Source organism: Brevibacterium jeotgali, from assembly GCF_900169175.1.
In the GTDB taxonomy this organism is placed as follows: Bacteria; Actinomycetota; Actinomycetes; order Actinomycetales; family Brevibacteriaceae; genus Brevibacterium; species Brevibacterium jeotgali.
The window spans coordinates 114832-172502 of record NZ_FXZM01000006.1; the positions used below are offsets into that span (position 1 = coordinate 114832).

Sequence of the window (57671 nt, forward strand, 5' to 3'; positions counted from 1 at the left end):
ATGCGGACGGGGATCATCGCCTGCTCACCGGTGACGAGCAGCACGGAGGACCCGGGCTCCGGGCGCACACCCTCCGCGATCCTGTCGACCCATCCGGTCGCGTGCTCGGTGCAGGTGTCAGCGCGATCCGCTTCGATGACGCCCGTGCCCGTGCACACGAGCAGTGTCCGTGCCATGTCGCGGCGCGCGGCTTCCGCATCCGCGAAGGCGTGGGACGCCTCCGTTCCCGCCGTGTACTGCTCCTGCAGCGATGCGAGGTATGTGCTCGCATCCGCTGCCTGCTTCCCGGCGTGAGCATCGGCCTCGGCTCCGAGCTCGCCCGGACCGCCGCCGGACCGGTCAGCGTCGGTTCCGCCAGCACCCGGCACACCTGCTTCCGGTTCCGCGTCGGATGCATGCGTGCCGGCGACCTCGGGCATCTCGACGAGGGGGCCTCGGGCGACGGGTTCCGTGTCCATCAGCTGGTCGAGGGCGGCGCCGTTGACCCAGGGAGCACCGGCGAGCTCGTCCGCGAGGTCCGCCAGGCCGGTCCCGGCAGCCGTCCGCGGCAGGGTGAGGAGCAGCGAACGGGAGTCGAAGGGCCGCTCTGCGGTGACCGCTGCGGACAGGGCGAGGAACTGCCCCGGCGCTGCGGAATCCCCCGTGGAATGGGCCGCAGCCGCCTCAGACAGTCCGGAATCGGCCACCAGCGTCCGCAGGACGGTCTGTTCGCCCGCGGACGCACCGTCCGTCGGATCCTCCGCGGCGCCGGGCTGTGGTCGGGCGCCGTCGACGGAGACCGCCGAGTTCGCCGACGACGTGTACCAGGTCAGCGACGGCTGCTGGGTGTCGGAGAGGATCACGGTCTCCGCGCCGGCCTCCGCGATCGCGTCGAGGTCCTCGGCGTGGACCGTCCCGGATGCCGGCCACAGCACGTCGGTGCTTCCTCCGAGGGTCGACTCGACGAGCTCGCGCTCCTCCATCGCCATCTGCGTGAGCGCGCTCATATCCGAGTGCCACAGCGAGGTGAGGTGCGCATCGGCCCACGGGAGGGCGACGATCTCGCGATCGTGCGCCAGCGCTGTGAAGTCCTCGTACCACTGAGTGAGGTGCGGGTAGGACTCCTGGACCTCATCGCTGGGCGCGGTGGGCAGGTCGCCGGCACCGTCGGGCGCCGTCGTCCCGTCGCCCTCACCGCCCGCGCCTCCGCTGTCGTCCTCTGCCGGGTCAGGGGTCTGCACGTCTGCACCGGGACGAGGCGCATCATTGTCTGCGGGAGCGTCCTGTGACGGATCCTCTCCGTTCCCGGTGTCTTCCTGAGGCTCGTCGCCCTCCCCGGACTCTCCGAGCCCGTCGGCTCCGTCTGAGCCTCCTTGGTCCCCCGCTCCCTCGTCTGCTTCCGCTGCGAGGTCCAGAGCGGCGGTGACAGAGGCCAGCAGGCGCGGATCCACCGCGAGGACCGATTCCGGCAGAGTGTCCGCAGCGGTGACCGCACGGCGGAGGGCACCGGCGTAGTCGCCTGTGGCGTCTGCATCCGCGGCCTGCTCGAGCAGTTCGGGCTCGATGAGAGGTCCCCCGTCCGTGTCCGTCGCGTCGAGGGTGATGGGGAGGACGGTCGTCACCTCGGTGCGATCGATGCCGGGATCCGGATGCCACACGGTGAAGGCGGGCGCGGTGGCGAGAACGCTGCTCGTGCCTGCTCCCGCAGGATTCTCCGGTTCTGCCGCGGCGGTCCCGCGAAGGGCTGCGCCCAGTCCGTACGCGCCCCACGTGCTCACGGCGGAGCCGCTGGTCCCGAACTGATCGGCGGGGATCGTGAACGTGAACTCCGTCTGCTCCCCGGGCTCGATGGTCGTGGGGAGGTCCGGCACCTCGAGAGTCGGTTCGTCCGAGTCCTCATCGCCCTCGTCGTCCTGGCCGTCGCCGGTGTCGTCAGGCGGTTCGGGAGGTTCGTCGTCAGAGCTCGCGAGCAGGACCGTCGCCGTCTGCTGCTCGACCCAGTCGTTCACGTCGTCGCGCATCGCGAGGCGGTTCGACGAGCGGACGAGGTCCACGCGGCTCGGTGAGAAGTCCGCGGAGGTCGGATTGACGATGCGCCCGGTCACCGTGAGTGCTCCGTCGCGCTCCATCCACGGGCTCACCTCGTCGATGACGACGCGAGGTGAGGCGGTCGGGTCCTCGGTGGGGGCCTCGGCGCCGGCATCAGGCAGCTGCTGGGCACGGGCATCGGTGCCCCACGCGAGCGGTGTCAGTGCGAGTGCGCACGCAGCTGCACCCGCGGCCCATCGTACGAGGGGAGTGCGGGTGCGGCGGCGGAGAGCGGACGGCACAGGAGAGCTCAGCGCCGGTCGGTCTGCAGCATGGAGACCAGCGAGCGGGCCGCCGCGACGATACGGCGCTCGTTGGCGAAGGAGAGCCTCTCACCCAGCTCGTCGAGCGGCACCCATGCCGCCTCGACCGCCTCATGATCAGGGTCGTTCTCCACCGTGATGGCGCCGCCGGTCGCACGGAGGAGGAAGTGGTGCACCACCTTGTGGATGCGATTGCCGGAGACGGAGAACCAGTAGTCGACGGATCCCAGGGGTGCGATGACGCTGCCCACGATGCCGGTCTCCTCTGCGATCTCGCGACGTGCGGCCTCAGCGGAGGTCTCGCCGTCCTCGAGGTGGCCCTTCGGCAGGCACCACTCGAGACGACCGGCCCGATTGATGCGGGCGATGATCGCGACATCCAGTGTGGGGGCCTCGAAATCCACGACGATGCCGCCCGCGGAGGTCTCCTCCGTCGTGGAGGAGCGCACCGGGAACGGCCCCGGCTTCGGCATCCTCGGTCTGGGCATGGGTCGCGACATGGTCACACTCTAACCAAGCGCTCTGGAGATCCCCTGATGCCACGAGGGTGGGAGGTCGGGTAGGGACGTGGCCGAGTCGTCGTTCCCGCACACCCGCACAGTGAGTCGTCACTGGTGCACGCTTTCGCGGTCTGATGTGTGCTGCGGTGACGGGTCAGCGGGCATCCGCCCCACTTGACCCTCACAGAGTGAGAGGGTCTTCTCTGGATCGCAGGAGGTGGTCCGGATGACCGGAGTGAATTATGTGAGGCGGGCGTTGACCGCGGACGACGGAGCCCTGCGGCTGCGGGCGGCGATGGAAGCGGGGACGCGACCGGACCCGGCGAGGGCGACGACAGTCCTCAGCCGTCCGGACGCTGAGCACTGTCCGCCGGGCCGGTAGGCTTGTGCGCGCTCCGGGCCCCGCAGGGCCACGGATGACGGCACCGATCAGGAGGAGACAGCGTGGACGCAGCACAGGCGCACGCGAGGATGCTCGAGGCACTCGACGGGCTCTCCCACGTCCTCGACCCGCTGGCGCAGAGGTTCGCGGCCCGCGGCTATGAGCTCGCGCTGGTGGGCGGCTCTGTCCGCGACGCTCTGCTCGGCCGTGACATGCCCGATCTGGACTTCACGACCGATGCCCGCCCCGACGACATCTTGTCCACTATCAAGGGGTGGGCCGACGCGCACTGGGACATCGGGAAGCGCTTCGGCACGATCGGCCTGCGCAAGGGCGACCGGCTCATCGAGATCACGACCTACCGGGCAGAGCAGTACGACGCGGACTCCCGGAAGCCCGTCGTGGCCTTCGGGGACACCCTCGACGACGACCTCGTGCGCCGCGACTTCACGATCGGTGCGATGGCCGTCCGCCTCCCCGGTCGCGTCTTCGTCGACCCGCACGGAGGTCTCACGGACCTCGCCGCCGGTGTCATCCGCACGCCCGGCACACCGGAGGACTCCTTCTCCGACGACCCGCTGCGCATGATGCGCGGTGCGCGCTTCTCCTCGCAGCTCGACTTCGCGGTCGCCCCCGAGGTCCGCGAGGCGATGACCCGCATGAGCGAGCGCATCGACATCATCTCCGCCGAACGCGTCCGCGATGAGCTCATCAAGCTGGTGACGGGCCTGCGACCACGGGCGGGCATCGAGCTGCTCGTCGACACCGGCATCGGCGACCACGTCCTCCCCGAGTTCGCCGCACTGCGCGATCAGCAGGACGAGCACAACCGTCACAAGGACGTGTACGAGCATTCCCTCACCGTCCTCGACCAGACCGTGGGGCTGGAGCCGAGGTACGCGGTGGACGATCCGGACGATCCGTCCGCGTTCGCCGCGCAGGACTTCATCGTGCGCTTCGCCGCGCTCATGCACGATGTGGGAAAGCCCAGGACACGACGGTTCGACGAAAACGGCGGTGTGACGTTCCACCACCACGACATCGTGGGCGCCAAGCTCACCGCGAAGCGGATGAAGGCGCTCGCCTTCGACAAGGACACGACGAAGAAGGTCGCGAAGCTCGTGGAGCTGCACCTGCGGTTCTACGGCTACGGCGATGCCGGCTGGACCGACTCCGCCGTGCGCCGCTACGTGACGGATGCCGGTGATCAGCTGCGGCGCCTCCACATCCTCACCCGCTCGGACGTGACGACCCGCAACAGGCGCAAGGCGCAGCGACTGGCGCGGAACTACGACGACCTCGAACACCGGATCGCGGCGCTGGAGGAGAAGGAGAAGCTCGACTCCATCCGCCCGGAGCTCGATGGGAAGCAGATCATGGACCTCCTCGGGATCCCGCCCGGTCCGCTCGTCGGGCAGGCATACCGCCATATGCTCGAGATCCGCATGGAGGACGGGATCGTCGGACCGGAAGAAGCGGAGCGCCGCCTGCGCGAGTGGTACGCGCAGCAGGGCTGAGCCAGCCTGCGGATCCGCAGACACCCCTGCCGGATCGGCGTATCCGAGCCTCCGACCTGGACTGATACCGCGGCTGATACATTTGCCGCAGACGTCGTGCGTGCGCATTCCCGCATGGCCGCCCCAGGATTCGAAGGAGAACTCATGGCCACAGTCCAGTCAGCCGATGACGGCGTACCGCAGGCGGATTCGGCCGGGACCGCCACGGAGCAGTTCCGCACCGTTCGAGACTCCCTCCTCACCCATCGACTGGACATCGACGCCGCCCGCGCCGCCTTCGCGTGGCCGGAGTTCGAGCACTTCAACTTCGCCGCGGACTGGTTCGATCCCCTGGCCAGGGGGAACGATGATCCCGCACTGTGGATCATCGAGGGCGACGGCACCGAGCAGACGTGGTCGTTCGATCAGCTGCGCCGTCGGTCGAACCAGGTCGCCAACCTGCTGCGGAATGCCGGCGTGCGACGCGGCAGCCGCGTCATGGTGATGCTCGGCAACCGGGTCGAGCTGTGGGAGACGATGCTCGCCGGCATCCGCCTGGGCGCCGTGCTGCTGCCGACCACCGTGCAGCTGGGGCCCAAGGACCTGGAGGACCGCGCCGTGCGCGGCGAAGCCGACTTCGTCGTCGCCGCGGCCGAGGACGCCGCGAAGTTCGACGACGTGGACCGTGAGATCGTGCGCGTCGTCATCGACGTGCCCGACTCCTCAGCAGCCGCCGTGGGCGACGGCTCCGTGTCCTACGCGGACTCCGCTGCCGAATCCGACGAGTTCGAGACCGACGAGCTGACCCGGGCCGACGAGCTCCTCCTCCTCTACTTCACCTCCGGCACGACGTCGAAGGCGAAGATGGTCGCCCACACCCACACCTCCTACCCCGTGGGGCACCTGTCCTCGATGTACTGGATGGGTCTGGAACCCGGAGACCGCCATCTCAACATTGCGTCCCCCGGCTGGGCGAAGCACGCCTGGTCGAACTTCTTCACCCCCTGGATCGCGGGCGCCTGCGTCGTCATCGTGAACTACGCGCGGTTCGATGCGACCGAACTCATGGGCGTGATGGATCGTGTGGGCGTGACGAGCTTCTGCGCTCCGCCCACGGTGTGGCGCATGCTGATCCAGGCTGATCTCAGCAGGCTCGAGACTCCGCCGCAGAAGGCACTGGGGGCCGGTGAGCCGCTCAACCCGGAGGTCATCGCGATCGTCGAGCGCGAATGGGGTGTGTCTATCCGTGATGGCTTCGGGCAGACGGAGACGACCCTGCAGATCGGCAATCCCCCCGGTCACCGGACGAAGCCCGGCGCGATGGGTGTCGCCATGCCCGGCTACGACCCCGTCCTCATCGATCCCGCGACGGGTGAGGAGACGGCTGAGGGCGAGATCTGCCTGCGCATCGACCCGCGACCTCTGGGGCTGACGATCGGCTACTGGGGCGACGAAGCGAGGACTGCCGAGGCGTTCATCGACGGCGTGTATCACACGGGTGACGTGGCGACGAAGGACGAGGACGGGGTCTACACGTACGTGGGGCGCGCCGACGACGTGTTCAAGGCCAGCGACTACCGCCTGTCGCCCTTCGAGCTCGAGAGCGTGCTCATCGAGCACGAAGCCGTCGCCGAGGCCGCGGTCGTGCCGTCGCCCGATCCGCTGCGCCTCGCGGTGCCGAAGGCCTACGTCGTGCTGCGCGGCGGGTTCGAGCCGACGGCGGAGACCGCCGAGGACATCCTCCGCTTCTGCCGGGAGAACCTCGCCCCCTACAAGCGGATCAGGCGCATCGAGTTCGCTGACCTCCCGAAGACGATCTCCGGGAAGATCCGCCGCGTCGAGCTGCGGGCCCGCGAGCGGGAGCTCCACGGGGATTCCGGAAGCGTACCCTCCGCCGGTGCGGTGGTCGGATCAGGCGGGGCCGGATCCGCGGGAACCTCGGGTGCATCGACGGTCGACGGTGGGGATTCCGAGCATGCGGAACCTGGGGTCCGGGAATGGGCGGACACGGACTTTCCGGCGCTCAAGGGGTGAAGCGCATCACGATGTGATGTGATTCCGGCACGGCGAGGCGCATTCTGACCGCCCGGTGCGCGTTCAGGCGCTTACCATGAATGCGTGCTTGAATCGACGGGTTGTCGGCACGCTGGACGTGCATGCGACTGCCGGGTCTCTCCCGCTGCAGTGATGTCCCGCTGTGCGATGACCCGTCCCACACCTCGACAGCGGAGGACTCCGTGACCCCACCCGAAACTCCTAGGCATGCCGGTTCGCAGAGCCGTCATCGCAGCGGCTCGACCGCTGCGAAGGCGGGTGCGAAGGCCAGTGCCGGCGCCGCCGCGACGGCGAACGGCGCCAAGGGCGCGTCCTCACGGTTCGCCCGCTGGGTCGGCTACCCCCGCCCCGGCCGGACAGGCTGGCGCAGGTGGGTCCCCGCTCTCCGCCATTGGGCTGTCGCAGTGCTGCTGTTCGTCGCGCTGGGACTGGGTGCCTTCGGTATCGGCTACGCGGTGACGGACGTCCCCGAGCCCAACGTGGAGGCCTCGGGCCAGACGTCGACCGTCTACTACCAGGACGGTGAGACGGAAGTGGGGTCGTTCTCCGCGGAGGATCGGACCAGCGTGTCGATCGACGAGATCTCTCCGGCTGTGCGGCAGGCTGCGATCGCAGCGGAGGACCAGTCGTTCTATGAGAACCGCGGGATCTCGTTCCGCGGTCTGACCCGGGCGGTGTGGGGCGTCGTGACCGACGACTACGCGGGCGGCGGATCGACCATCACCCAGCAGTACGTCAAGAACTTCTACCTCACCAATGAGCGCTCCATCGACCGCAAGGTCCAGGAGATGTTCATCTCGCTGAAGATCGATCAGGAGCTCTCGAAGGACGAGGTCCTGGCGAACTACCTCAACACGATCTACCTGGGGCGCCAGAGCTACGGCATCGAGGTGGCGGCGAACAACTACTTCGACAAGCCGGCGAGCGAGCTCGACGTGGCGGAGAGCGCCCTGTTGGCGGCGATGATCCAGCGCCCCGGCGCCGCCGACCCGGCAGAGGAGCCGGAGCAGTACGAGGACCGCTTCCGGTACGTGCTCGACGGAATGGTGAGGCTGGACTACCTCACCGAGGAGGAGGCGGCATCGACGGAGATGCCGGACGTCAAGGAGAACCCGAAGGACAATCAGTATCAGGGCCAGAACGGCTACCTGCTGTCGACCGTCATGAACGAGCTGAAGTCCGTGGGCTACACGGAGGACGAGCTCAACCGCGGCGGCTTCGACATCGTGTCGACGTTCGACGAAGGCGCGGTGGAGGCCGCAGTGGACGCGGTCGAGGCGCTGCCGGAGTTGAACGACGGCATGCACGTGGGACTGTCGTCCGTCGATCCGGCGACCGGAGGCGTCGTGGCGATCTACGGCGGAGAGGACTACCTGGAGCGGGCACAGAACTCCGCCACCCAGGACACGGCGCAGGCGGGATCGACCTTCAAGGTCTTCACCCTCGTGGCGGGCCTGGAGAACGGATTCCGCCTGACGGACTACTTCACCGGCACCAGCGGGACGACCTTCAACTTCGACGGCACGCCGTGGACTGTCGGCAACTACGGCAACTCCTCCTACGGATCCGTGAGCCTGCTGCGGGCGACCCAGTCGTCGATCAACACCGCGTACGCGCAGCTGAACATCGAGGTGGGACCGGAGAACACCATGGAGGTCGCACAGCGCGCGGGCTTCCCGGAGAACACTGTGGGGCTCGATACCAATGCGTCGAACGTGCTGGGCACAGCGAGCCCGACGGTCACGCAGATGGCCGGTGCGTTCTCGACGTTCGCAGCGGAGGGCGTGCATCACCAGGTCCACTTCGTCGATTCGGTGACTGATCCCGAGGGAGAGGTCGTCCACGAAGCGGAGGCGAAGGGCGACCAGGCGATCGACCAGGCCGTCGCGGCTGAGACCTCCTACGCGCTGAGCAATGTGGTGACCGGAGGCTCCGGTTCGTATGCAAACAACCTCGGACGCCCGGCTGCGGGAAAGACCGGTACGTCGCAGAACGCGTATTCGGCATGGTTCGCCGGGTACACCCCGAATCTGTCGACCGCCGTGTCGATCTTCCGTGAGGACGGGAACGGCAACCCGGTCGAGATCGGGCCGTACGGCGGTCGCGGTGAGATCACCGGAGGCTCCTTCCCGACGATGGTGTGGACCGATTACATGATCGGTGCGGTCGACGCGATGGATCTGCCGGTCGAGCAGTTCCCCGAGCGCGGTGAGCTGCCGCAGGTCGAGAAGCCGGCCAACGACTCCGGTGTTCCCGACCAGGCACCCGCCCCGGCCCCGCAGCCGCAGCAGCCGCAGCAGCCGCAGAACCCGGGCGGCAACGGGGGCGGTGGCGAAGGAGACTCCTCCGAGGAGGACTCCGGAGACGACGCTCGTGAAGAGGAGCCCGAAGAGCCTGAAGAGGACGAGGGCGACGAAGACGGCGGAGACGAGGACGGCGGTTCCGACGACGGCGGATCAGGCGGCGGCGACAACGACGGCGGCTCCGACGGTGGTTCCGACAGCGGCTCTGACGGTGGCTCCAACGGCGGCAGCGACGGCGGCTCCGACGGTGGTTCCGATGGCGGCTCTGACGGTGGCTCCAACGGCGGCGGTTCCGACAATGGTTCCGACGGTGGAGGGATTTTGCCGGACGACATCCCCACGACTGGATGAGACCCGCGCTGCCTGAGAACAGGTAGTCGACCGAAGGTGGCCCCGCAGCACGCGGGGCCACCTTCGGCGATTCACGACCCGCACAGTTCGCCAGACTGCCGAGTGAGCAGCACTCGAGTGATCTCATGGCACGTGGCGTCCGAGTCCTGCGCACTCGAATTGCCCGTCCTTCGCGGTGGGTTCGTCCCCGTCGGTCCCGCGCGCTCCCGGACCCACTCCCGCGTCACTTAGGCTGGCCCGTATGGACAGGACCCCCGTGAACAGCAGGCACCCGGCGTCACCTGCGCACGTCGCCGCACCCCTGCTGGGCGGTGCAGGCACCCGCTTCGCCCGCACTGATCGCCGCGCTTCGGCCAGCCTCGCGTGGGTTCTTCTGGGGCTGCTCGGCCTCTCCGTGCTCGTGGGGCTGCTGCTGCAGGTGACGTGTCAGACGGGCGGCTACGAGCTGCCCCGTGCGGGGTTCCGGCTGTGTCAGTCGCCCGTGGCGCTGGCGATGGGCAGCGACGCGCTCCCGGACGCCGCAGGACGTGTCACCTCAGGCCTTGCCGGCTTCGCGCCTCTGACCTACTGGTTCGTCATCCTCATGTCGAGTCTGGGCGCCACCGCGGGAGAGGCCATGGGCTTCCTCCTGGTCCTCAATACCGCAGCGTTCGCCGCCATGGGGGTGGGCGTGCTCGCACTGGCCCGGGCGCTGGGCTTCGGCGCACCCCGTTCGCGTGCGGTGAGCCTGTCGTGGGCCATGGTCGCCTTCGTGTCCCCGGTGATCGTGTTCAGCATCGGCCAGTCACTGGACCCCGTCGGCGTCGCGCTCGCGGTCTGGGCCTGCGTCCTGCTGAGCGGCGCACGCACCACCCCGACGCTGCTGTCCGCGGGTGCGATGCTCGCCGTGGCGGCCTTCACCGGTCCGCTCGGGCTCATCGTGCTGGTGGGGGTCCTCATCGGTGCTTCACGCGATCGGGGGAACGCGATCCTCGTGCTCGCCGGCTTCGCTCTCGCCTCGGGTCTCCTGACCCTGGCAGACGGACGGCTCCCCTCACGCCTGTCAGTCTGGATGGCCGACGCGGTGGATCGCGGATCGATCGCCTCCGTCGTCCTGGCTCAGGGGTGGGGCGACGAACCCACCTTCGTGACGGGTCTGCTGGTCGTCTGGACGCTGGGCGTCGTCGCGATCACCGCTATGGCCGCGTCGCGGATGATGCTCGCCCCCACAGCCGCCGCCGAGGTCGCAGACACCGATGCTGACAACGCCACTGCGGAAGACCTGTCCTCTTCCACGTCCTCTCGCCTGGATCTGCTGAGGAGGCTGGAGAAGACGGACGACGTCGCCCACCTGCAGCAGACGGTGCTCACCATCACGGCCCTCCTGGCGCTGTCCGTGGTGGTGGCGCCCGGCTCGTCGACGTCGATGTCCCTGTGGCTGCTGCCGTTCGCCGCACTGTCGGTGCGTCTGCTCCCCGTGATGGGACTGTGGTTCCTCACAGAGCTCGGCTTCGCCATCGCGGTGCCGCTCGCGGATGTCACAGCACTGGACGAGTCTGCGGGACTGGATTCGACGTGGATGGGGCTGCTGACCCTGCTGCGCTTCTTCGCACTGACCCTCATCATGGCCTTCGCGCTCGACGAGCTCTTCCGCGCAGGCCGCAAGCGGGTCGCACGACGGCAGGAGGCTGCGCGTGCGATGGAGCTGAACCCGGCGCCCGGTCAGGCGGGTGCGGAGACGGCGCCCGATCAGGCTCCTGAGGAATCGTCGGGCACCGCGTAGCGACCCCCGACTGCGAGGAAGACGCAGTAGCCGATCATCGCAGCCAGATAGATCGAGACAGCGATGACTGATGTGATCCCGAACGGACCTGCTGACTCAGTCCGCTGAGCCGTGAGTGCCACGGTGGTGCTGATGATCGCGACGAAGACGAATGTGATGCCCATGAGGAAGTCGATGTCGGCACGCATACGACGATTGAACGTCGGACGATTGTCCGGCGCCGTCCAGTAGGCGTGCGCGGCGCGGTCCGGCAGGTTGATCCACGACGCGTCGACGCGTGACACCAATGCCTTCGAACCGACGGTGACGAGCAAGAGGAATGCTCCCAGCCCCATCATGACGAGGACGTGGCTCGACTTCGAGGCCCACGCGTTCACCTCACCGCTGGAGCCGACGTGCTGGGGGACGGTGTCCGGGCCGATCAGGAGGGTGAGCAGCAGCCCGCAGACGTAGACGACGATGCCGATCCGCAGAGTGAGGCGGCGGAGTGGGTCTCTCATGGATCCAGCGTGCCACGCCGGAAGCGTGTGACGGCACGAGTCGTCGTGTGTCGTTCCGTGACGTTCCCGCCCGGACAGGATGGACGGGTCCCTAGCGTGCAGGTGAGGAGCGATGCACGGTGACCCGTCCATCGCGCAGGAATGTCCCGATCCACGAGGAGGACCCATGTCCGTCGCCACTGACACCACCACTGACACCGCCACTGACACCACCACTGCCAGCCCGGCCGTGACCGGATTCGATCGTGTGAGCCCGCTCGAACCGCTCGAGCTCCCCGGCGACGTCATCGCCGGGCTCCCACCCACGAACACCGATGCGATCCCCCCGCTTGCCGACCACTGGAAGCAGCTGGACCTGCGGGAGATCCTCAGGCGCCCCGCAGCCTTCGTATCCATCGGGCAGTCGAACTCCTGCTATCGGCCGGGCGGAGCTCAGTACGCCGAGGGGCACGCGCATCGTGGCACGCTGGACAAGACCGTGCGAGCCGCTGCCGCCGCGCGGCGGGCCGGGAACTTCGCTTTCAACTGGGTGGGCTACTCGATCTTCCGCGACGACTACCCGAAGTCCGATTTCGACCGCGTGCAGTACCACTCGTGGACCGGAGCGATCGACGCGACGCCGGAGCAGATCGCGTGGGACAACACCCTGGTGGGCGAACTGCGTGAACTCGTGGAGCCTGGTGACCGGGAATTCTTCGAGACGGCGTTCCAGACCGCCTTCGTCGGGACCGACCTCATGGGTGACCTGGCACGTCGCAGGGTCGAGGTCATCGTGCTCGCCGGCATCCACCTGGACTGGTGCATCGAGGGCAACGCGCGAGCAGCGCGGGACAACGGCTTCCTGCCGATCGTCATCGGCGACACCACGGGAGCCCAGAAGCCCGAACAGGAGCAGGCCGCCTTCGAGCGCATCAACGAGTTCTTCGCTCCGGTCATCTCCACCGAGGAGTTCGTCGGCCTCCTGCAGGACTGACGGCTGCTGAGCTGCCGGCTGCTGAACTGCTGACGGCTGTTCAGCAGCCGGGTGTTGAGCCGTCAGCTCCGCTGCTCACTGCGGGTTGCCGCCGCCGTGCGGCCGCGGGGCCGATAAGACGTCGCCCAGGGAGCCCCACTCATTGCGACCCAGACGGGCCAGGGGATCCAGGTCCTGCGCGAGCGGCAGGGTGCGTCCCCGCGCATCGGTGCTCAGCGTGCGGGTGTCCACAGCGACGTGGACGACCCGCCCCAGCACCATGAAGCTGTCGCCCACCGGGATGATGCGTTCGACGGTGCACTCCATGACGGCTGGGGACGATGCCACGCGCGGCGGGGCGACGACGGCGGAGGGCTCCTGGGCGACCGCGGCGGCCTCGAACTCGCTGACCTCCGGCGCGTAGCCGGCGGACGTCTGGTTGGCCTCCTCGAACTGCGGCCGGGAGACGAGCGAGACGGTGAACTCGCCGGTCGCCTCGGCGTTGGCGAGGGTGTCCTTGCGGCCGGTGGAGGAGAACATGACGACCGGCGGCGTCTCGGAGACCATCGTGAAGAACGAGTGCGGGGCGAGGTTCGCGACGCCTGCGTCGTCAGTCGTGCCCACCCACGCGATCGGGCGTGGGATCAGGATCGACTTCATGAGCAGCGTCGTCTCGCGGTCGCCCAGTGCGATCGGCTCGAATTCTGTACGTTGTGGTCGCATGAGGTCAGTATGCCAGGCGGTTCGCCGGATCCTCTGCGTTGAGCAGATGCACGGCTCTGACCTCGACGTATCTGTGCCACCTCCGGACGAACCGCCGCATGCCCGGTTCATGAGGCGCACATCTCTCTTTCGAATCACGAAACGTTGAGCTATCTTGAAGGCGGCGCTCGAGGTGGCCGAACGGACCATCATCGGGCCGCGAGCGCACGCTTCGTGCCTGCCCGCAGTCGCAGGAGTGCAGTGCACTCGCTGTGGAGAGTCGCACAACCGAGCGGACTCGCGGGGCGGGGAACTGACAGAGAGTGGACTGGTAGTGAGAACTGAACGTGTGAAATGGGGCGCTCTGGCAGCAGCGTCCGCGCTGATCTTCGCCGGCCTGGTGCCGACCGCGGCACAGGCGAGCCCAGCCGCAGCCTCGGCTGAACGATCTGCTGCGGCGGCAGCAGACGGAGATGTGGAAGCCGCGTCTCCCGGCCAGGAGGCCACGGATCTGACGAGTGGCGACCTGACCGCCGATGATCTGGTGGAGACGCTGATCGGCGAGGGCATCACCTACTCGAACGCCGTGTACACGGGCGCCGCCGAGGGTGCCGGTGAGGTGACCGGCATGAGCGCTGTCGGTGTGGAGGGCGGCGTCGCCCTGTCCTCGGGAAGCATCGCGGACAGCGAGCTCGGTCCGTCGTCGGTCCTGGGGCCGAACGAACTCACCGGGAACACCTCTGTTCTCGGAGTGCCAGGCGATTCTGACCTGAATCTGATCGTCGATCCCCTGACCACCATGGATGCGTCAGTCCTCGAGTTCGACTTCGTTCCGGATACGGACCAGGTGAAGTTCACGTACGTGTTCGGATCTGATGAGTACAACGAGTACGTCGACTCGGACTACAACGACGTGTTCGGCTTCTACGTCAATGGCAGCAACTGTGCTGTCGTCGACACGGACGAGGGCACTGCTCCGGTCACGATCAACACGATCAACAACGGCGTGAACTCGTCCCTGTACAACGACAATGATGCGGAGGCCGGCCACCCCCACGAGACGGAGATGGACGGCTTCACCGAGCCGTTGGTCTGTGCTTCCGACGTCACACCCGGTGAGACGAACCACGTGAAGCTGGCAATCGCTGATACGGCTGACGCCACCCGTGACTCCGCAGTGCTGATCTCTGCGGGGACATTCGCGGCGAACACTGCGCCGACCGCGGAGGACGCGACCTACACGACCACCATCGACACCCCCGTCAGCACACCGCTGGTGGCCTCCGACCCGGACGGTGACGAGCTCACCTACACGGTGGTCGAGGAGCCGGCGGAAGGCACCCTGAGCGGGGACGCTCCGGATCTGACGTACACGCCGGCCGAGGGCTACGAAGGGCAGGAGACCTTCACATTCACGGCGAACGACGGCGCGGAAGACTCGAACGTCGCGACGGTGACGGTCAACGTCGTTGACGAGGCTCCTACGGCCGAGCCGACGGTCGAGCCCACGGCCGAACCGACACAGGAGCCGTCCGCGGAGCCCACTGACGATCCGACCACGAGCCCATCGCCGGCTCCGTCGGAGACGCCAGCACCGGCGCCTGAGCCCGAGCCGTCCGCGGATCCCCAGCCCGGCGAGGATCTGCCGCGCACGGGTTCAGATATCGGTGTCGCACTGACAACGGGTGGCCTGCTGACCGCCGCAGGTGCAGTGTTCCTGTTCATCGCCCGTCGTCGCAGGGCATGAGTCTGAGTCGAGCCAGGGCCTCACACTGAGAGGCACCGGCGCGAGGAGCTGAAGGGGTGGGGCACTCGACAGAGTGCCCCACCCCTTCTGACTCCCGGCAGCAGAGGTGCGAGGCTCTCTACTCGTGCGGTAGACTCAGACGGCTGTCCTGTGCGCCCCTGTGCGCAGAACCACTGGGCAGCGCAACGCAATTACCCTCCTGCCACGGATAGACCGTGGCCGCTGAGACCAGAGGAGGTGGGTGACACATGCGTAAGTACGAGCTCATGCTCATCCTCGATCCAGAGATCGACGAGCGCTCCGTGAACACCGATGTCGAGAAGCTCTTGAAGGTCGTGCCCGCGCAGGGCGGGACCATCGACAACGTGGATGTCTGGGGCCGTCGCCGCTTCGCGTACGAGATCAACAAGAAGTCGGAAGGCTTCTACGTGGTCATCGATCTGAACGCGGAGCCGGAGACGGTGAAGGAACTCGATCGCCAGCTCGGACTCAACGAGTCCGTCGTGCGTACGAAGATCCTGCGCCCCGACGCCGCGTGACCGCACCTGCGGTCTGATCCCACGGTTCGGATCCCTGCGGATCCGACCCCACATCCCCACCCATCCACTCGAGTCGCATCACATCACTGCGCAGCAGAGGAGTCACCATGGCAGGCGAGACAGTCATCACCGTCGTCGGGAACGTCACTGCCGACCCGGAGTTGAGGTTCACCGCGAACGGCGCTGCCGTCGCGAACTTCACCGTGGCGTCCACGCCGCGGACGTTCGACCGTCAGACCAGTGAATGGCGCGACGGGGAGACTCTCTTCCTGCGCTGCAGTGCGTGGCGCGACATGGCCGAGAACGTCGCGGAGACGCTGTCACGCGGCACCCGCGTCGTCGCGCAGGGCCGCCTGCGGTCCCGCACCTTCGACACGAAGGAGGGCGAACGCCGCACGGTGTTCGAGCTCGACGTCGACGAAGTCGGTCCCAGCCTCCGCTACGCCTCCGCGAGCGTCACGAAGAACGAGCGCGGCGGCGGTTACAGCGGCGGTGGCCAGGGCGGCCAGCAGGGCGGATTCGGTGGTGGCGGCCAGGGCGGCGGCCAGCAGGGAGGGTTCGGCGGAGGTCGTCCCCCCCAGCAGGGAAGCCAGCAGGGCGGTCAGTGGGGAGCCAACCCGCAGCAGGGCGGACGTCCTGCGCAGGAGGACCCGTGGGCGTCGTCGAACCCGCAGAGCGGTGGCGGTTGGGGCAGCCCGACCAATGACGAACCGCCGTTCTGATCGTTACTTCTCACATTCACACAGGAGCACATCATGGCGAAGCCGGATCCCCGGAAGCCCATCAAGAAGAAGGCCAACCCGCTCAAGCGCGGGGAAGCCGCAACCATCACCTACAAGGACACCGCGACGCTGCGTAAGTTCATCTCGGACCGCGGCAAGATCCGCGCCCGTCGCGTCACCGGTGTCTCCGTGCAGGAACAGCGCATCATCGCGAAGGCCGTGAAGAACGCCCGCGAGATGGCGCTGCTCCCGTACACCGGCGTCGGCCGCTGATAGGAGGAGAGAAGAATGGCAAACAGGAAGCTCATCCTCACTCAGGAAGTCGACCGTCTCGGCGCTGCCGGTGACGTCGTCGAGGTGCGGGCAGGATACGCTCGCAACCTGCTCATCCCGCGCGGTCTGGCCACTCCGTGGTCCGCCGGTGCGCAGAAGCAGATCGACGCGCTCCGGAAGGCCCGCCAGACCCGCCAGATCGCCGATCGCGACGAGGCACTCGCCCTCAAGGGCAGGATCGAGTCGGCAACGGCTCGCATCGAGATGAAGTCGGGCAAGGGCGGACGCCTGTTCGGCGCTGTCACCTCGGCGCTCGTCGCCGAGGCGCTCAGCACGGCAGTCGGCGCGCAGTTCGACCGTCGTCAGGTGGCCCTGCCGGGCCACGTGAAGGCCGCCGGTCTGCACACCGCTACCGTCCGCGTCCACGACGAGATCACCGCGAACGCCACGTTCGAGGTCATCGGAAAGGCCTGATCGCACCGATCAGTGCCGCAGGCGCGTGAGCGCCGCCGCATGACGACCGAGGCCCCGGGAACCCGCACAGGTTCCCGGGGCCTCGGTCTTTCTCAGCTCCTGGAGGGCCGCCGCTCAGGCGCGTCCGGTTCCGGGGTCCGGCAGCTGGTCGGTGCCCGGGCTGCGGACGAGAGGCGGCGCAGGGTTCAGAAGAGGATCTCAGTGGTGGCCGGCTCTGTCTTCACGAGCTGCCTTCCGGCGCGGTAGGACGCGATGACCGGCGCGTTGAAGCTCAGCGCGTCGTACCACGAGGGGGCATCGAGGATGATGAAGCTCGCCGGACGTCCGACTCCGAAGCCGTAGTCCTCCGCGCCCAGATGGAGGGTGCGCGCCGCGTTGTGGGTGATGAACCGATAGCTCTGGTCGATCTCCTGCTTGCCCATCATCTGCGTGACATGCAGTCCGTTGAAGACCACATCGCGGAGGTTCCCCGTGCCGAGAGGATTCCACGGGTCGACGATGTCGTCCTGTCCGAAGCTCACGTTGATGCCTGCCTCGGTCAGCTCCTTCACCCGCGTGACCCCGCGCCGCTTCGGATACGTGTCCATACGGCCCTGCAGGTGCGTGTTCACCAGCGGGTTGGACACGAAGTTGATGCCGCTCATCGTCAGCAGACGCAGCAGCCGCGTGAAGTACGCATTGTTGTAGGAGTGCGTCGCCGTCGTGTGGCTGGCCGTCACGCGGTCGTGGAGGCCCAGCTCCAGGGCACGCGCGGCGAGGGTCTCGAGGCCGCGGGAGGCCCCGTCGTCGATCTCGTCGCAGTGCACGTCGACGAGCAGGCCGAACTCGTCCGCCAGGGCGCACGCGAAGTCGAGCGACTCCACGGAGTACTCGCGCGTGAACTCGAAGTGCGGGATCGCCCCGATGACGTCGACGCCCATCTGCGCTGCGCGGCGCATGAGCGCCTCACCGTCCGGGAAGGACTGGATGCCCTCCTGCGGGAACGCCACGATCTGGAGCGTGATCGAGTCCTTGAGCTCCTCGCGCAGCTCCAGCATCGCGTGCAGCGCCGTGAGCTCGGGATCCGTCACATCGACGTGCGTGCGCACGTACTGGATGCCGAAGCGCGCCTGCTGGCGTACGGCGCGGTGCACACGGTCCTTCACGTCCTCGACGCTCAGCGTGCGCTTCCGCTCGCTCCACACGTCGATGCCCTCGAACAGGGTTCCGGACTGGTTCCAGCGCGGCTCACCCGCGGTCAGCGCGGAATCGAGGTGGACGTGCGATTCGATGATGGGCGGGAGCCCCAGCCTGCCATCGGCGTCGACGACCTCCTCGTCGAGGAGCGGCTCGAGGCGGTCCTCGATGGCGGTGAACCTGCCGTCGGCGATGCGGACGTCGCTGGTCGCCTCCGCGTCCTCAATCCGAAGATTCCTGATCAGCATGAGTGCTCCCCTTCCGTGTACTCGCACGCCGGATGAGTACTCCGACCGCGTAGCAGGCCAGTCCGACGGCGATCGCATTGATCGAACCGATGCCCCAGTCTATGAACCAGCCGGCGAGCCCTCCGGCGACGACCCCCACGACGGCGCCCCAGACGACCGGTCGACGCGATGCATCGGCGGTCGAGTACGCCGCGCGCCGCCGGAAGTAGTCGGCGATGATGATCGCGCCGATGGGCGGGAGCGTCGCGTTCAGGAAGCTGAGCCAGCCGATGAAGTTGTCGTAGAGCCACAGCGAAGCGAGGGTGCCGAGGACACCGGAGATGAGGACCAGCGGGCGCTTGCGCACCTTCGTGATGTTCGCGAGACCCAGGCCGGTGGTGTAGAGCGCGTTGTTGTTGGTGGTCCAGATGTTCGCACCCAGCACGATGAGGGCCGGGATCATGAGGCCCTGCGCGATCATCACGTAGAAGATGTCGTCCTGGCCGCTGAAGGCGCCGCCGACGGCACCGAAGCTGAACATCAGCGTGTTGCCGAGGAAGAAGGCGACGACCGTCGTGATGACTGCGACGGAGGGAGTCCGCGCGAAGCGCGTGAAGTTCGGTGTCGCCGTCCCGCCGGAGACGAACGAGCCGATCACCATGCCGATGGCGACCGTGAGCGGCATCCCCGTCGACTGGCCGAAGATCGTCTCGAGTCCGCCGCCCTCGCGGGTCGCGGAGATCATGGACCACGTCCCGAGGACCGCGATGAGCGGCACGGACACGAAGCTCACGATCTCGATCGCGCGGATCCCGTAGTAGGCCGAGGCCGTCATGAGCGCGCCTGCCACGAGGACGATCGGCCACGGCCCGATGCCCAGCAGCTCGCCGGTCGGGTTGGCGAACATCGCCACCCCGACCCCGAACCAGCCCATCTGCGTGAGGGAGATCAGCGCGGACGGGAGGTACGATCCGCGCGAGCCGAACGTCCGCTGCGCGAGGAGGTCGAGGCCCTCACCGGTCTTCGCGCCGATGAAGCCGAGTGCGCCCGTGTAGGCGCCCAGGATGAGGCCACCGATGACCACGGCCCAGAGGAAGCCCGTGAGGTCGACTCCGTTCCCCAGCCCTGCGCCCACGCTCATCGACGCGGAGAAGAACGTGAAGCCGAGCATGACGAACCCGACGCGCCAGAAGCCGCGCCTCTTCGAGCGAGGCACCGCCTCGAACGAGAAGTCCTGATCTGCTGCCTCACCGGCACGAGCGATGTCGTCGGACATGGCCACTTCCTTCAGGTCGGTGCTCGCTCGTCCGTGCGGATGCGCAGGCGAGTGGGCGGCGCACGGGTGCGCTGCTCGATGATCGTAGTGGAGGAAAGGCCTCGTGCCCAGGCGCCGGGTGAGTGCGGCTGGGCCCGATGACCTGCGGTTCGGGTCTGCGCCCGGCGGGTCAGGCGGTCGCAGAGCCCGGGTAGGCGACTCCGTCGAGTGCCCCCTGGACCATGCGGTCCAGGACGCCGACGAGCGACGTGAGACCGGTGAGCATGTCCTCGTCGCTCGTGAACTCCCGCTCGCAGTGCGAGACGCCGTCCGCGGACGGGATGAACATCATGACGGACGGGGTCACGGTGTTCATCGCGACGGAGTCGTGGCCGGCCATCGTCTGCATCCGCACGATCCCCAGCCCCCTATCCGCGGCGACCTTCTCCTGGAGCTCGACGCCCTCGATCGGGTAGTAGCGGTTGGGTCGGACGTCGAAGTCCTGGGCCACGACCTTCAGACCCGTCTTCGCCTCGACCCTCGTGAACTCCTCGAGCAGCCAGTCCCGTGCGTCCTTGACGATCTGCGGATCGTTTGCGCGCAGATCCGCGACGAGGTGGACGCGCGAGTTCACGACGATGGGCGAGTTGGGCTCGACCGTCACCTGCCCGACGGAGGACACCAGCGTCTCCTCCGGGAAGCGCTCGCAGATCTCCTGGAACAGGAGGACGACGTGGGCGGCACCGACGAGTGCGTCGTGGCGATCCGCCATCGCAGTGGCACCCGTGTGGGATTGTTCGCCGAGCACCTCGATGTCGAGCTTCTGGGTGTACCAGGACGAGTCGACGGCACCCAGGGGCAGCCCGTCGCGCTCGAGGATCCTGCCCTGCTCGATATGGATCTCCGCGTAGCCCTGGACGGTCCCCACCGGCGGCACGCCCGGGGCGTCGTCGGCGCCGAGGTAGTCGATCGACTCGAGCGCCTCGCGGACGCTGATCCCCTTCAGATCGGTGACCTCGAGCATCTGCTGACGATCCATGAGCCCCGCATAGACCGAGCTGCCCATGATGGACGGCGGGAAGCGACCGCCCTCCTCGTTGAACCAGTCGACGACGACGAGGTCGTAGTCCGCAGTCAGTTCACCCTCGCGGACCCGCTGCTCGACCTGGGCTGCGGCGTGGAGCGAGGCGAGCACACCGTACGCGCCGTCGAACCGTCCTCCCTTCGGCTGCGAATCGAGGTGGGACCCGGTCATGATGACCCCCGTCTCCTCCCCACCCCCTGCAACGAGGGGGACACGGGCGAAGAGGTTCCCGATCCCGTCGACGCCGGTCTCCCAGCCGCGCTCCTGAGCGAACCCGACGAACCAGTCGCGGGTCTGCTTGTCCTCCGGAGTGGCCGACTGGCGTTCGACGCCCCCGGACTCCGTCGCGCCGATCTTCGCGACCTCGTGGAAGTCACTGAGGAATGCGTCTTCGGGTGTCGTTGTCACTGCGGGTCTCCTTGCTGGTGAAGTGGGGTCGGACCGGACACGTCCGATCAGGTGAGGTACTGAGACGTGCCGCGCTTGAGGTACTGGCCGTCTCCCTTGCGCCCCAGGTACTGATCGTTCTGCACGACGATCTTGCCGCGGCTCACGACCGTGTCGACCTTCCCGTCGATCTCGAAGCCCTCCCAGGCGGAGTAGTCGATGGCCATGTGGGCGGTGTCCGCGCTGATCTTCGTGTGGCCGTCGGGATCGTAGACGACGATGTCACCGTCCGCTCCGGGCTGGATGACACCCTTCCGGCCGTAGAGGCCGAACATGCGGGCCGGAGTGGTGGACGTGATCTCGACGAACCGCTCCAGCGTGATCTTCCCGTCGACGACGCCCTGGTACAGGAGGTCGAGCCGGTGCTCCACCGTGCCGAACCCGTTGGGGATCTTCGAGAAGTCGTTCGCCCCGAGCTCCTTCTGCTCCTTCATGCAGAACGGGCAGTGGTCGGTCGACACCATCTGGATCTCGTTCGTCCGCAGCGCCTTCCACAGGAAGTCCTGATGACCTTCGTGCTTGGAGCGCAGCGGCGGCGAGGCCACCCACTTGGCACCCTCGAACTCCCCGCGTTCGGCGCTGTGGGCGCCCAGCTGGTCCTCGAGACTGAAATAGAGGTACTGCGGGCAGGTCTCGCCGAAGACGTTCCCCCCGCGGCCGCGGGCCTCGGCGATCTGCATCGCGGCCTGCTTCGCGGTGACGTGGACGAAGTACAGCGGGCAGTCCGCCACCTCGGCGATCATGATCGCCCGGTGGGTCGCCTCCGCCTCCAGCTGCCACGGACGTGTGAGGCCGTGGTTGATCGGACCGGTCTCGCCCCGCTGGAGCGCCTGCTCGACGAGGACGTCGATGACCGACCCGTTCTCCGCGTGCATCATCATGAGGGCGCCGTTGTCCGAACCCTTCTGGAAGGCGCGGAAGATCTGGCCGTCGTCGGACAGGAAGACGCCCTTGTAGGCCATGAAGAGCTTGAAGCTCGTGACGCCCTCGTCGACGAGCTCGTCCATGGCGGTGAGCGATTCCGGCTGGATGTCGGAGAGGATCTGGTGGAATCCGTAGTCGATGGCGCAGTTGCCCGCGGCCTTCTCCTGCCACAGGTTGTACTGGTCGAGCACGCGCTGGTCCGGGTACTGGGTGATGAAGTCGATGATCGTCGTCGTGCCGCCGTAGGCGGCCGCGCGCGTCCCCGTCTCGAACGTGTCCGACGCGAACGTCCCGCCGAACGGCATCTCCATGTGGGTGTGTGCATCGACGCCGCCGGGCAGCACGTACTTGCCGGTCGCGTCGACGACCTGATCGACGTTCCTCTTCAGATCGGAGCCGAGCAGCTCGGAGCCGGGCGGCAGGACGCCGACGATGGTCTCGCCGTCGATGAGGACGTCCGCCTCGACTCTGCCGGTCGTGTTGACCACGGTCCCGCCCGTGATGAGTGTGGTTGTCATCGTGACCTCCTGTGTCGGTGCTTCATCAGTGGCTGTCCTGGTGGCTGTCCTGGATGTGTGCGGGCAATGGGATCGTCAGCCGGCCGTCGCCGGCTCCTCGGCGGGCGGGTCGGCGTGCTGCGCGGTCGGTGCGTCGTCGGGCAGGACGGGTGAGGGCGCCGTCGCATTCAGGAGCGCGTACGCGAGGCCGCCCACGAGGATGCCCGCCGGCCACGCGAACGGCACGGCGTCCGACCAGGCGGGGACGAAGGTGAGGAGCAGCGAGATGCAGCCGCCCACGACGAGGGCCGCGATGGCGCGGGGGTTGTAGCCGCGGCGGTAGTAGTAGATGCCCTCGGGGCGGTCGCTGAAGAGTGACTCCGTGTCGAGCCGCTTGCGGCGCAGCAGGTAGTAGTCGACGGTGATGATGCCGAACAGCGGTCCCATGAACGCGCCGATCCCGCCGATGAGCTGGTTGACGATGACGGGGTTGGAGAACAGGTTCCACGGGGTGACGACGACGGCGAGCACGGCGACGAGTGTGCCGGCGCGGCGGAACGTGAACCATTCGGGGCGGATGTTGATGAGGTCGTACACGGGGGCGACGAAGTTGCAGATGATGTTCACGCCGGCGGTGGCGACGGACACTGCGATGATCGTCACGAGCAGGACCGTCACGTTGTCGATGGCGCCGACCAGCTCGACCAGGTCGCGGGTCTCATCGCCGTACACCTCGTGGGCGGAGAGGGCGATGATGACGGAGACGATGCCGAAGAGGGACGCGTTGATGAGCAGGCCCAGCGCATTGCCGCGGCGCACGGACTGCTCCGTGGGGGCATTGCGGGTGAAGTCCGCGAAGTTGAGGGAGGGTCCCGCCATGTAGGCCGCGACGATGAACGCGGCGGACGCGACACCCAGGACCTGTCGTGCACCGGAGGGGACCTCGGCGGTCGTCACGAGCGACAGGTCGATCGTCCAGCCCGCCCGGGCGAGCATCCAGACCGCCAGGGCGAACACTGCGATCCAGATCGTGGGGCCGGCGAAGTCGGTGAGGCGGCGCACCGTCTCCAGTCCCGACAGCAGCACCGCCCACTGGAGCAGCGACAGCACCAGGAAGCAGATCCAGCCCAGGGTGGACAGCCCGAGGAACGAGTCGTCGGCGAGCACCGCGGTGCCGGGGGCGATCTTGAGGGCGAGGATCATCACCGCGGCGGACGCCAGGTAGGTCTGGATGCCGTACCAGAACACCGCGACGACCGCCCGGAGGACCGCGGGGATGTTCGCGCCGAACACGCCGAACGCGGCGCGGGCGAACACCGGGAACGGAACGCGCTCGCGCTGTCCCGCCACACCGGTGAGGTTGTTGAGGTAATAGAGGATGACCGCGCCCAGGATGAACGCGATCATCGCCTGCCAGCCGGAGAGCCCGAACGCGAAGAGGCCGATGGCCATCGTGTATCCGGCCATCGAGTGCCAGCCGGCCATCCACCAGTTGAAGAGGTTGAGCGTCTTCCACGTGCGCGTCGCCGACTCCGGTGCCAGATCCTTGTTGTACAGCCTGGCGGAGCGTTCGGGTGCACGGGACATCGTCGGCCTCTTTCCGGGTGGGGGCCAGTCCTGGTGGTCCGGAGGCAGCGGGGAGTCCGGAGGCATCCTCGGTGATGCCCCGGCTGCGACTGCATGTCGCGGCCCACGCCGTCTTCGGCAGGTCCGGTCGGAGGTCTCCATACTCGCGGCTGGAGTGTGACGTGTCTAACGAACAGTTGTGGACAGGCTCACCACTGAAATCGATGAGCCGGGTGCGCGGCGGGTCCCGGCGTGCGGTCCCGGCGTGCGGTCCCGCCGACGGTACGAGCCGGATCCGACGGACCGAGGATCAGTCCGCCGGGGGCAGGTAGTGGACCTCGCACGCACGGATGAACGCCTCGGCGCGGCGGGTGAGGCGCATGTGGGCGGGCCGCACGACGACGACCTCGATGCCGGGCAGCTCGTCCTGGATGGGGAGCGCGACGAGGTGCGCGCCGGAGTACGTCGCAGGGGTGGGGTGCTGGTTGAGCAGCGCGTACCCGTGCCCCATCGCGGCGAAGGACCGGACGGTCTCGTAGTCGTTGAAGCGGTAGCGGACGTGCGGTGCGACGCCCACCAGGCGGAAGAGCTGGTCGTAGTAATCGCGGGAGTAGGGCAGGTCGAGCTGGATGAAGGGCTCGTCCGCGAAGTCGGCGAGGCGGACGGAATCGCTGCCGGCGGCCGGGTGGTCGGCGGGCACGAAGACGTGCGGGCGGACGCGCTCCAGCACGCGGGTCTCGAACTCGGATCCCAGTCCGTGGGCGTACATGAGCGCGACCTCGCACGCTCCGCTGGTGAGCGCTCCACGCACCACCTCGAGATCACCGGCGATGAGGTCGACGTCGACGCCGGGGTGCTGCTCCTCGAACGTCGTGAGGACGCGGGGGAAGCGGAACGGCGCGATGGGGGCGTACACGCCCACGGTGAGGGCTCCGCTCAGCGTGCCGCCCAGCAGCGACCCCTCCTCGCTCAGTGCGGAGGCGCCCTCGAGGAAGGCCCGGGTCCGCGCCGCGAACTGGCGACCCGCGGAGGACAGTGTGACGCTGCGGTTCGGGTGGCGGATGAACAGCTGCACGCGCAGACCGCGCTCCAGCTGCGCGATCGCCGTCGACACTGCGGACTGCGAGACGTGGAGCTCCTCCGCTGCGATGCGCATGCTCTCGTGGTGGGCGACCTCGCTGAAGTAGCGCAGCTGGTTGAGCGTGAACGGGAACTCCATAGACCGATCCTGCCATGTCGTGCGGTCCGCCGTGTGCGGGGATCTTCCCTCCTCCGGCTCCCGTCGAGTACGATCCACTGGCAGTGGAACGCTCTGTCCACGGATCCGCCCCGTCATGGGTGGCCAGCGGCTGTCTTCGCCGCCGGAACGCGGTCGTGCTCTTCGACCGGTCTTCTCCGTCCGACGATGTGTCAAAGAGGACTCATGCGTTCATCCCGCCGTGCCCCTGCCCTCCTCGCCGCTGCCCTGACGCTGTCCGCCTGCGGCGGTGAAGCCGCTGGGCCCTCCGCAGCAGAGGCTGCCCCTTCGGCCGATCCTGCGCACGCCGGCTATCCGCTTGCGATCGACAACTGCGGTACCGATGTGGAGGTGGCGCAGCCGCCCCAGCGGATCGTCACGATCAAATCCTCCGCCACGGAGCTGGTGCTGTCGCTGGGCCTGGGCGATCGGCTGGTGGGAACCGCGTTCGCGGACAGTCCTCTGCCCGGATCCCTGGAATCCGCTGCCGCCGGCGTGCCCGAACTGTCCGACGGCGCCCCCTCCCAGGAGGCTGTGCTGGAGCTGGAGCCGGACCTCGTCTACGCCGGTTGGGAATCCGCCTTCTCCGCGGACGGTGCGGGGGAGCGTGGATCGCTCCACTCGTTGGGCGTCGGCACCTACGTCTCGCCGGCAGCGTGCCAGGGCGCGGGATACAAGCCGGAGAAGCTCGACTTCGAGGCCGTCTTCGACGACATCCGTGAGGCCGGTGAGCTCTTCGATGCGCAGCCGGCGGCGGACGAGCTGGTCGCACAGCAGCAGCAGGTCCTCGACTCGGTCGAACCCGTGGACGGCGCCCCTGCAGCGCTCTGGTACTCGTCGGGCACCGATACGCCGTTCGTCGGCGGAGGCACGGGCGCCCCGGCGATGATCATGGAGCGGCTGGGGATGGAGAACATCGCCTCCGACGTCGAGGACACGTGGACCAGCCTCAGCTGGGAGGTGATCGCGGAGCGGGATCCCGAGGTCATCATCCTCATCGACGCCGAATGGAACACCGCCGAGGACAAGATCCACAGGCTGGAGAGCAGCCCGGTCACCTCCGAGCTGCGCGCGGTCCGCACCGGCAGCTATCTGCGTCTGCCGTTCGCGGCGAGTGAGGCCGGCGTGCGCAACGCCGAGGCGGTCGCCGAGCTCGCGGAGCAGCTCGAGGCCCAGCGCGGATGATCGTGAACGGGACGAGGCTGCGGCTGGTGAACCGTGCGGGCACCGGTCGGATCGGCAGGCCACCGGTGCGGGGGCCCGCCGTGGCCGCTGTCGTCGGCTGTCTGCTGGTCGGCGCCCTCATCGTGTCCGTCTGCACCGCTGTGACGCTGGGCCCCGCTGACATCACCGTGGCCGACGTCGCGGCGAGCATCCTGTCGCGGGCAGGATTCGCCGACCCCGGTCTCACCATGATCGAGGAGGGGATCATCTGGGATCTGCGGATGCCGCGGGTCCTCGCCGCCGCACTGGTCGGCGCAGGTCTGGCGCTCTGCGGAGCCGTCATGCAGGCGACGACCCGCAACCCGCTGGCCGATCCGTACCTCCTGGGGCTGTCCTCCGGAGCGTCGGTCGGTGCGGTCGTCGTGCTGCTCATCGGCGTGCAGACCCTGCTGCCGGTCGCCGCGTTCATCGGTGCGATGGTCGCGCTGCTCGCGACGCTGGGCCTGGCGCAGCTCGCCGGAGGGCTCACCCCGGCGCGCACGATCCTCGCCGGGGTGGCCGTGTCGTCCCTGGGCGGGGCGCTCACGAGCCTGCTCATCTTCTGGCACGCCCAGGGCGATTCCTACCGCGACATCCTCAGCTGGCTCATGGGGTCGCTCAGCGGCGTCGGGTGGAGTCAGGTGGCGATGGCGGCCGTGGTGCTCGTCGTCGTCGGAGCGCCCATCGCGGCCTCGGCGCGACTGCTCGACGCCTTCGCCTTCGGGGACGCTGCCGCCCAGGCGCTGGGAGTGAGGGTCTCAACGGTCCGGTGGCTGATGCTCGCCGCCACCGCGGTGCTCACGGGGGTGCTCGTGTCGATGAGCGGTGCGATCGGCTTCATCGGACTCGTGCTGCCGCACGCGGCGCGGCTGGTCGTGGGCACCGGCTACCGCACGCTGCTTCCGGTGTCCGCGCTCGGCGGCGCGGTCCTGCTCATCTGGGCCGATACCGCCGCGCGGACGGCGTTCGATCCCCGCGAACTGCCGGTGGGCATCGTGACGGCAGTGATCGGCGCTCCGATCTTCGCGCTGCTCCTGGCGGGTCGGAGGGAGAACCGCTGATGGCACTCGCACACGACGAGCTCACCGTCGAGGGACTGACGGTCGAGCTGGGCGGCGCATCGATCGTGCGACAGGTGAGCGTCTCGCTCCCCGCACGTGCGGTGATCGGTGTGATCGGACCGAACGGAGCGGGCAAATCCACGTTCCTGCGGTCGATCGCGGGGGTCGTGCCCGTCACGGCCGGATCTGTGAGCTGGGAGGGGGAGGACCTCCTGCGGATGTCCTCACGGCGGCGGGCCCGACTCCTCGCTCTGGTCGAGCAGAATGCCCACACCGAGGAGCAGCTGACTGTCCGCGAGGTCGTCGAACTGGGCCGTGTGCCGCACCAGCCGGTCTTCCGATTCGGCGGCTCGACGCCCGAGGACTTGTCCCGGGTGACCCGCGCGATGGACATCGCGGAGTGCTCGCAGTTCTCCGAGCGGAGGTACACGACCCTGTCCGGGGGCCAGCGGCAGCGGGTCGGCCTGGCCCGCGCGCTGGCGCAGGAGCCGCGGCTGCTGCTGCTCGACGAGCCGACGAACCACCTGGACCCGCACGCGGAGCTGAGCATCCTCCGCCTCCTGCGGACCCTCGCGGACGAGGGGACGACCGTCGTCACGGCCCTCCACGACCTGTCGCACGCCGGACGCGTCTGCGATGCCGTCATCGTGCTGCGGGACGGAGCACTCCACGCTGCCGGCGATCCGGTGTCCGTGCTGACGCCGGACACCATCAGGCGGGTCTACGGCGTCGACGCGGACGTCCTCCGCCACCCGCGGACCTCAGCGCCGGTCTTCGCACTGAGCCTGCCGGACGAGTCTCCGCCGGATGAGTGTCCGCCGGATGAGGCTCTGCCGGAGGCGTCTCCGCGGGACGAGCCTCTGCTGGACGAGCCTCTGCTGGACGAATCCCTGTTGGACGAATCCCTGCCGGCAGGATCCCTCGCGGCCGGGGTCGGCGGTCAGGGGATGCGCAGCTCCGGCAGGACCTTCGTCCCGAACGCTTCGAGCCACGCACGCTGGTCCTCACCGACATGATGGAGATAGATGCGGTCGAAGCCCATGTCGATGTGCGACTGGATGTACTCGCGATGCTCGTCGAGGTCCGGCGAGATGAGGACGTGCCCCTCGAAGTCCTCGGTCCGCACGTTCCGGGCGAGCTGCTTGAAATCGTAGGGAGAGCGGACATCGGACTTGCGGAACGGCATGGCACCGATCGGCCAGCGCTCGACGGCCTGGCGGGTGGCATCCTCCGCGGTCGGCGCCCACGAGTGGTGCAGCTGGATGACCTTCGGCATCGTGCGCGCGTCCCTGCCCGCATCGCGTGCGCCCTCGGCGAAGCGCGTGAGCAGCTGCGGCACCTTGTCTCCCGGGGCTCCCACAGTGATGATCCCGTCCGCCGATCGGCCGACCCGCTTCGCCGTGACCGGTCCGGATGCGGCGACCAGGACCTCGGGCGCGGTGTCCGGCATGGTCCAGAGCCGTGTCGACTCCATCGTGAAGAACCTCCCCGCGTAGCGGATGTCCCGGTTCTGGAGCGACCCCGTGAACAGCTTCCGGATGAGGTCGACCGCCTCGAACATGCGGTCGATCCGTTCGGGGGCCTCCGGCCAGTACGTCGCGACGACGTGCTCGTTGATCGCCTCCCCGGATCCGATGCCCAGCCAGTGCCGGCCGGGGAACATCGTCGCCGTCGTCGCGGATGCCTGGGCGACGACGGCGGGATGCCAGCGGAAGGCCGGTGTCGTCACGCCGGGCCCCAGGTCACCCGCAGTGCGCTCTCCGATCGCACTCAGCACGCTCCAGACGAACGGGGCGTGACCCTGCTCAGGGGTCCACGGCTGGAAGTGATCCGCGGCCATGACGCCGGAGAAGCCGTGCCTCTCGGCCTGCACGGCCAGTTCGACGGCAGTGCGCGGATGCGTGTGCTCGAGCCGCAGGGACAGACCGATCGACACCATTCAGACCTCCCAAGGCAGCAGTGAACAGGACATGAGGAGCAGTCCATGACCCTACAGATCTTCGCACTCACGGGCATCGGAGAGATCCGACCCGGTGATGACCTGGCGACCCTCATCATCGATGCGGCGGACGGAGCGCTGCGCGACGGCGACGTCGTATCGGTGACCTCGAAGATCGTCTCCAAGGCAGAAGACCGCTACGTGCAGGCCGCAGACCGCGAACAGGCGATCACCGACGAGACCGTCCGAGTCGTCGCCAGCCGCGACGTGCCGGGAGGCGCCGTCCGCATCGTCGAGAACCGCCTCGGCATCATCGCTGCGGCTGCCGGAGTCGACAGCAGCAGCGTCCCGGTGGGCACCGTGCTGCTCCTGCCGCTGGACCCGGACGCGTCGGCGCGGCGGATCGTGGAGCGGATCCGTGCGCGACTGGGCGTCGCCGTGGGGGTCGTCATCACCGACACGCTGGGGCGCGCGTGGCGGGTCGGACAGACGGACGCGGCGATCGGGATCGCCGGCATGGACCCGGTCCTGGACCTGCGGGGGCGGTTCGACGAGTACGGGCAGGAGATGAACGTGACGGTGACTGCGGTGGCCGACGAGATCGCCTCGGCCACCGATCTGGTCAAGGGCAAGGCGGCGGGCCGTCCGGTGGCGGTCGTCCGGGGGCTGGGCGACCTCGTGGACCGGGAGGATCCGGGCACCGGGCGGCAGTCGGTCGACCGAGAGGCGGGCCGGAGCGAGCAGACGCATCCCCGGAGTGCGAGGACCCTGCTGAGGCCGCGGGAGGACGACATGTTCCACACGGGCGCGGCCGAATCCTGGTCCGCCGGGTACGCGGCAGCGCTGCGCGAGCACGGGATCTCGCCGTGAGAGGGACCGACGCGGGAGCGCTGGACGCGCTGCGGTGGGATCTCATCATCCCGGTCAAGCGGCTCGAACGGGCGAAGACCCGGCTGGAGGGCCTGTCCGTCGCGTGCAGACGCCGGCTGGCCCTGTCCTTCGCGGTCGACGCCGCGACAGCCGCGCTCGCCTGCGCACGGGTGAGGCGGGTGCTGGTGGTGACCGCTGACCAGCGGGCCGCGGCGGAACTGAGCCTCAGGGGCGCTGTCATCGTCGAGGAGACCGGGGACGCGGGGCTCAACTCCGCGATCCGGGAAGCGGCCGCGGCCGTCCGCCGGGAGGAGCCGCTGCGCCGCGTCGCCGTCATGACCGGAGACCTCCCCGCTGCGACGAGTGCGGAGATCGATGCGGCGCTCGCCTCCGCGGAGCCCGCTCGTCGGGCGGTGCTCGCGGATGCCGACTCCACGGGGACGGTGCTGCTCACCGCGAACCCCCTGGCCGGTCCCGAGGCGCCCTCCCCGGTCCGGCTGCGACCCCGGTTCGGGGAGGGCTCCTGTGCGCGGCATGAGGAGGCCGGCCACCGTCTGCTCTGCGGAGACCATCCGGGCCTGCGGCGCGATGTCGACTCGCGGGCGGACCTCGATGCGGCCCGTCGCCTGGGCGTGGGGGCGACGACGGCCGCGGCGCTCAGCGAACCGGGGTCCGTGCTCCTCGCGGGATGAGTGGGGTGCCGCGCTGGCCGTGCCCCGCCGGCCGAGCAGCGCCGGGGGTGATGCGATCCGCCAGTTCGTGCACTGCTCGCGCCATGTCCGCGGTGAGGGGATCCGAATCCATCAGCAGAGGCACGGCCAGGCAGCGGATTCCCGCTGCCTCCACGCGGGCGACGGAGTCCGCGTCACCGGAATCGACGAGCCAGCCGTCCAGCAGCCCGCCCTGGGCGCGGGATCCGAAGTGTTCCGCGACGCCGGCGGCCGACACCTCCGCACCGACCGCCCGCAGGCACTGCGACGCCATACCCAGAACGTGCGTGCTCCCGATGATCGGCGACAGTCCGATGACGGGCGCACGGGCAGCGCGCAGCGCGCTCCTGATGCCCGGGATCGCGAGGATCGCCCCGATCGAGACGACCGGGTTGGACGGGGCGAGGATGATGAGCTCAGCGTTCTCGATCGCCTCGAGGACGCCCGGCGCGGGTGCGGCGCCCTCGGCTCCGTGGTGCAGGAATCCTCGGGCGGGAAGACCCGCCCGATGTCGGACCCACCACTCCTCGAAGTGGATGGTCTCGTCTGTCTGTTCCCCGACGCGGACCCGGGTCTCCACCTCGTGCTCGGTGGCCGGCAGCAGCGTGGCGCCCAGATCCCACCGGGCGGTGAGCTCGCGGGTGACGCGCGCAAGACCCGTGCCTGCCCGCAGCATCTCGGTTCGTGCGATGTGCGTCGCGAGGTCGAGGTCACCCAGGGTGAACCAGTCGATTCCCACGCCGTAGTCGAGGAGCTCTGCGCTCACCCGCTCCGACTCCCCGGCGCGTCCCCAGCCCCGGTCCGTGTCGTTGACCCCCGCCAGCCCGTACATCATCGAATCGAGGTCGGGGCACACCCGCAGCCCGTGCATCCACATGTCGTCACCGGTGTTGACCACGCAGGTGACGGCGGGCGGGTCGCAGCCGCGGTCCGCACCGCCGTGTTCCGCGCCGCCGTTCTCCGCACCGCCGGATCCGACCTGCTGGAGGCAGTGCCGCAGGCCGCGGGCGAACTTCGCGCCTCCCACACCGCCCGACAGCATCGTGATCCTGCGAGGCGCGGGCGTGTCCGCGTGCTGCTCTGCCTGGACGACGTCGACTGCTCCCACCGGTGCTCCTCTTCGTAGGCGGCGCGTGCCAGTCCGGATTCTATGCGGGAGGTGGTCGGCACGGGGCCGATCGTGGGAGCTCGACCGGGCTCCACGCTCACGGATCCGGGTGCGTCGGAGGTGCATTGAGGGCTCATCGATTTCAGTGGCGAGCCTGTCCGGAACTCGATGTTAGACAGGTCACACGATGGTGGGAAGGATGGGGCCATACCGTCAGCACCGCGATGATGCGGCTGATTCCCACCGGGAGCCGATGAAGGCCGCCACCGAGCTCCTCTCTGAGGCTTCCCCGGCCGGCGCACGACGACGTGCCCGACAACGAGGAGGACATCATGGTTCGCGTCGCAGTCACGCAGACCACCTGGACCGGCGACAAGGAGTCCATGCTCGACAAGCACGAGCAGTTCACCCGCGATGCCGCAGCGCAGGGGGCCGAGGTGATCTGCTTCCAGGAGCTGTTCTACGGCCCGTACTTCGGGATCACGCAGGACAAGAAGTACTACGCGTACGCCGAACCGGCTAACGGGCCGATCGTCCAGCGGTTCGCCGCGCTCGCCGAAGAGCTCGGCATCGTCACGATCCTCCCCATCTACGAGGAGGCGATGCCGGGCGTCTACTACAACTCGGCAGTCGTCGTCGACGCAGACGGCACCAACCTCGGCACGTATCGGAAGAACCACCTGCCGCACGTGGCGAGCTTCTGGGAGAAGTTCTACTTCCGTCCCGGCAACCTGGGGTGGCCGGTGTTCGACACCGCTGTCGGGCGTATCGGGGTCTCGATCTGCTACGACCGCCACTTCCCGGAGGGATGGCGGATGCTCGGCCTGGCGGGTGCGGAGATCGTCTTCAACCCGAACGCCTCCAAGCCCGGTCTGTCGAACAGGCTCTGGGAGCTGGAGCAGACCGCGGCCGCCGGCGCGAACCAGTACTTCGTCGCAGTCTCCAACCGCGTCGGGCGGGAGGACAACGAGTACGGAGAGCTCGCCGTCGACTTCTACGGCTCGTCCTACGTCGCGGATCCGAAGGGCAACTACGTGGGAGACGTCGCCTCCTCCGAGCACGAACAGCTCGTCATCCGCGATCTCGATCTGAGCTTGGTGCGCGAGACCCGCGATGACTTCCAGTTCTACCGGGACCGCCGTCCCGACACCTACGGGTCGATCACGGCGCCCTGAGCAGCGGCGACGGTGCGGCATCGGACTGCGGCCCTGCGCTGACGGGGCGAGTGCTCGCCATCATGTGGATCCAACAGAACCGAAGGAGCATCACCCATGGATTTCGGAGTCGTCATCCAGGCCAATCCGCCTGCAGCGAGAACAGTCTCCCTGGCGAAGAAGGCGGAGGAGCACAAGTTCAGTCACTTCTGGACCTATGATTCCCACATCCTCTGGCAGGAGCCGTATGTCCTGTACTCCCTGATCCTCGATCAGACGAAGCGCATCACGGTCGGACCGATGGTCACCAACCCCGCGACGCGCGACCTCACCGTGACGGCGTCGACGTACGCCACGCTCAACCACCATTTCGGCAACAGGACGATCTGCGGGATCGGACGGGGCGATTCATCGCTGCGGGTGATGAACAAGAAGCCCGTGACCCTGCGGGAATTCAGGGAATCCATCGGCATCATCCGCGAACTGTCGAATTCCCGGTCCGTGAGTATCAATGACGCGGAGATCCGTCTGCCGTGGTCGGAGGACTCCGAGCTGGACGTGTGGGTGGCCGCGTACGGACCGAAGGCACTGGCGATCGCGGGCGAGACGGGCGACGGATTCATCCTGCAGTGCGGTGACATCGAGATCACCGAATGGATGATCCGCACCGTGCGTGAGGCGGCTGCGGCTGCGGGACGCGACCCGGACGAGGTGGACATCTGCGTCGCGGCACCGTTCTACGTGACCGACGGCAGCGAAGAGCAGTATCGGCATGCGATCGACCAGTGCCGGTGGTTCGGCGGGATGGTCGGCAACCACGTCGCAGACATCGTGAAGCGCTACGGGTCGGACGGGACGGTCCCGCGTGCGCTCACCGACTACATCGAGGGCCGTGAGGGCTATGACTACAACGACCACGGCCGATCGGGAAACAGCCATGTGGACTTCGTCCCCGATGAGATCGTGGAGCGGTTCTGCGTGATCGGGACGCCGGAGCAGCACGAGGAGAAGCTGCGGGAGTACGAGAAGCTGGGTGTCACGCAGTTCGCGGGGTACCTGGACCATGACAACAAGGAGGAGACCCTGCGGGTCTATGGGGAGCGGCTGATCCCGGCGTTCACGAAGCGGGTGCAGGCGAAGTCCTGACGGGCGCGGGCCGGGCTCCGATCCGGAGCCCGGCAGATGTCCGCCGCCCGTGACCACGCAGCAACTCCCCTCTGACGTCCCGGCATTCGGAAGGACCACGAATGCCGTGAGGACGTCCGAGACGTCACAGATGTGATGGATGTGCCTTCGGCATCGGCGCCGAGAGCACCTGAGACGGCCCGATGGTGTGCCGGACGAGGAGTACGACATGTCAGCATTCGGATGGAAGCTGCACGGCGATGGGAAGAGCGTCAGACCGGGCGGCGCGGTTGCGCCCGGAGAGCGGCTGAGCTGGCCGCGGACGGCAGGGCTGGGCGCCCAGCACGTCGTCGCGATGTTCGGGGCGACGTTCGTCTTCCCGATCGTCATGGGGCTCAACCCCCAGTTGGCAGTGCTGATGAGCGGTTTCGCGACGATCATCTTCCTGCTCATGGTGAATGGGAAGGTGCCCAGCTACCTGGGCACATCGGCGGCGTTCGTGGGCGGCGTCGCCGCGGTGACTGCGCAGGGAGGCACCCCGCAGCAGGTCACCGGTGCGATCCTCATCGCGGGCATCGTGCTCGCGCTGGCGGGCACCTTCATCCACTTCCTGGGTGCCGGGATCCTCACCAAGGTGCTGCCGCCCGTCGTCACGGGCGCGGTCGTCATGCTCATCGGCTTCAACCTGGCGCCCGTCGTGGCCGGGGTGTACTGGCCGCAGGATCAGTGGATCGCCGTCATCGTCATGGTGGTGATCATCCTCATGTCCGTTGCCCTCAAGGGCTTCCTGGGCCGGATGTCGATCCTGCTGGGCCTGGCGTTCGGATACGCGCTGTCATGGGTCTTCGACCGCGTCTTCGGCCAGATCACCGCCTACAACGCGACGACGGATGTCGTCGACACCCACTTCCGTGTGGACTGGTCCGGGGTGATGGAGGCGTCGTGGATCGGATTCCCGCCGGCCACCGACGCGGCAGCCGGCGTCGTGGGGTGGCACCTGCCGGAGTTCAACGCGGCGTTCATCATCCTCATGCTCCCCGCCGTCATCGCGCTCGTCGCGGAGAACGTGGGCCACGTGAAGGCAGTGGAGGAGATGACGGGCGACCGGCTCGACCCCTACGTGGGCCGCGCAGTCGCGGCCGACGGTGTGGCCACCGTCGTGGCGACCTCGATCGGCGGTTCACCGACGACGACCTACGCAGAGAACATCGGCGTCATGGCCAATACGCGCGTCTACTCGACGGCGGCCTACTACATCGCCGGCCTGGTCGCGATCGTGTTCGGCTTCTCACCCAAGTTCGGTGCCATCATCTCCGCGACCCCCGGTGGAGTGCTCGCCGGCATCACCGTCGTCCTCTACGGCATGATCGGCCTGCTGGGTGCGAAGATCTGGATCGAGAACCGCGTCGACTTCTCGAAGCCGGTCAACAACGTCCCGGTGGCCGCCGGCATCATCATCGCGATCGGCGATGTGAGCCTCGTCGTCACAGAGACCTTCACGCTCGCCGGCATCGCATTCGGCACGATCATCGTGCTCGTGATGTACCACGTCGCGAACTTCTTCACGGGGAGCGATGAGCGCGCACACGATGATGCTGCGGGAGGAACGATGATCGCGGTCGGCAGGGAGGGGCACGACAGCCTCGAGTCCCTCCGGCTGCGGGAGAACTACGGCCTGTACGGGCATCGCGTGCTGGGGCGGACGCAGACGGGCGCCCTCATCGTGGAGGAGACCCCGCGCAGTGCTCCGATCGATTCCAGTGACGACGGCGGTCGGGCCGCGCATCATGTCCGCACCGACCTGTCGGGCGACGATGGGCGGACGCAGTCTGACTGAGCGTGCCGCGCGGATGCGCCGCGCACGTGCGAAGGGACACCGGTCCCACGCGCGTGCGCGCCGCGTGCACAGGAAACGGATGAGCAGGGAGACGGAATGACGAGCGAGGGAGACCAGATGGCCGAGTCGAAGAGCGTCGCGATCCTGGGGGGAACCGGGAATCTGGGTCACGGCATGGCCGTCCGCCTGGCCGGGGCCGGGCACACGGTGAGGATCGGGTCCCGCGACGCGGGCCGGGCGGAGGAGGCTGCGCGTCAGGTCTCGGCGCTCGTGCCGTCAGCGATCGTCTCCGGTGCCGACAACGGCGATGCCGCCGACGCTGCTGACTTCGTCCTCGTCGCAGTCCCCTTCGCCAGCCAGGCCTCGACCCTCAGATCAGTGAAGGACCGACTGCGTGAGGGGCAGATCGTCATCGACGCGTGCGTGCCGCTGGGCACCGCGATCGGCGGCAAGCCGACGCAGCTGACCGGTGTCTGGCACGGGTCGGCGGCGGAGCAGACGGCGGCGCTGGTTCCGGAGGGTGTCCGCGTCGTCTCCGGACTGCACACGCTCAGCGCCGATGACCTCGCTGATCCGGAGCTGTCGCTGGACCAGGACACGCTCATCTGCGGGAACAGCAAGGCGGACAAGACTGCGGTGACAGAGCTCCTCAGCACGATCGAGGGGCTGCGGGTCGTCGACGCCGGTCGGCTGGAGTCGAGTCGGATGGTCGAGGGCCTCACGCCGATCCTCATCGGCATCAACATCCGCTACAAGGTGCACTCAGGATTCCGGATCACCGGTCTGGAGTGACCCGCGCGCGGTAGCGTTGGGCCGTGACCATCGAACCGTCAGCTCAGAGTCCACTGGGGTCGTCGCCGTCTCCCGCTCGCGCGGGGACGGAGGCTGAGGATGCGGCACGCGCCGTCGCACTGCGCAAGATGCGCACGCTCGCGACGTCGCTGCTGATCCTCGCCGCGATCATCTTCCTGCTCGTCCACCTGCTCACGGACATGACCGGGGTGTGGGGCTTCGTCGCGCGCGCGTCGGAAGCAGCGATGATCGGCGCGATCGCGGACTGGTTCGCGGTGACTGCGCTGTTCCGCCACCCGATGGGGCTGCCGATCCCGCACACCGCGATCATCCCGCGGAAGAAGGACACGCTGGGCACGAGCCTGTCCCACTTCGTCGCCGCGAACTTCCTCCAGGCGGAGACGGTGTCGACGAAGATCCGCACCGCAGAGCTCACGCGCAGAGCGGGTGACTGGCTCATCGCTCCCCGCAATCAGGACATCGTGGTCCGCCGGGCGGGCCAGGGCCTCGAGTACGTGCTGGCACGGGTGGATGATGAGGCGATCGCGGATCTCACCCGCAATGTGCTCGTGCCCAAACTCGTGTCGACCCGGAAGTCGCCCGCACTGGGGATGCTCATCCGGGAGATCGTGGACGAAGGAGCACACCACCACCTCGTCGATCTGATCGTCGGTGAGGCCCACACCTGGCTGTCGGAGAATCCGCAGGTCATCGACGATATCGTCCAGCAGAAGTCCCCGGACTGGGCTCCGCGCTTCGTCAACGACGTCGTGTCGAACCGGCTGCGCCGCGAGGTCCTCGGATGGACGGCAGAGGTCCGCGACGACCGCTTCCATCGTGCGCGCCAGGCGCTGGACGCGTGGCTCGTCGAGGTGTCCCAGGACCTGCGGGGGAACACGCCGCTGTCCGTGCGCGCGGAGAAGGTCCTCGACGATCTCCTCACGCAGGACGGAGTCGTCGACGCTGTGCTGGAGATCTGGTCCTCGCTGAAGCGCCTGCTGCGGGCGGCCGTCCTGGATGAGGCCGGACCGGTCCACGCGCGCGTCCGCGCTCTCCTCACGGAAGCCGCGGAGCGCATGCGCACGGACCGCGCCTTCGCCTCCGAGATGGACGAGCGGATCGCCACGACCGTCGGCGACCTCGTCGAATCCTTCGGACCGGAGCTCGCCTCCGTCATCTCGGACACGATCGCGGACTGGGATGCGAAGGAGGCCGCCGATCGCATCGAGCTCTACGTCGGCCGCGACCTGCAGTACATCCGGATCAACGGCACGGTGATCGGTGCACTCGTCGGCATCGCGATCCACGCGCTCACGCTCGTGCTGCCCGGTGGGTGACGGCGCCCCGCACCCGGCCGGGGCCCGTCCACGGACACAGGGACACGCACAGGTCCGCACGCACTCAGGTCTACACGCACGCACAGATGGAGGGGTTCGCAATGTCGCGCGCATCGGAGGGGGACTCTGTCCCGACTGGTGAGGAGCAGGGAGAGTACCTGTTCGTCTGGGGAGACACCGTCCGCGGTCGTCGCCTCCTGGTAGGAGTGCTCGTGGGTGTGGTCTGCGGACTCATCGGCCTGTACGGCGGCGGCTGGATCGTCGATGCGATCGGGGTCGCCGACCACCTGGTCGACGTGTGGGCGCTCATCCTGGGGATCGTGGGCTGTGTCGTGGCCGGAGTGATCACGGCGAGGCTCTTCTCGCCCGCGCGCGTCATCAGCGGTGACGCGCACGCCTCCGGAAGCATCGCGGCGGCGATCGACGAGCTGGGCGAGGGCAGCCGCGGCCTCGGCACGCTCGAGGACGCCTCCGCACTGTCGCGCGGCGAGTTGGATGCGGCCGGGCTCACGGACGAGTTCCGCGCTGCAGAGGCAGCCGCCGCTCAGCGCGGTCGGACGGGAGGCGATCTCTGATGGAGATGCTGCTCCAGGATCTGCCGATCGCGGTCCTCATGGGGCTGATCGGCGCGATCGTCTTCACCCTCATCGGCGTGGTGTCCGGCACGGACGAGACCGCGACGATCGCCCCGCTGACACTGGTCGTCATCCTCATCGGCGTTCCGCCCGCAGGTGTGTTCACCTTCTTCATGGCAGCGGCGATCTCCAAGCACATGACCCACGCCGTGCCGACGATGCTGCTGGGCATACCCGGGGACACGCTGGCGGTGCCCATCCTCGAGGACGCGGCGAAGATGCGTGCTCTGGGGCTTCCGCACCTGGCCCTGCGCAAGGCGATCTCGGGTGCTGTCGTCTCCGCCTTCATCGCGATCCCCTGTGCGGTGCTGTTCGCGTGGATCCTGTCGCCCTTCGGCGACCTCATCACGGCGTTCGCGCCCTGGATCTTCCTCATCGCGGCGGCGGGCATCGCGTACTCGTCGCGGGCGAAGCTGGGCGGTGTGGTCGCGCTGGTCCCCTTCGTCGCGTTCATCCTGGGTCTGCAGGCGTGGACCGGCAGCTTCGAGGTATCGCTGTCGATCAGCTACTTCCTGGGCATCGCGATCGGCCCGATGATCGTCGACCTGGTGACGGTGCTCGTGCCGCAGAACCGCAGCGAGATGCGCCGGTCGAAGCCGTCGCAGGTGTTCCTCGCCCCGGACGTCCGGCCCGGGGACGGCGAGGACGCGGACGCCGTCGGCCGCCGGAAGCACGCCGGCCGCACGTTCCCCAACCCGTTCAGAGTGCTCGACCGGACGCAGGTCACGGCCACGGCGGCGACCTCGGTCGTGTCGAGCGCGACCTTCGTCTTCTCTCCGGTCGCGGTCACGGTGCTCATGGGTGAGATCGTGGGCGCCCGCATCAAGCAGGGGTACCAGCGACTGACGAGCGTCATCACCGCGAAGAACGGGACGACGGAGTCGACCTACATCGCAGAGACGCTCATCCCGCTCATCGCGTTCGGTCTGCCGCTCAGCCCCGTGGCCGCCGGCCCCGCCGCACCGCTGTTCAATGCGCCCCCGGTGTTCGAGACGAATCCGGACGAGGGCGTGGTCAACAACATCGCCACGCACCTGACCACTCTGGACTTCTTCATCTTCGCGCTCCTGGGCGCTGTCTGCGCGACGGCCATCGCCTACCCGTTCGCCATGCGGTATGCGCACTCGGCCGCGACGTTCGTCGTCACGAAGGTGAGCCACGAGGCGATCATCGCCGCGTTCGTGGGTCTCGTCGTGGTCGTCAGCCTGTGGGAGGGCGGCCTCCTGGGCCTCCTGGTCGTCACGGCGGTGGGGCTGGTGGGCGGAATGCTCATCCGCACGGTCAAGCTCCACGCCGGGGTGCTGTTCATGGGGTACTACGTCGCCGTCCTGTCCGTTCCGGGGATCCTCGCCGCGTTCGGCGGGTGACGTCGCAGAGGTGTCGGCTCGCGTGAGCGGAGCGGACACAGGTGATGGGCGCACTCCACCCACGGAGGACACCGCTGCCGAGCACGGCTCACTGCACCCGCGCGGCGACCGCACCGGGTGCTCGTGATCCGGATTCCCCCACCCGATGAGCGGGGTCGCTCCCGTGACCGCCGGTCGGCGGCACTGCATGATGGAGCCATGTCGGAATCCCCTGCTCCCCACCCGGGCCCGCGCCCAGCCCCGCCCCACGCACAGTCCCACGCACAGTCCCACGCCCAGCCGCCCGCTCCGGTTCCGGCTCCGCTGCAGGCTCCTGCTCCCGCTGCCGAGGCCGCGCTCGCCGCCCGCGCCCTCGTCAAGGAGTACGGACCCACGCGTGCGCTCGCCGGGGTCGACCTCGACGTTCCCCGCGGACAGTCGCTCGCGATCATGGGGCCGTCCGGCTCCGGCAAATCGACGCTGCTGCACGTCCTCGCCGGCATGGTGCTGCCTGATTCCGGTGCCGTCCACCTGCAGCCGAACACCCCTGGACACGTCGACGTCACCTCCCTCACGCCCGATCAGCGCACCCGCCTGCGCCGTGAGCGGTTCGGGTTCGTCTTCCAGCAGGGACTGCTCCTGCCGGAGCTCACCGCAGAGGAGAACGTCGCAGTCGCGGCGATGCTCGCCGGAGCCTCCCGTGCGCGGGCCACTGCCGCCGCTCGGAGCTGGCTGGCCGGCCTGGGCCTCGCGGAGCACGCCCACAAGCGGATCGGCCAGCTGTCCGGCGGCCAGGCGCAGAGGGTCGCCGTCGCGCGGGCCCAGATCACCGAACCCGAGGTCGTCTTCGCCGACGAGCCCACCGGCGCCCTCGATTCCCACACGTCTGCCGTGGTGCTCGGCCTCCTCCTCGAGACCACCGTGGATCGTGGCCGCACCCTCGTCATGGTGACGCACGACGAGACGGTCGCTGCGACCTGCGCCCGCACCGTTCGGCTGTCCGACGGCCTGGTCGTCGCGGACACTGCGCGAGGTGCCCGGTGAGGGCTGCAGTCCGCCTTCTGCCCCTGTTCGTGCGCCCGCGGACCGTCCTGTCCGCGCAGGGCATCCTCATGGCGATCGCCTTCGCGGCGTGCTCCGCGCTCTTCCTCACCGTGGCGGGAGGACTGTGGGCATTCCTCCACTGGGACACGACCCCCGACGGTTCGGGAGTGCTCGTGATGTACAAGATCCTCGCCGGGATCGCGACGGCGCTGCTCGTCGTTCCCGCGGTGACGCTGGGTCAGGCAGCGGCCAATCTCGCCGCCCGCAGTGAGACCGACCGCCTCTCCGGTCTGTCGCTCCTGGGAGCGTCGTCGCGCACGATCACCGCTCTTGCGGTCTCCAGTCCGGTGATCGTCGCGGCAGCGGGCTCCGTGGTGGGGATCGGAGGGTACTTCGCGCTCCTGGCACCGGTGAGTCTCATCCCGTTCCAGGGCAGAGGCCTGGGATACGCGAACATGCTCCTGCCCTGGTGGGCCGTGCTCACAGCCGTCGGCCTCCTGGTCATGGTGAGTGCGGTGGCGAGCGTCATGGGCCTGCGGAAGCTCGCCGTGTCCCCGCTGGGCGTGCGCACCCGCTCGCTCGAGTCTCACTTCCCGTGGGCACGGATCATCGTCGGGGCGATCGGCCTGGTGGTCCTCTACGTGCTCCTGCAGATCACCCTGAACGCCAGCGGCGTCGCGATCCTGGTCGCGGGCCTGCTCCTCAGCTTCATGATCGCGCTCCTGGTCATCGACGTGCTGGGCGTCCTCTTCGTCCGCCTCGTCGCACACCTCAGCGCGCAGCGGGCGAGGACCGCGGACAGGCTCATCGCCGCCAGGCTCGTGTCCGACGCTCCGAAGCAGTACTGGCGACAGGTATCCGGGCTCGCGATGACCTCGTTCATCGCGGTGGTCGCCGGCACCGGGGTGTCGATGCTCGTGCAGATCGATGACCAGGCGGACGGCGCCGCCGGGCCCGAAGCACTCCTCGCGGGGGACATGCGCACCGGCATCCTCCTCACCCTCGTCATCGCTCTCCTGTTCATCACGGTGTCGGCCGCTGTGAACCTCACTGCGCAGGTGTACGACCGCGCACCCACGTACCGCGAGCTCCACGCGGCGGGGATGGATGAGGGGACGGTCGCGAGCCTCACGGTGCGGACCACGATGATGCCGGTCGTCTGGGTCTCCGTGCTGTCCGCGGGGCTCGGGCTGCTGCTCGTGCTCCCGTTGGCCGGATTCGCGCTGGTCATGTCACCGGCGACGTTCCTCATCATGCTGTCCACCGTGGTGGTGGGGATCCTGGTGCTGCGGGCCGGGCTCCTCCTGACCAGGCCCACCGTGAGGAGGGTGACGCTCGCGGAGTCTGCGTGAACGGTGGAGGTCGGCCACAATGGGGTGGACGCGACACCGCGATGCCATGGGTATCCGGACCACGAAGGAGGGGCAGACAGCCATGACACCATCCGATGACACGACGCACGATCAGCCGATGATGAAGGCCATCCGTCAGGAGGAGCACGGCGGGCCCGAGGTCCTGCATGAGGTCGAGGTCCCGCGCCCTGCTCCCGGTATCAGCGAGATCCTCGTGAAGGTCGAGGCCGCGGGCGTGAACCCGACGGACTGGAAGCACCGCTCCGGCCGCAGATTCCTGGGCGATCCGCCCTACACCCTGGGCTGGGACGTGTCCGGAGTGGTCGAGCAGGTCGGGCTCGGCGTCACGCTGTTCGCGCCGGGTGACGAGGTCTTCGGCATGCTCCCCTACCCGTACGGCGCCGGGTCCCATGCGGAGTACGTCGTCGGCCGCACGAGGGCGTTCGTCCCGAAGCCCGCCTCGATCGACCACGTGCAGGCCGGTGCGATCCCGCTGGTCGCGCTCACGGCGTGGCAGTCGCTGGTCGACACCGCGCAGGTCGCAGCCGGCGACCGCGTCCTCATCCACGCCGCGGCGGGCGGGGTGGGCCACGTCGCCGTGCAGATCGCCAAGGCGCGCGGTGCCTACGTGATCGGCACGGCGAGCGCGCCCAAGCACGACTTCGTCCGCGGTCTGGGCGCCGATGAGGTCATCGACTACCGCGAGACCGACTTCGTCGAGGCCGCACGGGACATGGACGTCGTGCTCGACACGATCGGCGGCGACAACCAGCTGCGCTCCCTGGAGACCCTGCGGTCCGGCGGCATCATGGTCTCGACGGTGCCCGTCGGCGCGGACGGCCTGCAGGAGAAGGCTGCGGGTCTCGGAGTGCGCGCCGCCCTCATCCTGGTCGAGGCCGACCACGGCGGCATGCAGGAGATCGCGCAGCTGGTCGAGGACGGGAAGCTGCGGGCGACCATCGCAGAGACCTTCCCCTTCACACAGGCCTCTCGTGCGCACGAAGCGGGCGAGACGAACCGGACCTCGGGCAAGCTCGTCCTCACCACGGACGACCAGTCGGCTCAGTGACCGTGACGGTACTGCGGCACTGACCTCGCCGCACTGCGCTGTCGAGGCCCCGACCGGTTCCCGGCGTTCCGCTGGGATCGGGCCGGGGCCTCGGCGTCGTCAGATGCGGCCCACCTCCCGGCGGCGCCAGCCCAGCAGCCCGATGGCGATCCCCGCTGCGCCGATCGCCGTGAGCCAGATGACCGGCTCCCAGGCGATCGCCTCGACGGGGTAGTCCGCGAGGTGACCGAACGGGTCCAGGTCGAACACGACATCCGGCAGTTCGAGCAGCGAGCCGAAGGTGCCGATGATGGCGGAGAACGCCACGAGCAGCCAGCCGACGGGCACGGCGAGCCGCGGCAGCCAGCCGAGCAGCGCGGTGACGATGCCCACGATGCTCAGCACGGCAGGAGCTTTGAGCACTCCTGCGGCCAGCAGCTCGCCGAACCGGGAGGCGCCGCCCTCCTCGAGCGACAGAGCGGCGCCCGCTCCCATCGCCGCGCCGACGGCGACGAGGATCAGGAGCACTCCGGCGATCGTGACCGTGAGATGCGCGCCCAGCCACGCGGTGCGGGAGAGGGGGGCCGACAGCCCGTACTCGGCGCGACCGCTCGTCTCCTCGCCCCTCACCTGCTGCAGGCTTCCCACTCCTGCAGCGGTCACGAAGACGGCCATGAAGAGCGCGATGTATGCGAGGTATCCCAGCATGATGTCCTCGCCGACGAAGACCCCCGCGAGCTCGGGCGGGAGGGCGTCTGCCGAGTCGAGCATCGTCTGCGCGTACGAACCGAACATGAGCGACGTGAGCACCAGGGCGATGGTCCAGCCGCGCAGCGTGCCCAGCAGCGACCGCAGTGCGAGGCCCAGGGGAGTGCCGAGCGACGGTCGGCCCTCCGCCCGGCCCAGCCTGGCCGGCAGCAGTCCGGCGCCCACATCGCGCCGGGTGGACAGCCAGTACCCCAGCCCGGCGAGCACGACGGCGCCGCCGGCGAGCGGCAGCAGCGGCCACCAGCGGTCGTCGACGTAGGGCGCGGTCTGCTGAGCCCATCCCAGGGGCGAGGCCCACGAGAGGGCGGTGCCTCCGACCTCCGGCGCATCGCCGGCCATCCGGATGACGTAGGCGAGACCCAGGAGGCCGCCGCTCAGCGCAGTGGCGCTGCGGGACGACTCGCCCAGCTGCGCCATCGTCGCCGTGGCACCCGTGAAGAAGAGCCCGACGGCGGCCGCGGTCGTCGCCACGAGGAGCGAGCCCTCCCACGCGTAGCCGGCGGTCAGCGCGCCGACGAGGACGAGTGCGGAGGCGGTGACGACGAGCCCCGCGGTGACGAGCAGCGTGGCGGTGAGGGTCGCATGGCGACCCACGACGTTGGCGCGGACGAGTTCCGCGCGCCCGGCCTGCTCGTCCGCGCGAGTGTGCCGGACGACGGTGAAGATGCTCATGAGCGCGATGAGGATGTAGATGAAGACCGCGTATCCGGCGGCGAAGAAGCGTTCGTGCGTGGGGTCGTCCATGCCGAAGCCGGGACCCACCATCATGCGCCCGACCGGATCCGCGTAGAGCCCCGCGAGGCTCGCCAGCGCCGTGTCGTCCTCGGCGATGATCTGGATCGCGTGGGCGAAGTAGAAGCCCATCGCGCCCGCACCCAGGACCCAGACGAGTGCGCGGATGCGGTCGACCCGCACACTGAGGCGCGCGAGTGCGAGGGTGCCTGTGAGCGGACGCGAACCGCTGCGTGTGCGGGGTGCGCTGCGCGTGTCGTGAGGAGGGTGTTCGGGTGCGTGCGTGAGGGTGGACATCTCCGGTCTCCTCAGTGCTTCGCGTCGGCGGGCGGGGCGGGGGCGTCTGCGCCTGGACCATCGGTCGCGGAGGTTCCGTAGTGGCGCATGAGCAGCTGCTCGAGCGTGGGGGGATGCGCGACGAGGGAGCGCACGTCCCGCGGGGCGAGTGCGGTCATGATCTGGGGGACGCGGTCGCCGTCGACGTCGAAGACCGTCCGGCCGGCTTCAGTGCGGAGTCCGTGCACGCCCTCCATGCCGCCCAGGTCGTCGACCGGCTGGGCGGTCTCGACCTCGATGGTCGTCCGTGTGACGTGGCGCAGCTCCGCAAGAGAGCCTGATTCGACGATGCGGCCGGCACGGATGATCGAGACGCGGTCCGACAGCGCTTCGACCTGAGACAGGATGTGGCTGGAGAGGAGCACTGAGACGCCATCGGCGCGCTTCTCCCGGATGACGTCCTGGAACACCGCCTCCATGAGGGGATCGAGACCCGCGGTGGGCTCGTCGAGGAGCAGCAGGTCGACGTCCGCGGCCAGCGCGGCGATGAGCGCGACCTTCTGCCGATTGCCCTTCGAGTACGTCCGCGTCTTCTTCCGCGGGTCCAGGTCGAAGCGCTCGATGAGTGCATTGCGCCGGCGGGCGTCGTAGCTTCCGCGCAGGCGCAGGAACATGTCGATGACCTCGCCGCCGGTGAGGTGCGGCCAGATCTCCACGTCGCCGGGGACGTAGGCGAGGCGTCGGTGCAGCTCGACGGCGTCCTTCCACGGATCGCGGCCGAACATGCGGACGGTGCCGCGATCGGCCCGCAGGAGTCCCAGAAGGATGCGGATCGTCGTGGACTTGCCCGCGCCGTTGGGGCCGAGGAATCCGTGGACCTCGCCGTGGGCGATCGTGAGGTCGAGGTCGTCGAGCGCACGGACGGATCCGAAGGACTTCACGAGCCCTTCAGCGGTGATGAGGGGATGTGAGGGTGTCACGGCTGGTCTCCGGTCTGAGTGTCGTCGTCGATGTCCATGAGGTTGCGATAGACGTCAGCGTTGAGGACGGGCTGCGTGTACAGCTCGAGGACGCCCGCCATGTACGGGCCCAGGTCCTCGGGCGGGCCGTCGATGGGGTCGACGCCCAGGTGCCGCTTCATCTGGCGGTGCAGGAGCAGCGCACCGAACGATTGGAGCATCATGATGACCGCTCGGCGGCGCGGGTCCGACGAGGGGTGCACGAGGCCCAGCTCCTCGCCCTCCGCGGTGTAGACGAGAGAGTCCTCGACGAGCTGGTCGAACAGGTGGTCCGTCTGCTCACCGCCCACCGCGAATGCGCGGAAGAGGTAGAGGAGCAGATGCTTCTGCGTCTGCATCAGCTCCGCCACGTAGCTGCGCGGCAGATGACCGCGGTGGACGGTGTCGGTCTTCATGCGATTGACCTGGTCGGCGATGTGGTGATCGCATGCCGTCCGCAGCCCCGCGGTGGATCCGTAGTGGTGGATGACCAGCGGCGCGGAGACGCCCGCCGCGACGGCGATGTCCTTGAGCGTCACGTGGTCGAACCCGTGTCGTCCGTAGAGGTCGATCGCGGCGTCGCGGATCCGCGCGGCGCCTCCCGGACCGTCACCGGCGACGTCGCGGTCGTCACCGCGGTACGTGTATGTCACGTGCGCTCCTCCGGTCGTGTGCGGTGTGCTCCGCCTGGCGATGCGCCTGGTGATCCAACCGCGGCTGAATGAGCATTAAGCCAGGTGACATGACGGTAGGCCGCTGAATGGTCGCGTGACAAGGGCCCTGAACGAAATCGTCTCCGCGTTCAGCGCGACAGAGCCGGTTCGCGCGGGCGAGGTTGACCCTCACGCAGCGTGAGGCCCCACCGTTGAGTCCGTGGTCGAGAATGGAGATATGGACGTGGACATGGCCGTGGGCGATGACGGACTGACGGTCGGCCGGACCGCCGAGGCAGTGGGCATCAGTGTGCGCACCCTGCATCACTGGGATGCGATCGGACTGGTGACCCCGGCGGAGCGGACGTGGTCGGACTATCGGGTCTACTCAGCATCCGACATCGCCAGGATCCAGCAGGTGCTCATGTACCGGGAGCTGGGCCTGTCGCTGTCGGAGGTGCGGACCCTGCTGGACGATCCCGACGCGGACGTCGTCGAGCAGCTGGATGTCCAGCGCGCCCTGCTCTCCGAACGCATCGACCGCCTGCGGCACATGGTCGCCGCAGTGGATCAGATGAAGGAGGCTCATATGAGCGACAGCAGATTGACGGCCCAGCAGCAGGCGGAGATCCTGGGCGACGACTGGAACCCCGCATGGCAGGACGAGGCTCAGGAGAACTGGGGCGACACCGCGGAGTGGGACCAGGCCGAGAAGGTCAGGGCCCGCATGAGCGCGGATGACTTCACGCGGGTGAAGGATGAGCTCGAGCAGCTGGAGGGGGATCTCGCTGCAGCGATGACAGGTGGTGTCCGGCCGGGAACGGACCAGGCGAACGTGCTCGCCGAACGCCACCGTGCCCAGATCGGGCGGTGGTTCACAGTGTCTCACCAGAAGCAGGTGCGCATCGCACGCATGTATGTGCAGGATCCACGGTTCCAGGAGCACTACGACGCGCGTGCCGACGGCCTCGCGGCATGGCTCACCGCGATCATCGATGAGAATGCTCGCTGTCAGGGCATCGACCCGGAGTCCGCGACCTGGGAGTGATGCGGGTCCGCTGGTCGAGCCCCAGTCGACCTTCCCCGTGTCCGTCCCTCGGCCCATACTGGTGCGCATGACTGAGGCTACGTACCCACGACTGCGCACCACGGTGCTCGATACGACGGACGTCCACGGGCTCGCGGACTTCTACCGGCGGCTGCTGGGGTGGGAGCCCGCACCCGGGAACGGGCCGGACGACGCCCAGGCGGATGAGTGGCAGATCATCCGCGCTGCCGATGGGCGGATGCTGGCGTTCCAGTACGTCCAGGACGTCCCGCGATCGACCTGGCCGTCTCCGCGGGTGCCGCAGCAGCTGCACCTCGACTTCACGGTGGCGACGAGCGCAGAGCTGGAGGAGTGCCACGGTCGGGCACTGACTCTGGGTGCGTCGCTCATCCGTGACGCATCCGACCATCCGGACGAACCGATCTGTGTCTACGCTGATCCGGCGGGCCACCCGTTCTGCATCTTCGTCATGGTCTGGTGACGGTGTCCGCTGGTCGGTCATCCGATCCGTCTGACTGGTGCGGTCAGAGGGCCGTGACGCGATAGCCTGGAGTGCCCCGCACCCGGTGCTGGGACGTGTTCTCACACAGTTCTGTGCGGTGCGCGCGGGGGTGGACAGCGGTTCTGGACGGCGATGTCCGTCGTGTGAGTGTGGAAAGGCGTGTGGGTGAGCGATTCGGGTGAGTGGCAGCGGTCTGACGGGGGTATGCGCACGCCGCCGCAGGACGTCGAAGCGGAGCAGAGCGTACTGGGCGGCATGCTGCTGTCGAAGGACGCGATCGCGGACGTCATCGAGGTGCTGCGACCCGAAGACTTCTACAAGCCGGCGCACGAGACGATCCATGAGATCATCCTCGACCTCTATGCGAAGGGCGAGCCTGCCGACGCTGTGACGGTGGCAGCCTCACTCACGAAGTCCGGCGACCTCGCGCGGATCGGTGGAGCGGCCTACCTCCACACCCTCATCGCGTCCGTGCCGACCGCCGCCAATGCGGGCTACTACGCGCGGATCGTCAGCGAGGCCGCACTGCTGCGGAAGCTCGTCGAAGCGGGCACCAGGATCGTGCAGATGGGCTTCGACGCGGAGGGCGATGCGGAAGAGCTCGTCAACAATGCGCAGGCGGAGATCTACCAGGTCACCGAGCGTCGGACGACGGAGGACTACCAGCAGCTGGGCGTCGTCATCGACCGTGTGGTCGATAACATCGAGAAGCTCAGTGACAACGTGGACGGTCCCGTGGGCGTGCCGACGGGCTTCGAGGAGTTCGACCTGCTGACGAATGGCCTGCATGAGGGGCAGATGGTCGTCATCGCAGCGCGTCCCGGTGTCGGCAAGTCGACGCTGGCACTGGACTTCGTCCGTTCGGCGGCCATCCAGAATTCGCGGGCCACCGTGTTCTTCTCCCTCGAGATGTCGGCCGATGAGCTGGGGCTCCGCCTGCTGAGTGCGGAGACGGCGATTCCGCTGCAGAATCTGCGGCGCGGAGAACTGGACTCCAGCGACTGGACATCGGTCGCGACGACGATGGGGCGGATCCACGAGTCGCCGCTGTTCCTCGATGATTCTCCCAATATGGCGCTGCCGGAGATCCGCGCGAAGTGCCGTCGCCTCAAGCAGCAGCACAACCTCGGCATGGTGGTCATCGACTACCTGCAGCTCATGTCGTCGGGAAAGCGCGTGGAATCGCGCCAGCAGGAGGTCTCGGAGTTCTCCCGTTCGCTCAAACTGCTGGCGAAGGAGATCCAGGTGCCGGTCATCGCGCTGTCGCAGCTGAACCGTTCATCGGAGCAGCGGACGGACAAGCGGCCGATGATCTCCGACCTGCGTGAGTCCGGTTCGATCGAGCAGGACGCGGATATGGTGCTGCTCATCCACCGCGAGGACATGTACGACAAGGAGCACCCGCGCGCGGGTGAGGCGGATATCATCGTCGCGAAGCACAGGAACGGTCCGACGGGCGACATCCCCGTCGCGTTCCAGGGCGCGAAGTCGCGCTTCGTCGACATGCCGCGGTAGCGACACCGCCTCCTCCCGACGAGCCATCGACCACGACCGCGACGCAAGGAGAACCATGTCCAGCATCCCAGCACTCGTCGACACCGACTGGCTCGCCGAGCATTCAGGGGATCCGCAGCTCACGATCGTCGATGCGACCACCTTCCTGAACCGGCCCCAGGGCGACGGAGCGCGCGCGGCGGAGAGCGGGCGGGCCGTCTACGAGCAGGCGCACATCCCGGGGGCGATCTTCGCCGACCTGCTGCTCGAGTTCGCCGATCAGGACTCCGGGCGTCGCTTCACGGTGCTGCCGAGCGACGTCTTCGCCCAGAAGGCCGGGGCGCTCGGCATCGGGGACGGAGCCCACGTCGTCGTCTACGACCAGGGCGAGGACATGTGGGCGACCCGGCTGTGGTGGAACCTGCGGCTGGAAGGCTTCGACGCGGTCTCGATCCTCGACGGCGGGTTCGCCGCGTGGCAGGACGCCGGTCTGCCCGTCGTCGCCGGCACAGAGGAGAAGCCCGCGTCCACCTTCACCGCGGAGCGCCGGCCCGAGCTGCTCGCCGATCAGACGACGGTTCTGGCGGCGCTCGAGGACGACGACGTGCGGCTGATCAATGCGCTGGACCCGGACATCTTCGACGGCACGAAGCGGACCTATGCCCGACCGGGGCACATCCCCGGTTCAGCCAACGTCTTCTGGCGCGACCTGAAGTCCGGTGATCGCGCCGGAACCATCGAGGATGCCCGGACGGCGCTCACACGGGTCGGAGCCCTCGAAGACGAGCGCGAGGTCATCACGTACTGCGGCGGAGGGATCGCCGCGACCTACGTCGCGTTCCACCTGGCACAGCTGGGCCGCGACGATGTGGCGGTCTACGACGGGTCGATGACCGAATGGGCCGCCGATGACTCGCTGCCTCTGGACGTCGGCCGCAGCTGACGCCGCCCCTGCGCTGACGCCGCCCCTGAGCAGAGCGCGCGGGTGAGCAGAGTGCGCGGGTGACGGGAGGGGACCCGCCGCCAGCGCGCTCTCAGTGCTCAGGGCGCGGAGGGTGCACCGATCAGTGCTGCGACAGCTCGTGGCGGCCGACCACCATGTGATGGACCTCGTCCGGGCCGTCCGCGAAACGCAGGTGCCGGACGTCCGCGTACAGGTCGGGCAGCGGCGTGAACTGCGACACCCCGTACGCACCATGGATCTGGATGGCCTGGTCGATGATCAGGCAGGCCTTCTCCGGGACCACGGCCTTCGCCATCGACACCCAGACTCGGGCCTCCTTGTTGCCCAGCACGTCCATGGCCTTGGCCGCCTTGAGCACCAGCAGCTGCATCGACTCGATCTCGATCCGGGCCCGGGAGATCTTCTCGAGGTTGCCGCCCAGCTTGGACAGGGGCTGTCCGAACGCCGTGCGCGAATTGCCGCGCTTGACCAGGTAGTCCAGAGCGACTTCTGCCTTGCCGATGGTGCGCATGCAGTGGTGGATTCGCCCCGGTCCCAGACGCAGCTGCGAGATCTCGAATCCGCGGCCCTCACCGAGGAGCATGTTCGACTCCGGGACGCGCACGTCGGTGAGTCGGATGTGCATGTGGCCCGCAGGGGCGTGGTCGTCGCCGAAGACGTGCATCGGGCCGACGATCTCCACCCCGGGGGTGTCCATCGGCACCAGGATCTGCGAGTGGTTGCGACCCCGCTCGCCGTCGTCGTTGGTCTTGACCATCATGATCATGATCTTGCACCGAGGATCCCCGGCGCCGGAGATGTAGTGCTTCTCCCCGTTGATCACCCACTCGCCGTTCTCCAGCACTCCCGACGTCTGCACGTTCTTGGCGTCGGACGTGGCGACGTCCGGTTCGGTCATGGCGTAGGCCGAGCGGATCTCGCCGTCGAGCAGCGGCTGCAGCCACTGCTTCTTCTGCTCAGGCGTCCCGACCCGCTCGAGGACCTCCATGTTGCCGGTGTCCGGAGCCGAGCAGTTCATCACCTGCGAGGCCAGGGGGCTCTTGCCGAGCTCGATCGCGATGAAGGCGTAGTCGAGGTTCGACAGGCCCTCGCCGGTCTCCGAGTCGGGCAGGAAGAAGTTCCACAGGCCCTCCTCCTTGGCCTTGTCCTTGGCCGTCTGCAGGAGCTCGAGCTGCCCGGGAGCATAGCTCCAGCGGTCGGCGTGGCCCTCGCCGAGCGCGAGCCACTCCTCATGCATCGGGTCGACGGTCTCCCGGATGAACCGCTTCACGTGGTTCAGCAGGGGCACTGCCTTCTCGGACATCCGCAGGTCATTCAGCTGGTCCTGGGGGTCGGGCCCGCCCAGGCCGTCCTGATCGTTGCTCATGACTTCCTCCTCATCGTGGATGCTGCACAACTCTTCGATTGTGCACTCTGTCACGTTCTCCGTGCGGATGTGTCCGCATATCGCACTGCTCGGCTCGTGCGAGCTCGTGTTCACCACGGGCCGAGGCGCTCGGCCGGCCGTGTCCGCGACCCCTGTCGGTGGCACGACGCAGGCGCTCATCGCCGTCTTCTCGGGTGAGATCACATCGCGGACCGGTGGACGACTCCACGGCGCGCACCGCTAGCGTTCTCTCCGGATTAGTCGGAAGTCCGACCAAGTGAACGGACGAGGGGGCTTCTGGCGCGGGTGCGCGCACGGAGGCCCGGAAGAGGTGTGCGCATGTCGTGGGGACTCATCGGAATCTTCGTGTCATTGGCGCTGCTGATCGGGTTGGCCTATCGGGGCCATTCGGTGATCGCAGTCGCTCCCGTCGCTGCGGCGGTCTCGATGCTCTTCGCCGGAGTGCCCCTCCTGGCGGGGTACACGCAGATCTTCATGCCCGCGCTCGGCGGCTTCATCATCAGCTACTTCCCGATGTTCCTGACCGGAGCGATCTTCGGGAAGCTGATGACCATCAGCGGATTCGCGGAGAGCATCGCGAGCTGGGTCGCGCGCGTCGTCGGAGCGCGCTACGCGATCTTCATCACCGCGCTCCTCAGTGCGCTGTTCACCTACGGCGGGATCAACGCGTGGGTGGTCGTCTTCACCGTCTTCCCGATCGCGAAGTCGCTCTTCCAGCAGGCTGATATCCCCAAGCGCCTGATCCCCGCGGCGATCGCCGCGGGCTTCCTCACGTTCGCCCTCGGCACGCTGCCGGGTTCGCCGCAGATCCACAACACGCTTCCCACGAGCTATCTGGGCACGACGACCTTCTCCGCACCGCTGCTCGGGCTGATCACCGGGACGGTGATGTTCGGCCTCAGCATGCTCTACCTGCGGTGGCGGGAGAAGCGCATCCGCGCCGCCGGTGAGAGCTTCGCCGATCTCACCGTGATGGAGCGCAGGAGCATGGTGCCGTACGCCGCCGGCGAGTCCGGCGAGTCCGGTGAGGACACGGTGCGGTCGTCACCGGACGCGGGCGGTGCGGCGACCGCGGTGGAGGTGAGGCGGACGACGCTGCTCGAGTTCCTCGCGGGCCTCTTCCCGCTGGCTGCGGTGATCGGCGCCAATGCGGTCTTCACGTTCTTCGTCATCCCGTCATGGGACACGGACTACCTCGGCGAGGACCTCTACGGGAACGTGGAGGTGGGTGACGTCATCGGTGTGTGGTCGGTGACCGCGGCGATGCTCGTCGCGATCCTGTCCGTGTTCGCCCTGAAGCCGTCGAAGGCGCGCGCTCTCGTGGAAGAGCTGTCAGAAGGCGCGAAGAACTCCGTCCTGCCGGTCTTCAACACCGCGACCGAGGTCGGCTACGGCGCCGTGATCACATCCCTCGCAGCCTTCACGATCATCCGCGATGGGCTGTTCGGCATGGGCGGGAACGCGGTCTTCACGTCGAGTGCGTCCACCGCCGTGATCTCCGGTGTGACGGGGTCGGCGTCGGGCGGCCTCGCGATCACGCTCGAGACCTTCGGAGAGCAGTTCGCCCAGATGGCCGCGGATCAGGGCATCGATCCCGCCATCCTCCACCGCGCGATCGCCACCGCGTCGACCAGCTTCGATTCGCTCCCGCACAACGGTGCGGTCATCACGCTGCTGCTGGTCACCGGACTCACGCATCGCGAGTCCTACAAGGACCTGGGCGTCATCACCATCGGCACGCCGATCATCGGCGTGGCACTCATCGCGGGGCTGGGCTTCCTCTTCGGAGCGTTCTGACGGGACGTACTGACAGGACTGCACAGAGCACGGTCGTCGACGTGAGCCTCGTCGGGCCTGATCGACGTGCGCCCGCCCCGCGCACCACCTCGAGGAGGACCGGACTCCTTCTTCTCCGATCCGTCCCCCTGCGTCCTTGTGTGACACCCCGTGAAGTCGTGTGACGTGCGAGACACAGTGGCGCGGTGCGCAGAACTACGTTCGCTCTCGACAGCGCACACGATCACCTGATCACCGCGCCCGACGATCACACGAGGCGACGGAGCACGGCCCGCCGCACAGGAGGCCCACCACGGATGTCGACCACCACAGCACCCGCGCCGCCGAGCACGCTCCCCGCCGACTACGCCTCCCTCGCGGATCGCTTCCGGCCTCTCTTCGCCCGCATCGCCGACGGTGCGCTCGCCCGCGAACTCGACCGCCGCCTCCCGTTCGACGAGGTGAAGGCCCTCGATGAGGCCGGATTCGGCGCGCTCCGCGTCCCCGTCGAGCACGGCGGTCCCGGAGTGACCATCGAGACCTTCACCCGCCTGCTCATCGACCTCGCCGAGGCCGACTCCAACATCGCCCACCTCTACCGCTCGCACACCGGGTTCCTCGAGGCGCTGCGCTTCCAGTCCGAGCGCATCCAGGATGCGTGGTACCCGCGCGTGCTCGCCGGTGCGACAGTGGGGAACGCGTCCACGGAGAAGGGCGGAAACCCTCTGGGCGGCCTCAGCACGGTCCTCACCGGGGCGGCCGGATCATGGCGCCTCACAGGCCAGAAGTTCTACTCGACCGGCACGATCTTCAGCGCCTACACCCGTGTGTCCGCCTCGTTGGACGGACGGGACGGCCGCCGCTTCGCCGTCGTCGCGACCGATGCCCCGGGAGTGCGCGTGGACGACGACTGGGACGGCTTCGGCCAGAAGCTCACCGGCACCGGCACGACGACCTTCGACGCTGTGCCGGTCGATGATGACGCCGTCTTCGACCGCATCACAGACACCGCCGAGGCCGTCCACGAGGCGGCGTTCTTCCAGCTCGTGCTCCTCGCAGTGCTCGCCGGCATCGCGCGCGCCTCCCGCCGCGACGCGGCCGTGACGATCAGCTCCCGCAAGCGCACCTTCAACACCGGGCTGGGTCTGCCGTTCCGCGAGGACCCGCTCATCCAGGAGGCCACCGGCCGCATCGCGGCCAAGGCATACGCTGCCGAGGCGACCGTCCTGCAGACTGCCCGCGTCCTCGACGCCGGGATCGAGGCCGCGACTGCCTCCGGTGCAGTCCGCGCCGACTTCACAGGACCCGTGCCCGAGGCCGTCCACGCATCGGAGATCGCCGTCGAGCACGCGCAGGTCACCGTCCCCGAACTCGCCCTGGGCGCGGCACAGGACCTCTTCCTCACCGTCGGCGCCTCCGCCACGTCGACGGCCAAGGGGCTCGACCGCCATTGGCGCAACGCGCAGACGGTCGCGACCCACAATCCGATCTCCTTCCGCGCCCGGGCGATCGGCGACTACTGGATCAACGGGACCCTCCCAACGGGGCTCAACGCGATCGGTGACGCCAAGCCGACCACTGCGGGACGCGACGCATGAGGGGCACGGTGACGGCAGCCTCGGCGGCGGAGCCGTCCACAGCCCGCGGACCGTTCCGCGGCAAGCAGCGGGTCCTCGCGTCCGCCTTCGTCGGGACCACGATCGAGTGGTACGACTTCTACCTCTACGGCACGGCCGCAGCGCTCGTCTTCAACGTCCAGTTCTTCCCGATGGACAGCGAGCTGGGCAGCCTGCTGGCCTCCTTCGCCACACTCGCGGTGGGGTTCTTCGCCCGCCCGCTGGGCGGGATCATCGCCGGCCACCTCGGTGACCGGGTGGGTCGCAAGGCGCTGCTGGTCGTGTCGCTCGTGACGATGGGGATCGCCTCCACCCTCATCGGGCTCATGCCCACCTATGAGGCGATCGGCTGGTGGGCGGCCGTCGGACTCGTCGTGCTGCGCATCTTCCAGGGGCTGTCGGCGGGCGCGGAGTGGGGAGGCTCCGCGCTGCTCTCCGTCGAGCACGCGCCGGTGGGCAGTCGAGGGCTCTTCGGTTCCTTCACGCAGATCGGATCCGCCGCCGGCATGCTGCTGGCGACGAGCGCCTTCTTCGTCGTCCAGTCAGTCCTCACGGACGAGCAGTTCGCCCAGTTCGGCTGGCGCATCCCGTTCGTGGCCTCCGCACTCCTCGTGGTCATCGGCCTGTGGATCCGGCTGGGAGTCTCCGACGCACCGGAGTTCCTCGAGCACAAGGAATCCGGCAACGTCCGCAAGCAGCCGCTGTGGGAAGTCGTCACACGCCACCCCCGCGTGCTCCTGGTGACGATCGGCCTGCGCCTGGCGCAGAACAGTGTGTACTACCTCATCACCGTCTACATGCTCACGTACCTGGCCGATCAGCGGGGCGATTCCACCGCCGGCATCACCGCTGTCATGATCGCCTCTGCGATCGGACTGGTCACGGGGCCGTTCTGGGGCTGGGTGTCCGACCGGTTGGGCCGCAGGACGGTGACGCTGGGCGGCATCATCGGCATCGGCGTGTTCGGCTGGATCTTCTTCGCGTTCCTGGACAACGGTCCGCTGATCCTCCTGCCGATCATCGTGGTGCTGGGGATGAACCTCGCGCATGACGCCGTCTACGGACCGCAGGCGGCGTGGTTCGCCGAGCAGTTCCCCATCGAGGTGCGCTACTCCGGCGTGAACATGGGCTATCAGCTGGGCACCGTGATCGGCGGCGGGATCATGCCGATGGTCGCGGCGCTGCTGTTCGTCGCCGGCGGCAGCACGCCGTGGCTGATCTGCGCGTACCTCACGCTGCTCTGCGTGCTGTCGGGCATCGCCGCGCTCGCCGCACATGACCCCGCCCGCGCCGAGGCCCTGGCCCGGAGGACAGACCCGGGACCGGCCGCAGCGGCGGACTCGGCCGAGGACCCGGCTGCGGACCCGGCTGCGGACTCGGTCGCCACCGAGGTCG

Annotated in this window: 48 protein-coding genes (2 of these 48 only partly in view); 32 read left to right on the top strand and 16 right to left on the bottom strand. The window is 68.4% G+C overall.

What is annotated here, in order from left to right:
• A protein-coding gene (locus tag BJEO58_RS07710; RefSeq protein ID WP_101588892.1) for a DUF6049 family protein crosses the window boundary here: on the bottom strand, nucleotides 1-2309 show its 5' portion. 379 nt of this gene lie to the left of the window's left edge; 2309 of the gene's 2688 nt are visible here — the first part of the coding sequence; the start codon lies at nucleotides 2307-2309; its stop codon lies beyond the left edge, outside the window.
• Nucleotides 2310-2317: 8 nt separating this feature from the next.
• Nucleotides 2318-2818: an NUDIX hydrolase gene (locus tag BJEO58_RS07715; protein ID WP_101588958.1), complete on the bottom strand. Its 501-nt coding sequence runs from the start codon at nucleotides 2816-2818 to the stop codon at nucleotides 2318-2320.
• A 483-nt stretch (nucleotides 2819-3301) separates the two neighbouring features.
• Here BJEO58_RS07715 and BJEO58_RS07720 point away from each other — a divergent pair, with 483 nt between their 5' ends.
• The 4 genes from BJEO58_RS07720 (at nucleotide 3302) to BJEO58_RS07735 (ending at nucleotide 11179) form a co-directional block, all read left to right on the top strand.
• A complete protein-coding gene (locus tag BJEO58_RS07720; RefSeq protein WP_101588959.1) occupies nucleotides 3302-4729 on the top strand; it encodes a CCA tRNA nucleotidyltransferase in 1428 nt (475 codons plus the stop codon).
• Nucleotides 4730-4873: 144 nt separating this feature from the next.
• Nucleotides 4874-6742, top strand: coding sequence for an AMP-binding protein (locus BJEO58_RS07725; RefSeq protein ID WP_101588893.1), 1869 nt, complete (start codon nucleotides 4874-4876; stop codon nucleotides 6740-6742).
• Nucleotides 6743-6945: 203 nt separating this feature from the next.
• The gene (locus BJEO58_RS07730; RefSeq protein WP_246075881.1) at nucleotides 6946-9417 is read left to right on the top strand and encodes a transglycosylase domain-containing protein; all 2472 of its coding nucleotides are present in this window, start codon (nucleotides 6946-6948) and stop codon (nucleotides 9415-9417) included.
• A 241-nt stretch (nucleotides 9418-9658) separates the two neighbouring features.
• Complete coding sequence (locus BJEO58_RS07735) at nucleotides 9659-11179, top strand: ABC transporter permease family protein (RefSeq protein WP_144573774.1); 1521 nt, start codon at nucleotides 9659-9661, stop codon at nucleotides 11177-11179.
• Here BJEO58_RS07735 and BJEO58_RS07740 read toward each other — a convergent pair.
• Entirely contained in the window at nucleotides 11146-11679 is a 534-nt protein-coding gene (locus tag BJEO58_RS07740; protein WP_087003931.1) for a DUF1648 domain-containing protein, read from the bottom strand. The two genes, BJEO58_RS07735 and BJEO58_RS07740, sit on opposite strands and share 34 nt — an antisense overlap.
• 166 nt (nucleotides 11680-11845) lie before the next feature.
• Between BJEO58_RS07740 and BJEO58_RS07745 the strand changes: the two genes are divergently transcribed.
• Complete coding sequence (locus BJEO58_RS07745) at nucleotides 11846-12652, top strand: cysteine hydrolase family protein (RefSeq protein ID WP_087003935.1); 807 nt, start codon at nucleotides 11846-11848, stop codon at nucleotides 12650-12652.
• 75 nt (nucleotides 12653-12727) lie between these two features.
• Here BJEO58_RS07745 and BJEO58_RS07750 read toward each other — a convergent pair whose 3' ends face one another.
• Nucleotides 12728-13354, bottom strand: a complete 627-nt coding sequence (locus tag BJEO58_RS07750; protein WP_087003938.1) for a flavin reductase family protein — start codon at nucleotides 13352-13354, stop codon at nucleotides 12728-12730.
• A gap of 313 nt (nucleotides 13355-13667) precedes the next feature.
• Here BJEO58_RS07750 and BJEO58_RS07755 point away from each other — a divergent pair, with 313 nt between their 5' ends.
• From BJEO58_RS07755 to rplI, 5 genes are all read left to right on the top strand, one after another.
• Nucleotides 13668-15080: a choice-of-anchor L domain-containing protein gene (locus tag BJEO58_RS07755; protein ID WP_144573773.1), complete on the top strand. Its 1413-nt coding sequence runs from the start codon at nucleotides 13668-13670 to the stop codon at nucleotides 15078-15080.
• Nucleotides 15081-15328: 248 nt separating this feature from the next.
• Nucleotides 15329-15619 (top strand): 30S ribosomal protein S6, encoded by a 291-nt coding sequence (gene rpsF, locus BJEO58_RS07760; RefSeq protein ID WP_101588897.1) that lies wholly within the window; start codon nucleotides 15329-15331, stop codon nucleotides 15617-15619.
• A 107-nt stretch (nucleotides 15620-15726) separates the two neighbouring features.
• On the top strand, nucleotides 15727-16341 hold the full coding sequence (locus BJEO58_RS07765; RefSeq protein ID WP_101588898.1) for a single-stranded DNA-binding protein: 615 nt from the start codon (nucleotides 15727-15729) through the stop codon (nucleotides 16339-16341).
• Between the two features lie 33 nt (nucleotides 16342-16374).
• Nucleotides 16375-16614, top strand: a complete 240-nt coding sequence (gene rpsR / locus BJEO58_RS07770) for a 30S ribosomal protein S18 (protein ID WP_087003950.1) — start codon at nucleotides 16375-16377, stop codon at nucleotides 16612-16614.
• A 15-nt stretch (nucleotides 16615-16629) separates the two neighbouring features.
• Nucleotides 16630-17088 carry a 50S ribosomal protein L9 gene (rplI, locus tag BJEO58_RS07775; protein ID WP_101588899.1) on the top strand — a complete coding sequence of 153 codons (459 nt, stop codon included), beginning with the start codon at nucleotides 16630-16632 and terminating at the stop codon, nucleotides 17086-17088.
• Between the two features lie 185 nt (nucleotides 17089-17273).
• On the opposite strand, the gene codA is transcribed toward rplI, so the two are convergent.
• From codA to BJEO58_RS07805, 6 genes are all read right to left on the bottom strand, one after another.
• On the bottom strand, nucleotides 17274-18512 hold the full coding sequence (gene codA, locus BJEO58_RS07780) for a cytosine deaminase (RefSeq protein ID WP_101588900.1): 1239 nt from the start codon (nucleotides 18510-18512) through the stop codon (nucleotides 17274-17276).
• Nucleotides 18487-19767, bottom strand: coding sequence for a cytosine permease (gene codB, locus BJEO58_RS07785; protein ID WP_101588901.1), 1281 nt, complete (start codon nucleotides 19765-19767; stop codon nucleotides 18487-18489). The genes codA and codB overlap by 26 nt, the downstream gene beginning before the upstream one ends.
• A 169-nt stretch (nucleotides 19768-19936) precedes the next feature.
• Nucleotides 19937-21238 carry a M20 family metallo-hydrolase gene (locus BJEO58_RS07790; RefSeq protein ID WP_101588902.1) on the bottom strand — a complete coding sequence of 434 codons (1302 nt, stop codon included), beginning with the start codon at nucleotides 21236-21238 and terminating at the stop codon, nucleotides 19937-19939.
• Between the two features lie 47 nt (nucleotides 21239-21285).
• A complete protein-coding gene (gene hydA, locus BJEO58_RS07795; RefSeq protein WP_101588903.1) occupies nucleotides 21286-22719 on the bottom strand; it encodes a dihydropyrimidinase in 1434 nt (477 codons plus the stop codon).
• Between the two features lie 75 nt (nucleotides 22720-22794).
• Nucleotides 22795-24285 (bottom strand): NCS1 family nucleobase:cation symporter-1, encoded by a 1491-nt coding sequence (locus BJEO58_RS07800; RefSeq protein WP_180951872.1) that lies wholly within the window; start codon nucleotides 24283-24285, stop codon nucleotides 22795-22797.
• Between the two features lie 289 nt (nucleotides 24286-24574).
• The gene (locus BJEO58_RS07805; protein ID WP_101588905.1) at nucleotides 24575-25483 is read right to left on the bottom strand and encodes a LysR substrate-binding domain-containing protein; all 909 of its coding nucleotides are present in this window, start codon (nucleotides 25481-25483) and stop codon (nucleotides 24575-24577) included.
• A gap of 204 nt (nucleotides 25484-25687) precedes the next feature.
• Between BJEO58_RS07805 and BJEO58_RS07810 the strand changes: the two genes are divergently transcribed.
• Genes BJEO58_RS07810 through BJEO58_RS15425 form a run of 3 tightly spaced genes read left to right on the top strand, consistent with a single transcriptional unit; the run spans nucleotide 25688 to nucleotide 28781 of the window.
• Nucleotides 25688-26686, top strand: coding sequence for a putative F420-0 ABC transporter substrate-binding protein (locus BJEO58_RS07810; protein ID WP_101588906.1), 999 nt, complete (start codon nucleotides 25688-25690; stop codon nucleotides 26684-26686).
• Nucleotides 26687-26688: 2 nt separating this feature from the next.
• On the top strand, nucleotides 26689-27765 hold the full coding sequence (locus BJEO58_RS07815) for a putative F420-0 ABC transporter permease subunit (RefSeq protein ID WP_308297863.1): 1077 nt from the start codon (nucleotides 26689-26691) through the stop codon (nucleotides 27763-27765).
• Nucleotides 27765-28781 carry an ABC transporter ATP-binding protein gene (locus tag BJEO58_RS15425; protein ID WP_101588908.1) on the top strand — a complete coding sequence of 339 codons (1017 nt, stop codon included), beginning with the start codon at nucleotides 27765-27767 and terminating at the stop codon, nucleotides 28779-28781. The genes BJEO58_RS07815 and BJEO58_RS15425 overlap by 1 nt, the downstream gene beginning before the upstream one ends.
• On the opposite strand, the gene BJEO58_RS07825 is transcribed toward BJEO58_RS15425, so the two are convergent.
• Nucleotides 28706-29704: a TIGR03557 family F420-dependent LLM class oxidoreductase gene (locus tag BJEO58_RS07825; protein ID WP_101588909.1), complete on the bottom strand. Its 999-nt coding sequence runs from the start codon at nucleotides 29702-29704 to the stop codon at nucleotides 28706-28708. The two genes, BJEO58_RS15425 and BJEO58_RS07825, sit on opposite strands and share 76 nt — an antisense overlap.
• A gap of 45 nt (nucleotides 29705-29749) precedes the next feature.
• Here BJEO58_RS07825 and cofE point away from each other — a divergent pair, with 45 nt between their 5' ends.
• Entirely contained in the window at nucleotides 29750-30574 is an 825-nt protein-coding gene (gene cofE / locus BJEO58_RS07830; protein ID WP_101588910.1) for a coenzyme F420-0:L-glutamate ligase, read from the top strand.
• Nucleotides 30571-31266 carry a 2-phospho-L-lactate guanylyltransferase gene (gene cofC, locus BJEO58_RS07835; RefSeq protein ID WP_101588911.1) on the top strand — a complete coding sequence of 232 codons (696 nt, stop codon included), beginning with the start codon at nucleotides 30571-30573 and terminating at the stop codon, nucleotides 31264-31266. The genes cofE and cofC overlap by 4 nt, the downstream gene beginning before the upstream one ends.
• Here cofC and cofD read toward each other — a convergent pair.
• A complete protein-coding gene (cofD, locus tag BJEO58_RS07840; protein ID WP_246075880.1) occupies nucleotides 31232-32392 on the bottom strand; it encodes a 2-phospho-L-lactate transferase in 1161 nt (386 codons plus the stop codon). The two genes, cofC and cofD, sit on opposite strands and share 35 nt — an antisense overlap.
• 332 nt (nucleotides 32393-32724) lie before the next feature.
• Here cofD and BJEO58_RS07845 point away from each other — a divergent pair, with 332 nt between their 5' ends.
• The 10 genes from BJEO58_RS07845 (at nucleotide 32725) to BJEO58_RS07890 (ending at nucleotide 44083) form a co-directional block, all read left to right on the top strand.
• Nucleotides 32725-33567, top strand: a complete 843-nt coding sequence (locus BJEO58_RS07845) for a nitrilase-related carbon-nitrogen hydrolase (protein WP_101588961.1) — start codon at nucleotides 32725-32727, stop codon at nucleotides 33565-33567.
• A 96-nt stretch (nucleotides 33568-33663) separates the two neighbouring features.
• On the top strand, nucleotides 33664-34692 hold the full coding sequence (locus tag BJEO58_RS07850; protein ID WP_101588912.1) for a TIGR03842 family LLM class F420-dependent oxidoreductase: 1029 nt from the start codon (nucleotides 33664-33666) through the stop codon (nucleotides 34690-34692).
• 208 nt (nucleotides 34693-34900) lie between these two features.
• The gene (locus BJEO58_RS07855; protein WP_101588913.1) at nucleotides 34901-36508 is read left to right on the top strand and encodes a uracil-xanthine permease family protein; all 1608 of its coding nucleotides are present in this window, start codon (nucleotides 34901-34903) and stop codon (nucleotides 36506-36508) included.
• Between the two features lie 96 nt (nucleotides 36509-36604).
• Nucleotides 36605-37300, top strand: coding sequence for an NADPH-dependent F420 reductase (npdG, locus tag BJEO58_RS07860; protein ID WP_101588914.1), 696 nt, complete (start codon nucleotides 36605-36607; stop codon nucleotides 37298-37300).
• A gap of 23 nt (nucleotides 37301-37323) precedes the next feature.
• Complete coding sequence (locus BJEO58_RS07865) at nucleotides 37324-38637, top strand: DUF445 domain-containing protein (RefSeq protein ID WP_101588915.1); 1314 nt, start codon at nucleotides 37324-37326, stop codon at nucleotides 38635-38637.
• An 86-nt stretch (nucleotides 38638-38723) separates the two neighbouring features.
• Nucleotides 38724-39212, top strand: coding sequence for a hypothetical protein (locus BJEO58_RS07870; RefSeq protein WP_144573772.1), 489 nt, complete (start codon nucleotides 38724-38726; stop codon nucleotides 39210-39212).
• Nucleotides 39212-40639, top strand: a complete 1428-nt coding sequence (locus tag BJEO58_RS07875; protein WP_101588917.1) for a tripartite tricarboxylate transporter permease — start codon at nucleotides 39212-39214, stop codon at nucleotides 40637-40639. Before BJEO58_RS07870 ends, BJEO58_RS07875 begins: the two co-directional genes overlap by 1 nt.
• Before the next feature lie 198 nt (nucleotides 40640-40837).
• Nucleotides 40838-41662, top strand: coding sequence for an ABC transporter ATP-binding protein (locus tag BJEO58_RS07880; protein ID WP_101588918.1), 825 nt, complete (start codon nucleotides 40838-40840; stop codon nucleotides 41660-41662).
• Nucleotides 41659-43014: an ABC transporter permease family protein gene (locus tag BJEO58_RS07885; RefSeq protein ID WP_101588919.1), complete on the top strand. Its 1356-nt coding sequence runs from the start codon at nucleotides 41659-41661 to the stop codon at nucleotides 43012-43014. Before BJEO58_RS07880 ends, BJEO58_RS07885 begins: the two co-directional genes overlap by 4 nt.
• 82 nt (nucleotides 43015-43096) lie before the next feature.
• On the top strand, nucleotides 43097-44083 hold the full coding sequence (locus BJEO58_RS07890) for an NADP-dependent oxidoreductase (RefSeq protein WP_101588920.1): 987 nt from the start codon (nucleotides 43097-43099) through the stop codon (nucleotides 44081-44083).
• Nucleotides 44084-44182: 99 nt separating this feature from the next.
• On the opposite strand, the gene BJEO58_RS07895 is transcribed toward BJEO58_RS07890, so the two are convergent.
• The 3 genes from BJEO58_RS07895 to BJEO58_RS07905 are packed head-to-tail and all read right to left on the bottom strand — an operon-like array spanning nucleotide 44183 to nucleotide 47489.
• A complete protein-coding gene (locus BJEO58_RS07895; protein ID WP_101588921.1) occupies nucleotides 44183-45859 on the bottom strand; it encodes an ABC transporter permease in 1677 nt (558 codons plus the stop codon).
• An 11-nt stretch (nucleotides 45860-45870) separates the two neighbouring features.
• Entirely contained in the window at nucleotides 45871-46818 is a 948-nt protein-coding gene (locus BJEO58_RS07900) for an ABC transporter ATP-binding protein (protein WP_101588922.1), read from the bottom strand.
• A complete protein-coding gene (locus BJEO58_RS07905; RefSeq protein WP_180951873.1) occupies nucleotides 46815-47489 on the bottom strand; it encodes a TetR/AcrR family transcriptional regulator in 675 nt (224 codons plus the stop codon). The genes BJEO58_RS07900 and BJEO58_RS07905 overlap by 4 nt, the downstream gene beginning before the upstream one ends.
• A gap of 238 nt (nucleotides 47490-47727) precedes the next feature.
• Here BJEO58_RS07905 and BJEO58_RS07910 point away from each other — a divergent pair, with 238 nt between their 5' ends.
• From BJEO58_RS07910 to BJEO58_RS07925, 4 genes are all read left to right on the top strand, one after another.
• Complete coding sequence (locus tag BJEO58_RS07910; RefSeq protein WP_101588924.1) at nucleotides 47728-48537, top strand: MerR family transcriptional regulator; 810 nt, start codon at nucleotides 47728-47730, stop codon at nucleotides 48535-48537.
• Between the two features lie 67 nt (nucleotides 48538-48604).
• Nucleotides 48605-49018 carry a VOC family protein gene (locus tag BJEO58_RS07915; protein ID WP_101588925.1) on the top strand — a complete coding sequence of 138 codons (414 nt, stop codon included), beginning with the start codon at nucleotides 48605-48607 and terminating at the stop codon, nucleotides 49016-49018.
• 225 nt (nucleotides 49019-49243) lie between these two features.
• A complete protein-coding gene (gene dnaB / locus BJEO58_RS07920) occupies nucleotides 49244-50554 on the top strand; it encodes a replicative DNA helicase (RefSeq protein WP_101588926.1) in 1311 nt (436 codons plus the stop codon).
• Nucleotides 50555-50609: 55 nt separating this feature from the next.
• Nucleotides 50610-51476, top strand: coding sequence for a sulfurtransferase (locus BJEO58_RS07925; protein WP_101588927.1), 867 nt, complete (start codon nucleotides 50610-50612; stop codon nucleotides 51474-51476).
• 121 nt (nucleotides 51477-51597) lie between these two features.
• On the opposite strand, the gene BJEO58_RS07930 is transcribed toward BJEO58_RS07925, so the two are convergent.
• Nucleotides 51598-52863, bottom strand: coding sequence for an acyl-CoA dehydrogenase family protein (locus BJEO58_RS07930; RefSeq protein ID WP_101588928.1), 1266 nt, complete (start codon nucleotides 52861-52863; stop codon nucleotides 51598-51600).
• A 339-nt stretch (nucleotides 52864-53202) separates the two neighbouring features.
• Here BJEO58_RS07930 and BJEO58_RS07940 point away from each other — a divergent pair, with 339 nt between their 5' ends.
• The 3 genes from BJEO58_RS07940 to BJEO58_RS07950 all read left to right on the top strand — a co-directional run.
• A complete protein-coding gene (locus BJEO58_RS07940) occupies nucleotides 53203-54681 on the top strand; it encodes a GntP family permease (RefSeq protein ID WP_101588930.1) in 1479 nt (492 codons plus the stop codon).
• Between the two features lie 296 nt (nucleotides 54682-54977).
• Nucleotides 54978-56258 carry an acyl-CoA dehydrogenase family protein gene (locus BJEO58_RS07945; RefSeq protein WP_101588931.1) on the top strand — a complete coding sequence of 427 codons (1281 nt, stop codon included), beginning with the start codon at nucleotides 54978-54980 and terminating at the stop codon, nucleotides 56256-56258.
• 8 nt (nucleotides 56259-56266) lie between these two features.
• Nucleotides 56267-57671: the 5' portion of an MFS transporter gene (locus BJEO58_RS07950; RefSeq protein WP_246075879.1), read on the top strand. It continues 53 nt past the right edge of the window; 1405 of the gene's 1458 nt are visible here — the first part of the coding sequence; it begins with the start codon at nucleotides 56267-56269; the stop codon falls past the right edge of the window.

Coding starts and splice junctions, on each gene's coding strand:
- BJEO58_RS07715 (WP_101588958.1), bottom strand. CDS start 2,818: ATGCCCAGACCGAGGATGCCGAAGCCGGGGCCGTTCCCGGTGCGCTCC.
- BJEO58_RS07720 (WP_101588959.1), top strand. CDS start 3,302: ATGCTCGAGGCACTCGACGGGCTCTCCCACGTCCTCGACCCGCTGGCG.
- BJEO58_RS07725 (WP_101588893.1), top strand. CDS start 4,874: ATGGCCACAGTCCAGTCAGCCGATGACGGCGTACCGCAGGCGGATTCG.
- BJEO58_RS07735 (WP_144573774.1), top strand. CDS start 9,659: ATGGACAGGACCCCCGTGAACAGCAGGCACCCGGCGTCACCTGCGCAC.
- BJEO58_RS07740 (WP_087003931.1), bottom strand. CDS start 11,679: ATGAGAGACCCACTCCGCCGCCTCACTCTGCGGATCGGCATCGTCGTC.
- BJEO58_RS07745 (WP_087003935.1), top strand. CDS start 11,846: ATGTCCGTCGCCACTGACACCACCACTGACACCGCCACTGACACCACC.
- BJEO58_RS07750 (WP_087003938.1), bottom strand. CDS start 13,354: ATGCGACCACAACGTACAGAATTCGAGCCGATCGCACTGGGCGACCGC.
- rpsF (WP_101588897.1), top strand. CDS start 15,329: ATGCGTAAGTACGAGCTCATGCTCATCCTCGATCCAGAGATCGACGAG.
- BJEO58_RS07765 (WP_101588898.1), top strand. CDS start 15,727: ATGGCAGGCGAGACAGTCATCACCGTCGTCGGGAACGTCACTGCCGAC.
- rpsR (WP_087003950.1), top strand. CDS start 16,375: ATGGCGAAGCCGGATCCCCGGAAGCCCATCAAGAAGAAGGCCAACCCG.
- rplI (WP_101588899.1), top strand. CDS start 16,630: ATGGCAAACAGGAAGCTCATCCTCACTCAGGAAGTCGACCGTCTCGGC.
- codA (WP_101588900.1), bottom strand. CDS start 18,512: ATGCTGATCAGGAATCTTCGGATTGAGGACGCGGAGGCGACCAGCGAC.
- codB (WP_101588901.1), bottom strand. CDS start 19,767: ATGTCCGACGACATCGCTCGTGCCGGTGAGGCAGCAGATCAGGACTTC.
- hydA (WP_101588903.1), bottom strand. CDS start 22,719: ATGACAACCACACTCATCACGGGCGGGACCGTGGTCAACACGACCGGC.
- BJEO58_RS07800 (WP_180951872.1), bottom strand. CDS start 24,285: ATGTCCCGTGCACCCGAACGCTCCGCCAGGCTGTACAACAAGGATCTG.
- BJEO58_RS07805 (WP_101588905.1), bottom strand. CDS start 25,483: ATGGAGTTCCCGTTCACGCTCAACCAGCTGCGCTACTTCAGCGAGGTC.
- BJEO58_RS07810 (WP_101588906.1), top strand. CDS start 25,688: ATGCGTTCATCCCGCCGTGCCCCTGCCCTCCTCGCCGCTGCCCTGACG.
- BJEO58_RS15425 (WP_101588908.1), top strand. CDS start 27,765: ATGGCACTCGCACACGACGAGCTCACCGTCGAGGGACTGACGGTCGAG.
- BJEO58_RS07825 (WP_101588909.1), bottom strand. CDS start 29,704: ATGGTGTCGATCGGTCTGTCCCTGCGGCTCGAGCACACGCATCCGCGC.
- cofE (WP_101588910.1), top strand. CDS start 29,750: ATGACCCTACAGATCTTCGCACTCACGGGCATCGGAGAGATCCGACCC.
- BJEO58_RS07845 (WP_101588961.1), top strand. CDS start 32,725: ATGGTTCGCGTCGCAGTCACGCAGACCACCTGGACCGGCGACAAGGAG.
- BJEO58_RS07850 (WP_101588912.1), top strand. CDS start 33,664: ATGGATTTCGGAGTCGTCATCCAGGCCAATCCGCCTGCAGCGAGAACA.
- BJEO58_RS07855 (WP_101588913.1), top strand. CDS start 34,901: ATGTCAGCATTCGGATGGAAGCTGCACGGCGATGGGAAGAGCGTCAGA.
- npdG (WP_101588914.1), top strand. CDS start 36,605: ATGACGAGCGAGGGAGACCAGATGGCCGAGTCGAAGAGCGTCGCGATC.
- BJEO58_RS07870 (WP_144573772.1), top strand. CDS start 38,724: ATGGAGGGGTTCGCAATGTCGCGCGCATCGGAGGGGGACTCTGTCCCG.
- BJEO58_RS07875 (WP_101588917.1), top strand. CDS start 39,212: ATGGAGATGCTGCTCCAGGATCTGCCGATCGCGGTCCTCATGGGGCTG.
- BJEO58_RS07880 (WP_101588918.1), top strand. CDS start 40,838: ATGTCGGAATCCCCTGCTCCCCACCCGGGCCCGCGCCCAGCCCCGCCC.
- BJEO58_RS07890 (WP_101588920.1), top strand. CDS start 43,097: ATGACACCATCCGATGACACGACGCACGATCAGCCGATGATGAAGGCC.
- BJEO58_RS07895 (WP_101588921.1), bottom strand. CDS start 45,859: ATGTCCACCCTCACGCACGCACCCGAACACCCTCCTCACGACACGCGC.
- BJEO58_RS07910 (WP_101588924.1), top strand. CDS start 47,728: ATGGACGTGGACATGGCCGTGGGCGATGACGGACTGACGGTCGGCCGG.
- BJEO58_RS07915 (WP_101588925.1), top strand. CDS start 48,605: ATGACTGAGGCTACGTACCCACGACTGCGCACCACGGTGCTCGATACG.
- dnaB (WP_101588926.1), top strand. CDS start 49,244: ATGCGCACGCCGCCGCAGGACGTCGAAGCGGAGCAGAGCGTACTGGGC.
- BJEO58_RS07925 (WP_101588927.1), top strand. CDS start 50,610: ATGTCCAGCATCCCAGCACTCGTCGACACCGACTGGCTCGCCGAGCAT.
- BJEO58_RS07930 (WP_101588928.1), bottom strand. CDS start 52,863: ATGAGCAACGATCAGGACGGCCTGGGCGGGCCCGACCCCCAGGACCAG.
- BJEO58_RS07940 (WP_101588930.1), top strand. CDS start 53,203: ATGTCGTGGGGACTCATCGGAATCTTCGTGTCATTGGCGCTGCTGATC.
- BJEO58_RS07945 (WP_101588931.1), top strand. CDS start 54,978: ATGTCGACCACCACAGCACCCGCGCCGCCGAGCACGCTCCCCGCCGAC.